We start from the raw sequence: 57671 nt of genomic DNA, 5'->3' as shown, positions 1-57671 counted from the left end.
CTTCCTAACCTTTATGCGCTATCGACGGTTTGGCAAAACGGAGTTGCACCTGTCGGTATTTTCCTTGGGAACCATGCGCTATTTGGCTTCTGAGGAAACTGCCTGTCAGACTGTACAACAGGCGGTGTCTCTGGGAATCAATCACCTGGAAACGGCTGCGGGTTACGGTTGCAGCGAGGAATATCTTGGCGCGGCCCTTTCGGCTGGTTTGTCTGTCGATCGATCGCGCCTCCACATCACTACAAAAATTTCCCCAACCGAGGATGCAGCAGCAATGGAACGCTGCATCGACGCATCCCTCAAACGCCTGAATTTAGACTATATCGATTGTCTGGCAATTCACGGTTTGAATACTTGGGAACATTTGGCGATGGTGCGATCGCCCACAGGCTGTATGCAAGCAGTACGCAAAGCCCTCGCCGATGGGATCATTCGGCACGTCGGCTTTTCGACTCACGGGCCTCTGGATCTGATTTTGGCTGCAATCAATACAGATTTGTTTGAATTTGTCAATCTGCATTACTACTATTTTTTTCAGCGCAACGCCCCGGCAATTGAACTCGCCAAAGACAAAGATATGGGCGTTTTCATCATTTCCCCAGCCGATAAAGGAGGGCAACTCTACACGCCCCCGGAAACTCTCGCACAATTGTGCTCGCCTTTCTCGCCCTTAGAGTTAAACTATCGGTTTTTACTTAGCGATACTAGGATTGGGACTTTGAGTGTGGGCCCTGCAAATCCGACAGAATTAGAGCAACCCCTGAAATATTGCGATCGCGACTTTCCCCTCACCAACGCCGAAATCGCTACGTTCGATCGGCTAGAATCGGTTATGGCAGCCACTTTGAAAACCGACAAATGTAGCCAGTGCTATGCCTGTTTGCCTTGCCCGGAAAACATCAATATTCCCGAAGTATTGCGACTCCGCAATCTCGCCGTCGGGTGTGACATGACTGACTTTGGCAAATACCGCTACGCCATGTTTGAAAATGCCGGACACTGGTTTCCTGGCAGCAAAGGCAACCGCTGCACCGATTGTGGCGAATGTTTGCCCCGGTGTCCCGAAGAGTTAGACATCCCAACTTTGCTCAAAGATACTCACCAGCGACTGGGCGGCAAAGCAGGCAGGCGGTTGTGGGATTGAAACAAAGGTGAAGCAGGGAAAAGGTCGATCGAGCGTATCTAAGTTTTGCAATAATTACGCTAAACTTTGGTTTAAGTAAATTTAGGATACAGTCGATCGAAAAATTACTTAGTCTGGCGACTGTCTGCGGGCCTTGGTGTCAACTTAACGTCTTATGTAGTAGCGGTCTACTGTTTGAGTTCATAGTCTTCCCGATCCCCCCTAACCCCCCTTAAGAAGGGGGGGACAAGAGCGTCAAAGTCAACCCCTACTCCCCTTCTTAAGGGGGATTTAGGGGATCGATACTCGCCTGTAAACGAGAGATACAAAAGGTTTTAGTCTTAAGTTGACACCAATGTCCCCTGTCTGCTCCCAACACAATTTAAATAGATCCGACAGTATATGTAAAAACAACTAAATAAAAAAATCTGATTTAACAGCGAGAAACCGATTTTTTTGAAAATACCTCTGTCATTTTCTTACTTTGTTGTACCTGACGAGAGCGAACAATTTTATGAAGATTGATTAATCGAACTCGATCTAAAATATCAACTCTAAAATTGATTGTTTTCCAGATTAATTGATCGCCTGTCATCTATAACCGATCCCGCATCTACTACTATGGCTCATACTCAGTTAAACGACAGCCAGCCAAATTGTCTGCAGCAAACTAAAGTTGCGACTTCCGAAAGAAGATTGAAAGCAGCTTTCAAGCCGTGTACCTACAACTTATCTGTTACCAGAAAACAGCTAATCGGACTGCTGACTTTACAAACAATCTTGCCCGTCGGACTAACGGCAGCAGCACTTTGGCTAACATCGGCAGTGGGAAGCAATCAACTGCAAAATCAAGCTAAATCTGAACTGAGCCTTAGTGAAATTAACTATAATCTCAAACTCGATCGCGCCGCCGACCGTTTGCAAAACTCCTCTGACAGCAAAACGATCGCCCAAACAGCTTTAGCTTACAACAGCGGCAAAAAATTATCATATTTGCAAAAATATGTCAAGCAAATTATAGAAAATCAAGTCAAAACAGGGGAAATAGACAGTGCGGCTTTAGTTGGAAAAAATCGGCAGATAGTTGTTAGCGTCAACCCCAGCCAAAAGGGAAAAAGTTTTAACCTGCAAAAAATAGTCGATCGAGTATTCGCTACAAAAGAGCCAATTACCGCCACCGAAATTATTGCTAAATCGGAATTTCAGGAACAATTGGGATCTTTGTCGGCCGGAAAGGGCGATCGACCTGTTCTCCTGCACTACGCAGCAATTCCCATAAAAGATTCCAAAAATCAGACAGTGATTGCGGCCTTAGTGTTAGGAAAAATTATCAGCCAAACGTCGGTAGTTGCTAGCACCGAAACACTCAATTTACAGGGCGGCGGATATCAGGCTATCTACGCACCGCTGGCTGACGGCAAATTTGTCTTGGCAAGTTCGCAAGCAGTTACAAAAAACCAACAGTTACCCGACTTGCTGGCAGAGAAATCGCTGCTGAAATCTGCACTCGCTGCCGGCGGCAAACCAGTCGCCGGAAACGTACAAACAGGCAGTCAAACTTATGCTGTAGCTGCCAAATCCCTTGGCAATTTAGCCGGAAAACCAGCCGCAATTTTAGTGCGATTCATCCCCAAAACCTCGATCGCAACTTGGTGGGCAAACAACTGGCTGCTGGCCCTGTCTGCTGCTGCCCTTGTTCCCTTCGCCTTGGGAGTTGCCATCACTCGCCGGATTGCCAAACCGGCTAACTCAGATTTATCAACAGCAGATGGGAATTGGGCATCAAACTCCAGCGCCGAACCGCCGCAGCGATCCCGGAATTTGGATCTAATTTATGATAATTTAAATTTCGGCGAATTTCCCGATTTATTTCCCAAAAAATCGAGTTTAGATGGTAAATTAGCCGTCGATTTTCGATATAAAAAATTGGCTGGCACTGGCCCGTTAGCGAAGCCCTCGCAGAGGATCGCAAATCTCCACATCCCGCTTGCTTTTCAACCCCTAGAATTGCCAGAAAACTCCGTCTCAAATCAGTCGCAGCAGGTAAATACAGAACTAGAAAAAAGCGCGATCGCCTTAAATCTAGTCCAGGAAGCTTGGCAAGACTTAAATCGCCTCAACTGGGAATTGCACCCAGAAATACTCGATCGCCAAAACACTCAAAAAGCCCTACGAAAGAGCGAAGCACTGCTGCAAGCGATTTTAGACAACTCAACAGCAGTAATTTACATCAAAGATGTTGACGGAAAATACCTGCTCACCAACCGCCATTTTGACAATTTGTTCGACATCGCAAAAGAGCAAATAACAGGGAAAACCGACGGCGATATTTTTCCCCAAGACAAAGCAGCAGCCTTGCGAGAAAATGACCTGAAAGTTCTCGAATCCTGCTCGCCCCTAACCCTCGAAGAAATCATCCCTCAAGATGACGGCCCGCACACTTATATTTCTCTGAAATTTCCCCTCTGCAACTCCGAAGGTAAAGTTTATGCAGTCGGTACAATTTCTACAGATGTGAGCGATCGCAAACTTGCCGAACTCACCCTAGAAAAAGCCAAAGCAGAACTAGAAATAGAAGTCGAACAGCGCACCCTATTCCTCAAACAAGCCAACGAACTCTTGCGGTTTGAACTCGCCGCCAGAGTCCGCGGCGCCATCACAGTCAGACAAATGACGGCTCAAGTAGCCCGACACGCCAGAACAGTTGACGGCATTCTCGGTGCTTCTCTTGACCTAATTTTTCTAGTAGATCGATCGGGAAAATACACCTATGTCAGCCGCACCGCGGCTCAAGCGGCCGGCATGAACCCCAGAGAAATGATTGGCAAAACCTGGCAGGAATTAGGCTGGTCGCCAACAATTATGCAGCGGGTTCACCAAGAATGCGACGGCATATTTGCCACAGCCGAGCCCGTGAAAGGCGAAGTAATTGTCCCCACCGCAAGCTGGGGAACCCGCGACTACGAGTACATTCTCAGCCCGGTTTGTGCGACAGACGGCAGCGTCGAAGCGGTGGTGGCGACACTGCGGGATATCACCGAACGCAAAGACGCGGAGGAAGCGTGGCAGTTGGCCAAAGAAGCAGCAGAACTCGCCAACCGCGCCAAGAGTGCTTTTCTGGCAAACATGAGCCACGAGTTACGCACTCCCCTCAACGCGATTATCGGCTACAGCGATATGCTAGCGGAAGATGCCGAAGAGTTAGGCAATTTAGAGGTAGTCTCGGATTTAGACAAAATTCGCACTGCTGGCAAACACTTGCTGCGCCTAATTGACGACATTCTCGACATTTCCAAAATTGAAGCTGACAAGATGGAGATTTACCTCGAAAGCTTCGATGTTGGAGGCTTAATCGAGGAGGTGGTAACAACTATCAAACCGCTAATGGATAAAAACGGCAATACTTTGCAAGTATTGAGTTCTGACAATATCGGCGCGATGCACGGCGATTTGATGAAAGTGCGGCAGGTAATGCTGAATTTGCTCAGCAATGCTGCTAAATTTTCTGCTAATGGGGCGATCGTGCTTACTGTCGAAAGAATTACCAGTGAAAAATTAAAAAATAAATATCAACCGAGAGTTGCTCAAATGTTAATTTTGGATGCAGATTTTTTAATTTTCCGAGTGACGGACACGGGTATCGGCATGACACAAGAACAACAAGAGCGACTGTTCCAGCCTTTTACTCAAGCTGACGATTCAACTACTCGCAAGTACGGCGGTACGGGTTTGGGACTGACTATCAGCCAGCGTTTTTGTCAGATGATGGGCGGCGATATTGAAGTTTCTAGCGAGTTAAATTGCGGTTCTACTTTTACTGCTTGTCTGCCTGCTTCATTGTTTAGGCGATCGGAATTTTAACATGACTGTAGGGGCGGGTTTTACCAATAATAAAAGCAAAAAAAAACAATCTAATAAACCCGCCCCCACACAACAAAAAATCGCAAGGTACATCTTTTGCATATAATAAAATGTAAGGTTGATGTAGGTTATCTGCTGTGCGGGGGCGGGTTTTATAGATGGCGAGTTGCTGACATAAATGGTTGGTAAAACCCGCCCCTACGGGAAATATATAAAAAAGAAAACAATAATTATGAAATACGATGTTGATACCCGCAGGCATGGCATTTTGACAAAAAGTTTATTTTTGTTCCCGATCGCCTGTTATGCGTGCCTCGGAGCCTTGCTCTGCGAGCAATCTGCGGCATTTTCCCAGCAGCCGGCTTGCCCGACTGGCAGCGCTGCTAATTTACCGTCGCCCCCGCTTTCGCAAACCGAAAAAAGCGTGCCGAGTCTGTGGTTAGCTCAAAAACAGTTTGGCGGAAAATTGCTCGATCGCTGGTTTGTCGATCCCGGCAATACTTGGGTCATTATCATAGTCAACCGCCAACTTTGGAGTTTGCTCGATTATATGGAACGCTATCAGTTTGTCAACCGCTTCGGCACTGTCGCCAGCGAATACGGTTACAATGTGCGATTTTGCAACCGTCAAGGGACAGCTTTGGCAGTTTATTCGTGTAAGGGCGATCGGCGCTTCTGTCGTATTGATTTAGAATCTCTCTCAAATCCACGTCTTCGAGGCAAACTCAAAGGCTTTTAGTAGGGTGCGTCAGAAGCGAGTAATTTTCTGGATAATCGATAAATCAAGAGCTGACTCACCGTGCATTTTAGCCGATCGAGGCGGTTTATAATTCGTAGAAAAAAATGAAAACAAACCTTGAGCTTCCTGTTGAATTAGAACCGTTTCGCCAAGAAATTGAAAGTTCAGAAAAGCCTGTTATCAAAATCACTTACGAACGAAAGGCGACTGATTTCTGGTCAAGCAAATTTGGCGGAGTGCCTTACTTACCGAAAGGTTACGATTTTCCCAAAGATAGTGATGGAAAATATATGCACCTTTTGGCACAACTCAATTTTGAGGAAATCTTTGCCCAAGTGCCATATTTAGCCCCTTTTCCCAAACAAGGAATTTTGCAATTTTATATTAGTAACAATCTAGGTTGGTATGGAATGGATCCAGAGAACTTGGACAATCAAAAAGATTTCAAAGTATTGTACTTTTTAGAAGTTGACAGAAATAATTGTCAAACAGATTTTGCTTTTTTGTTGGATATAAATGAGACATATTCAACTTTAAATAATCAAAAAATTAGTGGGTGGCAAGCTTTTGACGAAAATAATTGTCCGATTGATTATCCTCCTTCCGATTGTATTTATGAACATTATTATTCACCTTTACAGCACCAAGATGTGAATAATTCTCAAGAATGTTTGGCTTTACAGTTTAGTTTTGACAAGTCGTGGGTGAATCCAGCGGACTATCAATTTGATACTTTTTTGGGAGAACAAAAGCTTCAAAATTATTTGGATATAATTTGGGAAGATGATAACAGATTATTTGAGTGGTATTCTGGTAATATATACGAGAATCACCATAAAATAGGGGGATACGGCTACTTTACGCAAACTGATCCTCGTGAGGATAGTCCGCAATACAAAGACCATAAAGTTGTACTCTTACACATGATTAGTGATGATGAGATTTGTTGGGGTGATTGTGGAGTAGGTAACTTTTTGATTCGTGCTGATGACTTAGAAAATTTAGATTTTTCTCAGGTGATTTATAATTACGATTGTTCTTAAAATTAAAATACTAACACTTCAACCCGTGCTATTTTTTTATTTTTCTAAGGTACGTAGTTGCGGCGCTTCAGCGCTCTTTGGAAGCATCTCCTTTTTGTAAAAAGCATTTTTTCTTTGAATAATGTCCCGCTCGCCTATTGTACAATACGGGAGCGGGGACAGCACTATAAATGCAAAACTGCGATGATCCCTGCTCTTTCATAGATAAAAGAGCGCTGAAGCGCAACTACGTACCTCAAAACGTAGTGAAATTTTAGCCTTTCACTACTTGCCTAGTTTCTTGCCAGAGCGATCTATATTGGGCAATCCCCGCATCCCCAAACGGCAGCATAAAGTCGCTAGCAGCAAGAATCTTAGCATCCGGCAACAACACAGAATTAGTGCGAACAGCTTCCGGCAAATCCTCCGGTTTCATGCCGACAATTATCGGCGAACTAGCCTTAGCCAGCAAAGATAATTGAGGAGCAACCCGAGGCTGCAAGCAAAAATCAATCCATTTTTCCACTAACGAAACTGGATTCCCTGATGCTGGTTGTACCCACAAATCCGTCCAAAGTGCAGTTCCCGAAACTGGAATTACTAAAGCAATATCCTTTTGAGTTTGCAGCAGTGGGAGCAAGTCTCCAGATGAACCTACTGCCAACCAAGTATCGCCTAAAATTAATGGTTGCAGGTAAGCGTCAGAACTATAAAGTTTAACTTGTTGGTGCAGATTTGCGAGTTCTTTTTTGAGATTGGGGACTTTATCTAATTGCTGCGTATTGTAAGATTTCCCTAGTTTTTTTAATGTTAAACCGATAACTTCTCTGGCACTGTCCGGCAGAGAAATTAGATCGCGCAATTCGACTCGCCACAAGTCTTTCCAATCTGTCGGAGTCCACCCCAAAGCCTTAAATTTGTCGGTTCGATAGGCAATTACCGTACTTCCCCAGCGGTAAGGTGCAGCCCACACTTTACCTTGAGGATCTAATTTACCCTCATCGTTGCGCCGGACGAGTTTTTGCCATCTTTCGGGCAATTGTGGCCAATTAGCAAACTTAGCAGGATCGATCGGCTTAATCAATTTTTGCCTAATTGCCAAAGTCAGCCAGTAATCTCCCAACATCACCAAGTTAGCTTGATTTTTTGATTCGGGAACCCGTTTCCACTCCTGCAACAGGGCGAATAATTCTTTTAATTGTCCTTCTTGCGTTACCTGCAAAAGCGGAGACGGTTGTACATCGCGGCTAAATTTGCTTACCAGTTGGGCCGGAATACCGTTTTTGAGCGATCGAATTTTGAGAATCGGCTTCGAGTCGCACCCTGCCGCCAATTGACTTAAAGTTAGGGTGGCAGCCCCCAATAGCAAAGACCTTCGTTTCACCTGTCAATCCGCTTTTCTAAATATTGACCCATCGTTTTGTGTTCTACAGCCGGGGAAATAATTGTTTGTCGAGTCCGGTAGTTGGCGCCGATTTGTCTTATTTCTTTTTCAAACACAGAGCCATTGTACTCGGTTCTGCTGCGAAGAGAGTCTGTTTGACCGAAACCATCCAGGATACAATCCCCCGAATTTATCCGTGGGGTCAATGCTTCAATTCTAAAATCTAAAATCTAAAATCTAAAATCTAAAATCGCGCAATCGATTGGCTCTTGCCCTGATTTTACCTTCTACATTGTCGATCGAGCTTTCGGATGCCGAAAACTCCCTCAACTTAACGCCTAATTTCTGTGCTGCAAGTTCCTTTGAGCCAGTTGTGCTCGCCAGCCCGGTCGATCGGCTGCATCTGTGTTACATTTTTTAATATAACGAAACAACGAGATCGCTGCCATCTGCAGTTGGATGAGGCTTTTCACACAACCGAAGTAAAAAATTATTTTTAAATCGGCGACAGCTTAATAACTAAAAAAACTAAAAATTCATTCATCTGAATCCTGAAAGCACTGGCGAGAGCGCAGTCAATCTAATAGCACCCTGTGCGATCCGACTCTCAGACACCCGACGTTTTAACTCTGATTGAAGGTTTGAACGAAGTATGGGGGTTAACCCACCCGGTTCCTGTGTCCAAGACTATCTAAAACCTAAAATCTAAAATCTACAATCGACTCACCAATGGCGAGCGATTATCTTCAAGCTTGCTCCCTAAATCTACCGTCAGGATTGGGAACACAACAATTACGTCAAAAATTAAATAATTTAGTGATAAATCCAAGTTATGTAAAGATTTAACTAAAATGTAAAGATATTAAGTTACGAGCCAAAGGATGATTGTATGGAAGCGCTCCGCCAGCAAGTTACAGTATTGAGCCAACAAGTCGAGGCCCTCTACAAACTCATAGAAAACCTCAATGAAAAGCTCTTGGAGTCTGCCAAGGATACGAAGCTGACTCAGCAACAGAGAAACGATCGCTCTGGAACGCTAGGAAATGACCAAACCTCGCCCTATCAAAGCTACAGCAGTCTCGATGGCCTCCTCGAACACAAAGACATACTGTTAGATGACAGCTACTTCGACAAGAATTCTCAAAGCCTGGAAAAAGAGCTGAGCGCCGAGATTCAAATCCAGCGCTTAACAGCTCAGCTAACAGCAGCTTACAATCGAATTGCAGCCTTGGAAGAACAGTTGCTCTCCAAAAGAATGCACTCGCAACATCTAGGGGGGCCTAATTAAATATTGCTAGCGGGGAGCGGGTAGTAATAAAAAAAAATACAAGTTGCGTTGATTTATGCTCGTCTACTTATAGAGTTATTGCAAAGAGTTTTTTTGTCGGGGCATTAACAGGAAGAATACTGCATGAAAGCGAGATATTGTGTAGAAATAGGAAGGCTATTTCTTTGGTGAACAATATTTTTTTACAAACCGCAGAGGGCGCAGAGGACGCAGAGAGAGAAGAAAGAGAAGAAAGAGAGAAGTTCACAAATCTGGCATCGATTCTTATAACTATCTACTTAATGTTTAATCTCACAGCGCGAGGCTAAAGCTTCAACAGCGTGGAGGAGTTGAGTTGGAGTCCAATTTGCAGTCAAGCCACTGGCGATCGCACACGCTCCCGCACCGACACCTTCCTTAACATAGCCGCGATCGTAAGCTTGCAGTTGCCCGTAGCGAGATCCAGCAAAACTTAGCTGCGCCGCCAACAGAGGCACACCGCCGATCTCATTAGCGAGTCCTACAGTGTCTCCTGTAGGGTCTTCGGCCACCCAGCGCGTAGTCCCCACCGCAACTTGTTCGGGACGCCATAGCAGAGCATATTCACGGGCTAAGGCTTGCATCAAAGCGTACACTGCCAGCATTTGCGTACCCCCAGCCAGAAGCACCCCGCAAGTCCGACTCGCGGCGATCGCCATTGCCGCCACCGCTATTTGCATCGGATCGCCCACCGCCGCTACCAATTCCAGGGGAGTGCTGTTTTGTCCGCCAATTTCCCACTCAGCATTATTGAGTCCCGCTGTCACCGCAGCCAATTTTTGAGCGTGATTGCAGCGAGGATGAGAACTGTTAACTTTGCCCGCCGCTGCAATACCCAAACCCATTAACACGCCCAAAGCAGTAGTCGTTCCCCCAACTACGCACTCCCCTAAAATTAAATAGCTACCATTAGTTTGAGCAGCCAATTTAGCTCCCCAAATTAATCCTTGTTCGAGCAAATGTTTGACTGTTTCGAGTTCTAAAGCATTCCCAGAAATCAGACACTTTGCCGGAGTGCCGCCCAAGTCAATTGCAGGTACCGGAGGTGGGAGGGGCAAACCAGCATTAAATAGGTAAAGCGGAAGTTCCAAAGCTTCGACTACAGCGCGAGATATCAGTACCGGCGAGGCACCCGCTTCTAGGGGCGGCAAAGGATATTGGGGCGACGGTTGGGGGCCATTATACAAAAATTCTGCATCGGCTAAACAAGTAAATTGTCGATCGTGCGGGGTTGCTCCTGCTGCTGAAATCCCCGGAATTAAGCCAGTAGCGGTAAATCCTAACACGCAGGCAAATATCGGTTTTTGTCCCCGATAGCGATCGAGCCATCGCTGCCCCTGTTCTATTTCTGTATAAATACCAATCATAAATTAGTCATTAGTCATTAGTTATTAGTTATTAGTCAACAGTCAACAGTCAACAGTCAACAGTCAACAGTCAACAACTCCCAATAACTACTCTTCATAATCGATCAAAAGTTGCACCCAGCGCGGCGGCCGCGGAATTGAATTTCCCAAACGATCTAATAGCAGCAAAGCTACTAAATGCACTACAAATAAATAGACAATATTGTTAACTAAAATCATCCCGGCGGCGATCGCCCCAATTGTGTTCAAACTCGGTACATTAAGCCAGCCCAGCTTCACAAACACCCATTCCACCATCTCTGTTACCTGGGCCGTTACGTAAACCCATAGATCTTGACCCACCAACGCTGACAGCAGCCAAAACCGAAAAAAGAAGCCTACAGTACCAATGAGAGCGCCCACACTAATAGATAGTGACCAACTCGCTTTGCGCCTCCAAAGTCCTCCCAGCGCAACTCCCATAATTCCAAAAGGCATCACGTATAAAATGCTCCGCGTCGGGCCCATCAGTACCGACAGCAGCAAACCCGATACCAAAGCTGCCATCCAAGCTGCTCGGTTGCCCCAGCGCAAGTAAACCAGAGCGATGGGTATCGGGAAAAAAACCCGCAGCAAAGGCCCCAGTGGAAAGTAATAATTTACCAGCCAAATTAAGCTAGCGGTACTTGCCAAAAAAGCCGTTTCTACCAGCCTTAAAGGCGCTTCCCCAGAGGCGCGCTTCCCCGGATCTGGATTGGTGCGATCGCCAGCCCTTGCTGAAATATCGGCGGTTTGGGGTTCGTTATTTGTACTGGGTGAACTACCCGAATTAGACGCAGCATCTGCTGACAAAAAATCACTCATCCGATTTTAGATTTTAGATTTTAGATTTTAGATTTTACGGGACTTGCGCCCGATACGGCTGATTCCCGATTTTAGATTTTAGATTTTAGATTTTAGATTTTACGGGACTTGCGCCCGATACGGCTGATTCCCGGTTTCACTCTTTGGATGCTTCGCCACCAAATTTAATATTGCTCGCAGAAACCGGGTTTACGTAGGAACGCAAGTCTTATTTTAGATGGATGTTCTCAGCAAAAATTTTCAGCAGCATTATTTTTCGCTTTTGACTTCTTGGATTACCAAAACCGAACAAGATGCGTGGTGAACGACATAATTGCTGACGCTGCCGAGGAAAGCTTCTGCCAGCCCCGTGCGGCCACGCCTTCCCAAGACTATTAAATCTGCGCCCCAATTTTCGGCGGCTTCACAGATACAATGCCCCGGATCGCCGTCCTTTTTGCAGTCAAATTCTACCTGCAATCCTTTTTTTGCTGCAGCGTCGCAGTAATTTTTTAGCAAACCCGAAGCCTGTTTTACGTCGCTTTCCAGCCGCAAACGTTGAGCTTGATAAGCTTGATCCATTAACTCGACATTCATGCCCAAATCTACCGGAATTGGCACTGCTGTCTCCCCCAGCGTGCTGACAGTAACGCAGTTAAATAGCATCACCTGGGCGCGATCGCTCAGAGCTAATTCTAAAGCTTGAGTGAAGACGCGGTGGCCCAGTTCAGAATCATCTAAGGCGGCGAAAATTTTCTTAAAACTCACAGCTTTACCTCCTGCAGGAAATCATTAATATCAGTTAGTTAACAGAGAGTGCTTTTGAATCTAATTCAAATTAGCAATCTCTGATACTTCTAGACTAACAGACGCTCTAAGGCGTGCAGGTCGGGAATGCACAAAACGTCACGTTCGCGCTGAATAGTTCCTTTTTTTTCCAGCTTGCTCAGCACTCGCGTTACTGTTTCGCGAGCCAGCCCGCTGAGGCTGCTTAATTCTCTGTGTGGCAGGTTCGGTATTTCTGTACCTCCTGTTTCCATGATTTTTTTGCCTTGCCCCTCGGCCAAAAATAAGAGAATATCTGCTACTCGCGAGGTACTGTCGGACTCTCGCAAACGCAGGCGGCGGTTGACTTGTCGCAGGCGACGCGCCATCAGTTGAGCTAGGCGAATGCCTGCTAGCGGCTCAGTATGAATGAGCTGCACAAAATCCTGAGATGGCATATTGCCGATTAGTGTCGGGGCTAGGGTGATCACATCTGTAGATCGCGGTGCTTCTTCGATCGCGGCCATTTCCCCGAATAATTCTCCTTTGCCTAAAATATTCAGTGTTACTTCTTTTCCGTCTAGGTTGTAGGTGCGAATTTTCACCCAACCATCCAATATAAAATACACTGATGTTCCCCAGTCATTTTCGAGTAAAATCACTTGATTTGACGGATGACTGCGGGTAACGATGTGGACAGTTGCTCTCTCGATTACAGGATCGGGTAATCCTGCAAAAAAAGGAGTAGAAACTATCAATTGATTTATATTAGAATTCGGGTCTCGGGTGTTAAAGCGGTCTTCCATGAGGCCATCATTTTAATTTATGCGCTTGAGCTGCGCTGGGCAGTTACAAATAGCTTGCAGCCGAGTCATTCGATTTGAGATTCAAGATTTGAGAAACAAGGATCTAAATCGGCAATTTTACCTCTAAAGTTTTGCGGTCAAAGGCTCAATATGGTAATTAATAGCCTCAAGCTCTGATTTGGAGCCAGAAACTAAAGAATATACCATAATTTTTTAGATATATACCACTGAGCAAATTTTATTAACAAAATTTTAGCAATGTGGCAAACGACTGAGCCGATCGAATTACCTTTGAAAGCACTTCGCGAAGACAAGCTTAACACTGCTGAGAGATTTGTTGTCAGTCGGCCCTGCAGTCGAGAAGGCAGAATCCACGATCGCAAGGGGTGCAAGCACGGTAGACAGAGCCCAAATCCGAGCAACTGCCTAGAACCTGGCCAATGTCAGCACGATCAGCAAAATCCACAGCCATTGCAAGCCTAAATACTGGCGCTCTTGGGGAGCGAAACCCACCCACTTCCCAGCAAACTTTTCTGCTACCCCAAGATTATTGTACCATTAGTATCTAGCCATGAACACAGATAAAAGGCTATGATAAAAGGTTACTCAAATCCAGTATACGGGGACAATCCCGAATCTCGGTATCCCAAATCGCAAATTGTTTGAGGTTTTTTCCAAGTCGGTGAAAAATGAACAGACAGTGGCGCGCCACCATGCTAACGAAACTCGCGGTGACAGTGTGGGGCCCGCCGTTCAAGCAGGTGAAGGCAAAAGTTGGTCGGGACCACAGCTCTTACGAGCAGGAATCAGCCTCCGGGTCAGGAAACTCGCCCCTGAGTCGCAGAATTTGAAAGCACTTGCAATTGATAGAAGCGGGCATTTGGTGCGGAAGTACCGGTTAACCTATGATAGGCAATAGAAGCTATCCGAAGACAAAAGGTTAATTAACTGTTGTCAGAAAATATTAGTGAATTATTGACTGACTCGCATTCAGATTATTCTATCTATTGGCATCGCTGCCGCCTGACAATCAAGCATCCAGGATACAAGCCCCCGGATTCATTCCTTCGCACACTCAGGACCGGTGAAATAAAAAACCTGTATCCGATAAAGGAGCCCCCGAATTGATCTCGCGCAAGTCAATGCTTCAATCTAAAATCTAAAATCTAAAATCTAAAATCGATTGACTTCAGTCTTTTTTCGGTAAAGTTTCTCCCAAGCCGCATTCCCAGAGGTTCCGCCCTTGAATTCTCAGAAGTACAAAATTCAAGCACTGATTGCTGAGATAGACGAGGTACTCAGCAAGCCCGCACCCCGCTTGCCTTGGACGGGTTCTCTTGATACTGTCCACCAGCGCCAACTTTTAGAGCGAGTTCGCGCTTATCTGGTTTCCTCAGACTCAAAGCTAACGGCCCCAAAGGCCCCCGCCCGCCAAAATGTCCGCCCCGAACCAGTTCCAGTACCCAAAGTGCCTCTGCCCCCCCCTGGCCCCTCAGCAGCAGAGCAAATCATGCTGGCCGTAACCGGAGAAATCAGCCACCTGCGTTCCAGCCTGACAGGGCCGCTCCAAGAAGACATAGAAGCTCTGCGGCAAGAGCAGCAAGCTCTAATTCAAGAAATCAAACAGCTAGAAGCAAAACGGCAGCAGCAACAATCCCTAGCTCAGCAACAAGCCAACCAACAGCAAATCATTGCTGAATTTTTGCAGGTACTGAGTGCCCGCTTGGAAGAAACCTTGACTAGCGATTTCTCCCAAATTCTAAATTCCCTAGAAAATCAGTTATTACAAAGCATCTCAGCACCATACTCTTTGGGCAGTGCGCCTGATGAACAATCGGCTATTGACGTAACACTTAACCGACAAACCTCAGAAGAACACCCGCTGCTGACGCCAGCTCAGAGGTTCGAGCAAATGCAACTGTTCCAATCTCATGCTGACAGTCTGCTGATGAGTCTCGATTCGAGGATGGCTATCGTGTTCGAGGCTTTGCAAGCAAATCTGCAAAGCTATCAAGCTTCCTTGAGACAAGAACTTGAAAATATGTACGGTTTGAGCCAGCAGAGCGAGGCGATGTTCGCGGCTTTGGTCAACCACTTGGCCTCACAGTTGGGGCGAGAAGCGTCTTCCTACGTTCAACAGCCGATCGATTTAGCAAATAATCTCGAAACCGTTACCCCAACCGCCGCCGATCGATCTTCTGTCGCTCCCGCCCTTTCAAATACTCCGATCGAGCACTCAGCCCCAGAGACTCAGACGGGAGACTCGGTGCAGGAAATTCGCACCGGCGAATTCGGAGAACAAGACAGATTTCCCTACGCCGGTACAGAAATTTCTCCGCAATACGGACTGTTGAGGCGCGAACGCGACCGGATTCAAGCCCCAATTTTGCTCCCGGAGTTGGAAGATAATTTGTTCGGTTCTGCACCCGAAATATCTCAAAATGCAACTCGGTTTCCTGGCGGTGAATTGGAGAATAGCTTAACAGAAAAAAGCGAAGATATTGAGGATTTATATGCAAGTTTGTTCGCGGGAGAAGCGGTTCCTGAAGTAGAATTACAAAGCGAAATTTTTCCGGTAGAAAATCCTGTAAAGGAGACCCAAAGTGAAGGTGTACAATATCAAGAAGCGGCGACGGATAGGGAAACTGCCGCAGCGCTAAAAATGACCGAAGATTTGTTTGTAAATCTGCTGGATGAAGGGGAAACTCTGGAAGAGATTTTAGTAGATGAAGATTCAGACTTTGTAATGGGTAATTCTGTAGAGTCTCTAACTTTAGATACGGCAGATTTATTTGAACCGCAAGTGGCAACAGTACCTCAAGTTTCAGCAGCACCACCCTCAACTGCTGAGGTGCAAATTGACGGGGACGATCGAGAAAATCTAGAAACGGGTCAAAACCAAGGCGAGCAGTTCGACGCTGCGATGCCTGAATCGCCACCTTTGCCGTTGAGAACGCCTGCCGAAATTAGCCCAAACCTCCCCAGTGCCGAGTCTCATGTGCCAAGTATCGGTGAGGTTCAAACTGGCGAGTCCGGCACTTCGTCGCAGCGACTCGATGAGGAGTACATCCAAGCTTCGCCGGACGAGGATTTGCTGCCGGTCGAGGCATTAGAAGATGACCTCGATCGAGCTCTAAATTTGGACAACAATACTCTGGAACTTTTGGAGGCAGACCTCTACAATCTGGAGGGATTGGAAAATACTAGCTCCAGGCGATCGAATTTCTCAGCCGCTAACAGCTTGGATTTAGCCGCGAGTTCCCCCGAAGGCATTGCAAAAAATCCCTTTGCGGAGGTGGCAGAGGAAGAACTCGGCACGCTGGAGGATTTGTTCTCCGATGTTTTGGAACTCTCCTCGGATGATGAACCCTTTGTTTTGGAAGACGAACTTGAGGATGATTTGTTGGCTGAGGAAGACGACTCGAATTTGACGCTAGACGAGATTTTGGCTAGTTTGACCGAGACCGATCGACCTTTGACTGATTCTCCCCCTCCAGAAACTGCCGAAACTAACGAACTGCGATCGAGTCCTCCAGAAAGTCAAAAAAAAAACCTAAATTCGACAGAGAGTAAAGCAGGAGTTGTTGAGGGGAAAACCGATTTTAGCGAGTTTGCCGAAACACAGCAGCAAGACTCGGCTGGGCATTCTGCCGCAGGTGCGATCGCCCCATCCCCAGAACGCCGGAATTCTAGCTGGTATTTGGGCATTGATTTCGGTTCCAGCGGCCTGTCTGCGGCTTTGCTCGATCGCACCAGCGGCCAGTTGCACCCGATTTACTGGGAAGCATCGCAGGCTGAGGCTTGGGCAGCAGACGCCAGTTGTCGGATTCCCTCGGCTGCGGTGCTTGCCCAAACAGCCCCAGGAAGCCCAGGGTCAGAGGTGACAGTCAAGTCGGTGGGATTCCGACCCCTGGCTTTGCCTGCTGGAGAATTTTTACTGGAAAATTTTAAATTGCCTTTAAAGGTGGGCATTCCTTATCAGCGGGAGGCTGCTGGGATCTACGAACCGCTGTTGCAGTGGTCGCCCTTGCAGGCTTTTTCGATCGCCTTGCCGCTGCAATGTTTGCGGGCACTGCTGGCTACTTTGAACCCGAGTTTGCGGGGACAAAAATTTGACGGATCGGGGGAAGTTTTGGATTCTGCAATGTCGAGGGCGAATTTTACAGGATTGCCAGTTTCTAATTTAATCTGTAGGGCTTCGGGACTGACGCGAGAAACTCTCGATGCGGCGCTTTTAGACTTGCAGGGTGTAATTTTGGGGACTCCGGCAGACTGGTCGGATGTTTATATGTTTAATCTGCGGGAGGCGGTTTTGGGCGCGTCTCTGGTGGCTTCTGGTTCGCAAATTTTTGTGGTGGAAGATGCGATCGCCACTTTGCTTGCTGCTGTAACTCCTGTGAAAAATGACATGGAAGTCGAGTCGTCAGCCGTGGATTCTGCTAAGGACGGTGAAGAAGCTGCACCGCTGAGTGTGAATGCTTCGTCTTTTAGCGGGGGAACTTTGATTTTGAATGCGGGGGCGGCGACGGTGGAATTAGCTTTAGTTGAGTTGCCGTCCAATCTTCAAGATTTAACTCGTGCAGATTTTACTTGCCACAGTTTTGCTTTTGCTGGCGATGCTTTCGATCAGGATATTATCTGTCAGTTGTTGGCTAAAAATGAAACTTGGGGAATGTCGATCGATTTGCCACGTCCTGGCCATCCAGATTTGCCGAGCCGCTATCAATTGCAGCAGCGGTTACAAGGTTCTGCTTTTGGCCTGCAATTGTTAGAGGCGGCAAGGCAAATAAAAGTTATTTTGCAACATCAAAAAAGTTTTGCTTTGGATATTGGTCAGCAGCATTGGGATGTGAGGCGCAAAGATTTGGAAAGTCTGGTTTTAGTGCCTTTTGTGCAGCAGTTGAACCGTGAATTGAATGCTTTGCTCAGCCGCGCGGGGATGTCGCCGGCGGGGATTAATCAGGCGATTTGTGCGGGGGGTATGGGTGCTTGGCCTGCGATTGCCCGCTGGTTGCGGCAGAAGCTGCCGAATGCGATCGTGGTTCAAGACCAGGAATTGCAGGGCGATCGAGATATTTTTGAGATTGACAATTCTGCATTTTCTGTATCTCAAAGTACAAATTTTCCCCAAAAAATTGGTCGAGTTGCCTGCGGGTTAGCGAGTTTGGCTCTCTATCCTCAAATTTTGGATGTGTCGCAGCAGCAGTACAGCGACTTTTTTCTGCTGTGGGAATTAATGCAGGTTTTGGGCGGGGAAACTTTGAGCTTTCAGGAAATTTTGCAGTTGTTGGAACGCCAAGGCGTAAATACCCGCACCTGCGAACCCCGGATTTTGCGGATTTTGGAAGGAAATTTGCCGGCGGGACTTGTGCCTGCGGAGGAAGATTTCATGCTGCTGGCCGAGGAGTCGAGGCAAAATCCTGATTGGGAAGCAATTTGGGCTGAGCCGCTTTTCTTTGAAGATGTCTCACGGGGTTATCGTTTGAATCTCGAACACGCCTCTGTTGTTCGCGAATATTTAGGCAAACTCGCCTCTAGCAGCCAGCAAAAATTGTTAGAGCCCCTAACACTTGCTTGGGGTGTTCGCACCGATATTTATCGCTAAACGGCAAAAAACCCGGTTTCTCAGTAGAATCCTCCCTGTCTTCCGGGAAGAGTCCTAGTCGAAACCAGGTTTTTTTGCGTCCAGCACTAACTTTTTTCTGTAAATTTACGTAAGTTTACATAAACTTTATACGTTTTTATAGAAAACACATAGAAACTTTATAAAAGTGTGAGTGCTTTTTAAAGATTGTGCAAAGCTGAGCATTTCAGGTTCTGCAGATTTGGGATGGCTAATAAGATGGACGTAAGAGATCGTTAAAGTTGAGACAAATCATATGAAATTTCCGATGGGTGCCTCGTCGAAATCATCATTATCAGAAATGCTGTCCTTATTTTTTCAAGAATTTACTTACAGAGTCTGTGTATCAAAACAACAGCATCACAGATCCGTAACGAGCAAGGTAAAACGGTCGATCGATATTTTGGGTGCGCTGCTGGGACTGGCAATTGCTGCTGTGGTGGCGGTGCCGGTGGCAGTGGCGATGCTATTGGACGATCGGGGCCCGCTGCTGTACAGTCAAGTCCGCTGCAGCTTCCAAGGGCGACATTTCAGAATGTGGAAATTTCGATCGATGGTTGTCGATGCAGAAAAGCTCAAACATTTAGTTAGCAACCAAGCCAACGGTCACATTTTTAAGAATGAAAATGACCCGCGAATTACCCGCGTCGGCCGCTTCTTGCGGTGTACGAGTTTGGACGAGTTGCCTCAATTCTGGAACGTGTTAGTCGGCGACATGAGTTTGGTGGGAACTCGACCGCCCACTCCTGATGAAGTTGCTGCCTATGACGATTTTCACTGGCAGCGTTTAAATGTCAAACCCGGGCTGACTGGGGAGTGGCAAGTCAACGGACGGTCTGGAGTTAAAGACTTTAACGATATTGTGCAGATGGATCTCGACTATCAGGGCAAGTGGTCTGTTGTCTACGACATCACTCTGATTTGCAAAACAATTGGGGTGGTCTTGAGTAAAAACGGTGCGTGTTAGATAGGTAAGTTGTTTTGGGTTGTTTTTTTATTATTTTAGGAAAAAACTGGGGATGAAATAGTTGGGAACTGATTAAATATATGTTAATAGAATTAGCGATTGGTGACGCTTACGGTGCGGGTTTTGAGTTTGTTGACCAGCAGACGATCGAATTGTACAACAATCTCAACGGTTACATCAAGCATCCCCGTCACGATATCCCGCCTGGATGTTACACAGACGATACGCAGATGAGTTTAGCCGTTGCAGAAGCTATCGTCAGCCGAGAACCTTGGACACCGGAACTTTTAGCGAGCAAATTTGTTGCAGCTTTTCACCGCGATCGGCGATTTGGTTATGCTGGCAAAATGTACAATTTTTTGCTACAAGTTCAAGACGGAAAAGAATTCTTAGAAAAAATTTACTCTGCTAGCGATAAAAGCGGCTCTGCGATGCGAGCAGGCCCCATTGGCATTTTTCCTACTATTGAAAAAGTCATTGAAAATGCTACCGTTCAAGCTGCAATTACTCACAACACTCCCGATGGCATTAAAGCAGCTATAGCGGCCGCTTTGATGTCCCATTACTTTATTTATCAGCTAGGTTTAAAGAAGAATTTGGGAAATTTTCTAGAAAAGCACGTAGCTGGTGAGTGGTCGATACCTTGGCAAGGACAAGTCAGCGTTAAAGGTTTGGTCTGTGTTAGAGCAGCTATTACTGCGATCATGCGAAATGATAGTATGAGCAAACTGCTCCAAGATTGCATTGCCTTTTCTGGAGATGTGGATACAGTAGCCACTATTGCTTTAGCGGCTGGTTCCTGTAGCAGTGAAATTGCCCAAGACCTGCCAGAAAATCTGGTACAAGGATTAGAAAATCTATCTTACGGCAGAGATTATATCATAGAACTGGATCGACAGTTAATGAATTGCACGATCGACTTGTGACCGAAAGCATCCAGGATACCCGCCACGTGATTCATCCGTCCAGAAATAAAAAACCTGTATCCGATGAAACTTGCCGAACGTATTTATTCGTGGGGTCAATGCTTCAATTCTAAAATCTAAAATCTAAAATCTAAAATCTAAAATCGATTGACTTCTTCCTGATATCTGTTACATCCGTTAAATCCGCATTCACTGCGCGTTGCCGAACTTCTTTCTATTAGGATTAAGGCCCTGTCACAAATAGGGTGAATTTTTATGTATGTAGTTGCGTTTGGGCGCTCTTTCCTAAGCTAAGAGCGCTAAAGCGCAACTACATACTTTTGTTTAATTGTCCAGTTGGTCTGAGTCCTATCTATTATGAATTTGCCTAATTTGATTACTTTTCCTCGCTGCTGGGAGTGCCTTTTGTGCAGTAGTTTAACCGCGAATTGAATACTGTGGTCAGCCGTGCGGGAATGTCGCCGATGGGGATTAATCAGGCGATTTGTGCGGGGGTTATGGGTGCTTGGTCTGTGCCGCTGGTTGCTGCCGAAGCTGCCGAATGCGATCGTGGTTTAAGACCAGGAATTGCAGGTCGATCGAGATATTTTTTAAATCCACAATTCTCTATTAAATTCTGTATCTCAAATTACAAATTTATCACAAAAAAAAATAGTCTAGTTGCCTGCGGGTTGGGGAGTTTGGCTCTCTATCCTCTAGCAGCAGCAATGCCAAAAATTGTTAGAGCCACTCACACTTCTTGGGATGTTCGCACCGATAGTTATCGGTAAGTATATAAACTTATCGAGCGCCCTTAGATAAAGCTCATAGGACTTACGCAACTGTCACACTTAAGTCAATTTGTAGGGTGCGTCAGACCTCGTTGTTATTGGTCGATTATTAAGGGTTTCAGGTTTCTGGCAACCCCTATCAATTGTGCCAGTTGCGTAAGTTTTGAATAAAAAAAAACATACCCAGAACTCGGAGCACTTACAGCAGAATTCAGGAGTCAAGAGCGTTGCCCTGACGAAGGCCATAACAGCGAATAGCCAGAATTAGTTTGTGTTTTTTACGTAACAATACTTAAATTTCTTCTAAAAATTATGCTTTTTTAGAATGAATTTACAAAAAATTTATAAAAGTGTGCTTTTTTTTAAAGATTGTGTAAAGAAGAGCCTTTGCCGCTTGTGGGAAATTTGGGGCTCTCATAGGATGTAGCCAGATTCAGCCATTAAAAATATTTGAGTCTAAAGTCTAAAGTCAAGACCAATTTTTTCATGCTCTTCAAAACCTAAATTTTCACTTTTGGGTAACTACAAATGGTAGCGCAAAACTTTAGTAATCAAAGTTTGGTCGGCAATAACTTTAGTGGGCAAAACCTGAATGGTTCCACATTCTTCAAAGCCCGACTAGAAAACGTCTTGTTCAGGCGCAACGCTCAAGGTACCCGCACTCAACTCAGAGGTACTAACTTTGAAGAAGCCTTTCTACTGAATGTAGATGCAACGGATGCAATTTTTGCTGCCAATACCAGTTTTGAACCGGCGACTTTTTATAAAGCGACCTTAGAAAACGTCAATTTCAGTCGCGCAAACCTAACTGGAGTAAATCTGTCGCTGATCAGCACAAAATTCATCAACCTGTCCAACGCCAACCTGACCAATGCCATTCTCCATGAGGCCAATCTCAGCGGCGAACAGTCGGAGCGACCGAACCTAAGGGGAGCAAACTTTACGGGTGCTGATTTCTATCAGGCGAATCTGAAAGCGGCTGACTTTACGGGTGCCAATTTGACGAATGCCAAATTCCAGGCTGCTGGTCTGGAAGGCACCTTGTTGATCAATGCGAACTTTACTGGCGCTCAATTCGACGCATCGACTAATTTCACAGACATTATCCTCAGCAACGCCATCTTTGACCTTGCCAACCTGAGTGGGGTTAATCTGACCGATACCAACCCACCCGATGGATTGACACTGACAACTTCTCGCTTTCGCGGAGCCGATTTGACTGACTTTAGTGCCGAAGATGTCAATCTGGCTGGTGCTGACTTCAGCGCCCATGCAAATGGTACGCGCACTCAAATGGGTGGTGCTAGTTTCGCAGATTCTGAGTTGAACAACGCGAACCTGACTCAGGTGGTTGCAGAAGGCATATTCCTGGACGGTGCTGATTTGAGCAATGCAATCATGGTTGGTGCTGATCTCAGTAATGCCAACCTGGCTGCCGCAATTCTCGTTGGCGCTAACCTGACGGGTGGAGTCGAGTTAGACAACGCTTTTATTGAGAAGAGTAATGTGGCTGGAGCCAACTTTACAGGGGCAAACCTGGCAGGCGCAAACCTCAAGGAAGCGGTTGGGGATGACCTGACCAACTTTAGCAACACCGATCTGTCAGGTGCCAACCTAGAGGTGGGTAGCTTCATCGGTACCAACTTCACCAATGCCAACTTCACCAATGCCAACCTGGGCAAAGCCAATTTCACGGGTGCCGTTATGGTCGGGGCGAACATGACTGGGGTCAATGCAGTCGATGTTGTGGGTCTGACGATGGGGACTGGCGGCAGCGATACCGTGACTGGAACCGGAGGCGACGATAATGTCTTCGGGCTCGACGGCAATGACTCCATCCAGGGCGGTGATGGGGATGATTACCTGGATGGCGGTAGCGGTGCTGATATCCTGACCGGTGGTCCTGGCCATGATGCGTTGTTTGGTGCTGCGGGAAATGACACCCTGACGGGTGGGGGTGGCAGAGATACCATTCACTACCGCAGTGGTCATGGTTCCGATCGCGTGAATGGTTTCACCCTCGGCTCCAGCGGAGACATCCTATCCTTCAGTGGCATTGCAGCGATCGATGTGGTGCCATCGGGCGCGAACACTCAATTGCGATTGGGCAATGGCATTGCTGGCGATGCCGGTTTTGGTACAGGCGCGCTGTTGATCACCCTAGCTAACACTTCATTTACGGCAGCTCATATCAGCACCAATACCAACTCTGCCAACAGGCCAATCTTCCAGTTCTCGTAACCTCAATTCGGAGTCTGTGTAATGGGTGCTCAGGGTTTATTTTTTCTATCGAGGCCTCGCTCCCCCCCCTTTTTCAAGGTTGGAAGGGGGAGTTGTGAGGATTGCCAGCGGTAACGAGGCACCGACTTCTAGGGTGCATTAATAACTTTGGGGCTATGTGCCAAGTTCACTTGATATACCTCACCGTCTCTTCATGAGCAGTGATTCTTTGACGCGACCTTGAGATGTGGTACCGAGGTAGTCTTACCTTTTATCCACGTTTGTTTAGAGTCTCTCAATGCCCTGCCTGTGGCGACTTGTCTACATTATAGCATCAAGCCGTCAAGCGAAGGATGGGGTTTAAGACCCAAATTTTCGATAACCACGAGAAATTTACATAACACTAGGAGAAAATTATGGCTATCAGAAATGGAACTCCAGAATCCGATACCCTGACCGGAACCAATAACGCCGATGTGATTCGCGGCTTTGGCAAGGAAGATCTGCTGTATGGCTTAGGCGCTAACGACAGCATCTACGGTGGAGACGACAAAGACACTATGTATGGTGGTGCTGGAGCCGATCGCATCTACGGAGAAAACGGCGAAGACGATCTATATGGTGAGGATGGTAACGACTTCCTCTACGGTGGGCTGGAGAAGGACAACCTGTATGGTGGAATCGGAGCCGATCAACTTTTTGGAGATTCAGGCGAAGACTCCTTGTATGGCGAGGATGGCAATGACATCCTGTACGGAGGATCAAATGCCAACGATGGCAACGATGGCAAAGATTACCTCGATGGTGGGGCTGGAAAAGACCGAATCTATGTGGGTTTCGAGGACACAGGATTGGGCGGTGTTGGCGATGACACCGTGATTGGCGGCTTTACCGATGACGTGATCTACGGCGATGACTCAGAAGGTTTAGTGTTTGGGGGAGCGGATTCCCTGGTTGGCGGCGACGGTAACGACACTCTCTACGGAGAAGGGGACAGCTTAGCGGGCGGCGGCAACGATATCCTCGATGGCGGCAACGGTAACGACACCCTCTACGGCTATGCCGGAGATGACCTCCTCAATGGTGGCGATGGCATTGACTTCCTCGATGGTGGCGATGGCAATGACATCCTTGATGGTGGCGCTGGCTCTAGCACCCTGTTAGGTGGCACTGGCTTAGAAACCATCAGGGGTGGCGCTGAAGGCGACTTCATTGATGGCGGAGAGGGCAATGACAACCTCAATGGTCTGGGTGGCAATGACACTATCTATGGCGACTACGGAGTTGCTGAAACACTGGCTGGCAATGATGTCCTCAATGGTGGCGCAGGCGATGACTTCCTGGATGCTGGTGCAGGTGTCGATCGCATCATCGGTGGTGCTGGCATTGACCTGCTTTTTGGCGGCGAAGATGCGGAAACTCAAACCGCCCGCGACACGCTAACCGGCGGGGCTGACACCGACTACTTCCAGTTGCTGTTCACCGATTTTGTGCCCGAACCAATCGATCCCGGTGAGCCAGTTGTTACTCCTCCTGCTGGTGACTACATCGTTGACTTTGTGAAGGGGACTGACTACTTCTTACTGGAGGGGATTACCTTTGAGCAGCTATCGTTCCAGAATATCTCGCTGACAGTTAACGGGGTTGCTACTCCAAGTACCCGGATCTACGTCACGCCTGAAGCCGGAATTCCGATTTCTCAAGCGGAAACGCTAGCTGTGGTTCAAGGAGTGCGTCAATTTAACGCCTCGCATTTCGTTGAGGAACCACTCATTTAATTAAGCTGAGATGTTGCACCATTCTCAATAAGCTTTTTAGGAACAGGCTTTTTGGCCTGTTCTTGAGAATGGTGCAAGATTTAACTACCAGCCGGGAAGTCCCGGGCGTATATTTAGAGGGGATTAATCAGAGCGCTCGGCCCCGTACCCCGTTGGGAATTACTCCTTGGGATGAAAGGCTCGTCGGGTTTCGGTACGGAAACCGACAATTATTCTTTTATACCCCAAGATGCTCGGGAAATACTCTGATACTATATTAGCAAGTGGGGGTGGAACTACCTCACTATAAAAAGCATGAGAAAAAAAAGGAAAAAGAAGCCTGCGGTCTAACTGTACTCAGTTGACCGTCAGGTTTGTTCACGTAAATCCACCTGATTATCAGTCGTCTAAATGTTAAATTAAGGAAAGCCTTCGTAGAGTAGCCCTTAATTTTTGATTTATGAATTTGCCTAATTTGATTACTTTTTCTCGCTTACTGGGAGTGCCTTTTCTGCTCTACGGTTTGTACGACCCAAGCGCTCAAAGCCGCTGGATTTGCACCGCGATTTTTGTGGTAGCTGCGGCTACTGATTGGCTGGACGGCTATTTGGCTAGGAAGCTGAATCAAATTACCGATTTGGGCAAGTTTCTCGATCCTTTGGTGGATAAATTGTTGGTGCTCGCGCCGCTTTTAGTGTTGATTGAGTTGGGGAAAATCCCGGCTTGGGGAGTGTTTTTGATTTTTGGTCGGGAGTTGACAATTGCGGGGTGGCGTGTTAATAAAACTACGATTTCGGGAGCTAATATTTGGGGGAAGTTGAAGACGGTGAGTCAGATTGTGGCGATCGCACTTTTAATTGCTCCTTTGTCTGAAGCGTGGAATTTTCCCGCATTAATTGCTTTTTGGGTTTCTGTGGCTTTAACTTTGATTTCTGGCGCTATTTATCTGTGGCCGGAAAAGACTGGTGAGGAAAAGTAAGCTACCTTCTTGATTACTTGTTCCCAAGCTATTCCTGGTAACGAGTTTAATTCCTATTAAACTAAGCCGAAATCAAGCGACCTTTCGGTTGAGGAATAGAACGCCCCAATTCCTGAGCCGTCTCAATCCACTCCTGCATAACAATCTCTATATTTTGTAGTGCTTCTTGATAAGTTTCGCCATCCGCAGCGCATCCTGGTAATTCCGGCACTTCGGCAATAAATGCTTGGTCTTCTTGACTCCAGTAGAGGATAATTTCATAGCGAAGCATCGTTTTCACCTCCTAGTTGGTGTTTGAGAATTACCTCACGAATTTGCCTGACTTGATAGGCTTTGGCTTGCGAGCCTTTGGGTTGAAGATTTAGGATTTCTTCCACACCATCTTTAGCAAATACAGCATATTCCATGTATATGTAGTACACACAATCTTGCGATCGCCCGTGTAAGGTGCGTCGCCACCCGTCAATCTTCAAGTTTTATCCAATATCTCGGAGCGACGCACCCTACCGATTAACTGATGATTTTAACAGTCCTCTTTAGAGGACTTTTGCTATTAGCCGGGGGTTTAAACCCCCGGCGGACTGGGGGAAAAGCGAGGATTTATCAAGATTACTTCCCCTTAATAATGACTCCCAGATTTCCGGTAGTGCACCGCTGTCACCCCGTCATTTTTCAGCAAATGACCGTTTTCAATCGCCGCATAAACTACCCAGTGATCGCCACATTCCATCCGACTTATCACTTGGCATTCCAGATAAGCTAGAGCATCAGTCAAAACCGGACAGCCGTTGCTAGCTTCCATTGTTTCGACTCCCGCAAATCTGTCTTCTCCCGGAGCAAAGTTTTTCATGAAATACTTCCGTAACTGTCGCCCTTCGGCTAAGATATTCAGCACAAACTTATCTCCGGCGTACATCAAAGCTTCGATCGATCGATCTTTCGCCACCGCAATCGTCACACCGGGCGGATTAAAAGTTGCTTGCGACACCCAGGAAGCCAGCATCGCACTGCTGACATCCCCCCGCTTCGCCGAGAGTACGCACAGCGAACCAACGAGTCTCCCTACTGCTTGTTCAGTACGATCGCTCCCCGCTGCTAACTGCGGTTTCGGTGCCCGCAATTTTTGCGATCGAATCAAAGCTTGAGCAAAATCCGTTCCCGCTTCTTTGCACTCGTGAATCGTCGCAGCAGTAGGCTTAAATTTGGCTCGAATCGGCTCAAATCCAATTCGATAGCCAGCATCTTTCAGCTTATTTTCCACTAAGTCGATCGCCTCTCCACTCCAGCCAAAAGAACCGAAAACCCCCGCTAATTTGCTCTTAGTTGCGGTAGATAAAACAATTCCCAAAGCAGTTTGAATTTGCGTCGGAGCGTGTCCTGCTAGCGTGGGAGTTCCGATGATAAATCCCGCGCATTTTTCGATCGCCTCTTTAATTTCTCCAGGTTCCGCAAATTCGCAGTTGATACTTTCCACCCCAACGCCGGCTTTAGTAATTCCTTTGGCGATCGCCTGCGCTAAAGTAGCGGTATTTCCGTAAGCCGAAGCATAAATCAAAGCAACTGTCAAGTCTTTTGAATTTTGTTGCTGGCTCCATTCCCGATACAAATTGCTCAGTTCATTAAGGCCGTAACGGACGATCGGGCCGTGACCGGGAGCATAAAATGCTGCTGGTAAATCGGCGAATTTATCCATTGCTGCCAGCACTTGTTTTGCCTGAGATGCGTGCAGGGAATCGTAATAATAGCGCCGATCTTCGCTGTAAACGCTCCACCCTTCATCGAATACTTGGTCGCCGCAAACGTGAGCTCCAAATAGTTTGTCAGTGAACACGATTCGAGTGTGCGGATCGTAGGTGCAAAGTTGGTCAGGCCAACGGGGAGTTGGAGTCGCGATGAATTTTAAGGCGTGACCTTTTCCTAAGTTGAGAGTTTCTTCTCCCCGAACGACCATAATGTTTAATTCTTGGTCTGGAAAAGCGGCGCGCAAACTAATTGCCGCAGGATTCGTGCAAACCAAAGCTACTTCAGGAGCTAATTCCAACAGAGCTTTAATTGTTACTGACCTGTTAGCATTGAAATGCCCCAAAATTATGTAATCCAGCTTGGTCAAGTCCACCCGTTGCTGTAAAAAATCGATGTAATTTTGAGTAAAAGATTCCCCCGGCGGATCGAACAAAGCAGTTTTGTCAGCTTGAATAATATAGCTATTGGCTGTCGTACCCTTTTGCAGCGAATACTCGACTTCAAATTTGAGTCTGTCCCAAGTGCGCGATCGCAGAATAAATGTATCAAGTGCGATCGGGATAAACTGCACATCGCGGGGTTTGGCATCCGATGCGAGTCTAGGAGTCAAAGTGTTAGTCATTAATTGCACCTATGAGAAACTGAACTACAGAACTTCTTTTGATTTCGTGCCAAAACTTGGTATCTACAATGTCAAACTTTGCACCTCTACCCTGTAAATTGGTATCCATGTCAGTCAGAAATTCCCTGGTTTTCAAATCATCCCCAATTTGGATAAAGCTCACTCCAATTTCTTCATCTTTATCTATTTTATTGGCCGCACTTACAAGAATTTCGGCAACAGCAGCGGTATTTTCGGGTCTTTGATCTAAAACTGCAACAATTATTGCTCCGTTTTTCCCTTTGGGATTTGGTTTGCTTGCGAAATAATCGCTAAAAGTTGCTTTCAGAGCTTCTTCCAAATTAATTTCAGTGGGTTTTGCTGAAGCCGGTTCCGTATTTTGTCGTTGCAAAATTTCAGCTAACCGGGCAACATTTGAATTTTTATACTCCCACATCGGAGTAGAAGCTTCATAAAGGGTGATGCCGTCGCTGTCAAATTCCTGACATTTTTTTGCTAAGTCAATCAGAGATGCCTGTGCTTCTACCCATTCCTCGTACCAAGGATGGTGAGGGTCTCTGCTGGCATCGCTTCTGGCAATAATAATTGTGTAATCTCGGTCTTCTAAAAGATTGGCAGGCATTGGCAATTCCCCTATTAAAATGAAGTCTAAATGACAACGGTTTGCCCTGTTTGCTGCTTGGGGCGCACCCAACACCCAGAAACCCCGTAAGGTGCACCACAAGCACCCAAAGTTGAGAGTTTTTGGCTAGCCAGTTGTGTCCTGGACTGTAATTGTAGGGTGCGTCAGTAGATAGTCGTTGACATCCACCCCGACCGTCGCGGACGGGGATTCCCAAACCTCACGATTTGAATTTCTGCTTCTTCGCAACTGCCTCTACCCTAAAAGAGATTTGGTCTTATGTTCGCTCCACAGACTAACCCCGCAAGAGAAAGCGGTTTTTACGTATCGAATACCAAACGGAATTCTTCTTCGTTTTGATTCTAGGGATGTTTACCATTGCCCCGTCCTCTTTTCCCGGTCTACCGATTTTGCTTCGCCGCCAGCACAAGGCTGAACTTCGCTCGTATAGGCTGTTTGATCCATCGTCTCGGGTGGGTCGTTGACCAATTATATTGTAATATAAAGCCGTCCTAAAAGGACGGGGTTTCTACCCAATTTTCTGATGATGAAGTCGAATAAAACATCGGCTGACGCACCTTACTAATAGCTTTGGGGTGTGTTGATTCAGACAGTCAATCAATATATCGTTGAATTTCCCTATTGGTTCTGACAACAGTCAACCGTCAACCGTCAACCGTCAACCGTCAACTGTCAACAGTCAACAGTCAACTGACAACAGTCAACTGTCAACCGTCAACTGACTTCCTAATAGTGATTTCCAACTTTTCGGTGGTGAACTGCAGGCAGTGCATCGGGATTGGAGACGCGGCCGTTATCGACGATCGCATATACGATATGATGATCCGAAAGTTCCATCCGGCTCACTACTTCGCATTCCATGTAAGCCAAGGAATCTGTCAAAATCGGAGAACCGTTGGTTGCGGGTTGAGTTTTAACTCCGGCAAATCGATCGGCACCAGGAGCAAAACGCTTTAAAAAGTGCCTCATCAAAGTTTGATAATTGCCTTCTTCGAGCACGTTGAGAACAAATTTATCTCCCGCGTGCATCATCGATTCAATCGCCCGATCCTTCGCAACTGCTATTGTTAAACCCAGCGGTTTAAAGCTAGCTTGCGTTACCCAAGAAGCTAGCATCGCACCGCTAACCTCGCCTTTTTGAGCGGTAATGATGTACAGTCCGCCGCTGATTCTTCCCAAAGCTTTATCGAGGTCGCTGTCGAGGGATTTCATCTGTTTTACAGCTTTGTCCCGCGTCAGCCACTGTCCCAAGTCAGTGCCGGCTTCGTCGCAAAGTTGATAACTCGCTTCTGTCGGTGATTCTTTAATTAAAATGTTGGGAAATGCTTCTTTTAAACCCAACTCTTTGAACTTGTTTCGCAGCGGGTAAACTGATACGTCATCGCCGCCACCGGATTCACACAAACCGAAAGATTGTTTGTTATTAGCCGCAACTAAAATTGTGTTGATAGCAGCTTCGGCATTGACAGCAGCAGTACCGCCACTCGGCGGCGAACAAATTACGATGCCGGCAGCATTAGCGACAAGTTCAGCAACTTCTTGCAAGTCGGCGATTCTCAAATCCATCATTTCCACAGCGACACCGGTTTTGGTGATACCGTGGGCGATCGCTTGGCTGAGTCGATCGCTAAATCCGTAGTCGGAGGTGTAAAATACCGCTACAGTGGTTTCTGCCTTAGCTTGCGCTTGGCTCCACTTTTTGTAGCGTCCGGTAAGTTCAACTACGTTGTGTCGCAGCAGCGGCCCGTGACCGGTCGCAACTAAACCGATTTCTCCCAACTCTGCCATCCGCTTCATCGCAGCGAGTACCGATCGAGCATTGGGAGCCATCAAACACTCATAATAAAAGTGGTAATCTTCCTCAACTGCTGCTAAATCGTCATCAAAGGTGCTGTCGGAACAGTAGTGCATCCCGAAAGCGTCGCAGGTAAACAGCACTTGAGTTTTGCTGTCGTAGCTAAAAATAGTATCGGGCCAGTGCAAGTTCGGCGCCGATACGAATTCGATAATGTGGCCGTTTCCTAAATCTAGTTTGTCCCCGTTTTTGACTACCAATCGCTCAAATGGTTGGTGTACAAGGTTTTCTAAAAATTGAATTGCTACTTTTGCCCCCACGACAATTGCTTGGGGTGCCAGCGCCAGCACGTCTTTGACTAAACCGCTGTGGTCTGGTTCGGTGTGGCTGATAATTAAATAGTCAATCTCTTTCGGGTCAATTTCGCCCGTCAGAGTTTCCATGTATTGCTGGCGAAACTTCTCGTGCGAGGTATCGACGAGGGCGGTTTTTTCACCGCGAATGATGAATGAGTTGTAAGTTGTACCGTTTTTGAGCCCGAATTCGATGTCAAAGCGGTCTCTATCCCAGTCCAGGCATCGAATTGCCGTTGTATCAGGGGCAATTTCGACTTTTTCCACCGTCAATCTGCGTTGGACTCGTTCAGTCAGCGCTACCATCAGTGCCTCCTTGTCTGTTACCCATTACCTTATTGTCTTCATTCTGACACGTTTCTTTTGTAAATCTTTATCAAATTTCCTATCACTCAGTTAAGCATCCCAAAAGTGTTCTCTATCTCTTGACAAAAAGCAAATATGTGTGGTATGGAAAGCAAGTTTGATCGATTGGGCGATCGAGGTACTGAGTTTTGCATGGAAATTGCGATCGAGCAGTCAATTAGTTAGTAGCCACTTAACTTGTACAAAATGTGCAGTAAGACGATCGCATAAAAAAAGCCCAAATCCACAGGGCAAAATCGATTCAGTGAAGTAAAGCTATGTCCGAAAGTTCCTTTGATAAAACTAATTTGGGGTGACAATTAGGACAGTCGCAACAGCCATTGCAGGAGTGGTGGGAACTAAAAACTGCCCAAAATATACCGAATGTCAAAGTGCCATCTTGGTTTGATTCTCCCATCTTGTGGGCGATCGCTAAAGCCACCTTTTGGTTAATCTTAGCATTGCTCGCAGTCGGGGCGAGTTGGCAGATTTGGCAACTGTTACGTTTTTATATTCATAATTTCAAAAAGAGGAATCAAACAACAGATGGCAGTGCGAAACAAACAATTAAAGATTTGTCCGTAGCAGAGTGGTTGTTGCGATCGCAAAAGTTGCAGCAGCAAGGCAAATACCGCCAAGCTTGCCGCTGTCTTTACATGGCGGTGTTGCAGCGGTTAAATGATGCGGGAACCGTGGTTGACCAACCCAGCCGCACTGATGGCGAATATTTGCAATTAATCCAGCAATTACCCCAGCCAGTGCCTTACGAAACTTTGATAAGAATACATGAGCAACTATATTTTGGGAATACGGAAGCTGACGCCTCAACCTTTGAACAGTGTCAGCAAGCTTATCAACAAATTAATGATTAACTAGGTAAACGCCAAAAAACAATAATATCCAATCGATAATTTTAGGGTCTGGTTTTACAAACAATAATTACCACAAACCAACAATCTCAAAAACCCCCACCCAATAGCCAATTGCAATCTACTTTTTTCAATATACAAGAGTTCAAGGTCGTACTCGAATAATGCACGTAGCATCTAAGAGTACGACCTTGAAAGGGTGCTATCAGACCGGACTAGCAAATGGGTTGAATGTGACGAAACTAGCACCAGCAATGGGATTCGGGTCGAGGTCGCCCACAATCAGCCCTGTAGGTGAATCCCATTAGTTGTCGGTGCCAGCGACTGTCACACAGCGAAGATTTTACCTGCCTACCTCACTTTCTTGAAAAAAGCTGTAGTGAGGAATCAGACTGATAAAAAGCATTTAACTACTTGCGGGACATATTAGTAGAGCAAGGATTCCTCGCCCTACTAACAGTCTTAAAGCAGAGTAATTGTAGTGTTTGTCGGAGTGCCCAGACTCGTATTTGGGCCAAAGCTTAAATTCACCGGCCCACCAGTCAAACCAGGACGATTGTAAATTGCCAGACTAACGCTAGTTTCACCCGGATTAAAGTTAACCGTGCCTCCCGAAGAAGTCACAGGAAATGAACTTAAAAGGTTGTAGTCTTGGCCCAACACAGGTGGAGCACCACCAGCAGGAGCAATCAAATAGTCCACCGAAGCCACAACCGAAGTATTGCCAGTCCGATTAATCGTAACACCTCCAAAACCACCATCAAGAATAGAATCAGGAGACGAACCGTAAAAGAAGAAAGTCGGAGCCACAAAATCAGGATCAATAATGCTCAAAACTGCCTGTGACGGACTAGCCAAACTGCCACCAGTCAAGAACAAATTCACCGTTTCAGGAGGCTCCCCGATAGGGCCACCAAAAAAATTGTCAGGAAAAGTTGGAACCCCAACTTGTACGCTAGTTTGTCCGGCTGCAAAAATGATCCCTTGAGTCACACTGAAGTAATCCGGAAAACCAGTAGAGCCAGTAGAGTCAGCAGTACTGTCACTCGTGCTGAAGATAATCACACTCTGTTGCGAAAGGTCGCCACTGCGATTGATGGTAATCAGCGCATTTTCGCCCTCCGTGGCGCTGTAAGTATCCGCACTGAAGAAATAGCTGGTTGGCGGCACCACATCATTAATCGTCAAAAGTGACGTATTACTGCCGACATTGCCACCCAAGAGCACCAAATTCACCGTTTCCGGCGATGATTCCAAACTCAAATCACTCAAAGCCGTCACAGTGAAACTAGCGGTAGTTTGCCCCGCAGCAAAATCCAACACCCCCGTCGCCGTCCCAGTGTAATCCGCTGGTGAACTTGCCGAACCGTCAAGAGTAGCGTAGTTAATCGATGCCGCCGCCGTGCCACCGGTGCGAGTAACGTTAATCGTAGCCGCGCCGCCTTCAGCCACCGTGTAATTTGGTTGGGCGAACTCGAAGAGACTTGGAGACGTAGGCGCCGGAGGTGGGGGCACATCATTAATCGTCAAAATTGACGTATTACTGACATTGCCACCGAAGAGCACCAAATTCACCGTTTCCGGCGATTCCAAACTCAAATCACTCAAAGCCGTCACAGTGAAACTAGCGGTAGTTTGCCCCGCAGCAAAATCCAACACCCCCGTCGCCGTCCCAGTGTAATCCGCTGGTGAACTTGCCGAACCGTCAAGAGTAGCGTAGTTAATCGATGCCGCCGCCGTGCCACCGGTGCGAGTAACGTTAATCGTAGCCACGCCGCCTTCAGCCACAGTGTAATTTGGTTGGGCGAACTCGAAGAGACTTGGAGAGGTAGGCGCCGGAGGTGGGGGCACATCATTAATCGTCAAAATTGAGGGATTACTGACATTGCCACCGAAGAGCACCAAATTCACCGTTTCTGGCGATGATTCCAAACTCAAATCACTCAAAGCCGTCACGGTGAAACTAGCGGTTGTTTGCCCCGCAGCAAAATCCAACACCCCCGCCGACGTTCCAGTGTAATCCGGTGCACTGCCTGCTGAACTTGCCGAACCGTCAAGAGTAGCGTAGTTAATCGATGTCGCCGCCGTGCCACCGGTGCGAGTAACGTTAATCGTCGCCACGCCACCTTCAGCCACCGTGTAATTTGGTTGGGCGAACTCGAAGAGACTTGGAGATGTCGGCGTCGGCGCCGGAGTTGTCCCCGGCGTCGGCGGCACATCATTAATCGTCAAAATTGAGGGATTACTGACATTGCCACCGAAGAGCACCAAATTCACCGTTTCCGGCGATGATTCCAAACTCAAATCACTCAAAGCCGTCACGGTGAAACTAGCGGTAGTTTGCCCCGCAGCAAAATCCAACACCCCCGCCGTCGTCCCAGTGTAATCCGGTGCACTGCCTGCTGAACTTGCCGAACCGTCAACTGTAGCGTAGTTAATCGATGTCGCCGCCGTGCCACCGGTGCGAGTAACGTTAATCGTAGCCACCCCGCCTTCAGCCACCGTGTAATTTGGTTGGGCGAACTGGAAGATACTTGGAGATGTCGGCGTCGGCGTTGGCGTCGGAGTTGGCGGCACATCATTAATCGTCAAAATAGACGTATTACTGCCGACATTGCCACCGAAGAGCACCAAATTCACCGTTTCCGGCGATGATTCCAATGTCAAATCACTCAAAGCCGTCACGGTGAAACTAGCTGTTGTTTGCCCCGCAGCAAAATTCAACGCCCCCGCCGCCCGAGTGTAATCCGCTGCAGTGCCTGCTGAACTTGCCGAACCGTCAACTGTAGCGTAGTTAATCGATGCAGCCGCCGTGCCACCGGTGCGAGTAACGTTAATCGTCGCCACGTTGCCTTCAGCCACCGTGTAATTTGGTTGGGCGAACTGGAAGATACTTGGAGATGTCGGCGTCGGCGTCGGCGTCGGCGTCGGCGTCACATCAAGGCCTTGATATTGAATACTCCGCACTAGGTAGTCGGAACTATCGCTTTTGACGGAGGTGGTAGTGGCGTAGGCAGCGGTGGGGCTATCGTAGTCTTTGGCGGAGAACCGTAATTCGTCAAAAGCAACGCTAGTGGAATTTGCTTGTATCTGGAATGTGAAATTGCCATCGGTACGATCGCCAATGAAAGTCACTCCATCTGAAGACACAGAGAGAGGTTTTGGAGTGGCAGGAGCGTTGACGCGAGTGATCGTAAAATTGCTGGCCGATACCGGCGCCCCATTATTAAAGAGTTGCAGCAAACCAACTTCATTACCTTGATCGTCCACTGTAGTAGAACTTGATTTGGGAAGTAATCCACTCAGGCCGATCGTGGCGCTAGTAATGTCTTTGTTATCTGCCCATTTCACCTTCAGCACCTGAGATTTATTGGTGTTGGGGTCATAGTTGATTTCCGCCCGAAGTTTATTGACATCGGTGAACCAACCAGGATAATCAGATGCGACACCAATACCACCGGGACCGCCGTAGCTCAACCAGCTTTTAGGGTTTTCGTTCGTTGCTAAGGTGAGGTTGCTGATGACAGTAGGGTTAGTGTAGTTCGTTTCCACGCCATCAAAAGCTATCCCAGACAGTTGGATGCCTTGATTCTGGGCGGCAGTAGGCCATTGTGTAATTAGGTCACTGATGCTGCTGTAATTAGTGTTTTGACCCAAAGAACCATTGAATGAAGTAGCCATAGCTTCTCCTTTGATGATGAGTAATTAATGATTAGAAGTGACTGAAAACCAGAGGTTGGGCTTTCTTTATCGTTATCGGTCACTGCAAGAAAAATTTCGTCATAAGTAGGTGCAGGTAAATCCAATAAAAATGCTTACCCTGCCCAAATGCTTGCCCAATAAGCAGTTCAAGGCTTGATTGCCCCTGATTAAATGTTAAGTGTAATTACTTCCCTACTTAATATAGATGCTTATTCTGGCGCTGCTGAATCAAAGCTTGTAGGGGTAATTCTAAGTGCTTAGCCCGTCAGCGGTGTGGCAACCACGGGGGGATTTGCCCTACAAATTGCATACCCTATTCAGCAACGCCGGTTCACAATATCTTTACAATCTAGATATCGTGGGTTGACTTTCCCCTCTCTCTATCATGGCTTAGAACCCCTGTCTCTGTAAGTCGGAAAAGTCGGATCCTAAAGTCGGAAAAGTCGGATCTTTGCCATGAGTACATAATTTAGGATGTTGCTGAATACAGGTATGAATTCAAGATTGCCAAATGACTATAAGCCCGCTTGAGGGTGAGTTGTGTAACATCAAGCGAAAAGTTGATTTATACCTGTATTCAGGAACGCGATTATTCCTTACTTTCATCATCAATAAGTTTTATCCGGAAAAATTGCGATCTTTTTTTCTGCCCCATAAAAAGCGGGTTTTCCATATCTGTAGAGGAGAGCTTAAATCCCACATTCGCCGCCCCCCAAGAGGCAGCTTTCACTGCTTCAGCGGACAAAAGTGAATCAGCAGAGACAATTATTAGTAAAAATACTTAGAATTTTATATGCCTAAGCATAACTCAGTTGGGAATTTCTGAAAATTGGGGTTCGGGCGTAAGTTAAATCTGATTCCATTAAACGGAACTTACCCCGTGTGCGGGGTTAAGTTCCCTCTGAAACCATTGCCAGGTGAGACTTGCCCGGAGCGTCCAAGTCTTTTATATGACTACAATCTCTTACAACCCTTATGTGGCGGGGTTTTTGCTTAAATTCATCAGAGAACAATACTCTCGCCCTAAATATTAAGAAAATCTTAAATACATGACTGCGGTTTGTCGGCAGTCAAGTCGCTAAAACCGAGACGGGACAAAGAATACAGCCCCCAGAACTACCCCCGCAGGGGGTAAGTTCCGATTAAAAATGCGATCGTAAAAAACCAAGTTTATTGGTGATCCGTAATGTGATTGACGATCGCTAAAAGATGTCGGCGTTGCTGATTTACGGTACGAAACGCTAAATATGCCCGTCGTCAGAGAAACCAGTATCCACAAAGCTTTTGGATTTTAAAATTATTTTTTTCATACCCTGATTAAGCAACGCCAAGAAGTCAAATGGGTTCTATACTACTGCCAGAGTGACCAAACAGGGTGAATCTGACTAAAGCAGGAATTATACACTTACCCTCCTCTGATTTGTCAGCGGCAGCTCTACAATAAACTCACTTCCTTCGCCAACCTGACTGACGCAACGGATCTTGCCACCGTGAGCTTGGACAATTACCTGATAGCACACTGAAAGTCCCAAACCAGTGCCTTTACCCACAGGTTTAGTAGTAAAAAATGGGTCAAAAATCTTGTCTTGAATTTCTGCAGGAATGCCACTTCCCGTGTCGCGGACAGAGATTGTTACCCAGTCCGGCTCGCTTTGCCAACTGCGGATGGTTAATTCCCCCGGTTTGCTCGTTAACTGAAGGGCATCTAAAGCATTGTCAATCAAATTATAAAATACTTGGTTAATTTGACTGGCATGACATTGGACGGGCGGCAAACTGCCGTATTGCTTGTCTATTTTGATATGGGTTTTTAGCTTATTTTGCAGCATCAAGAAACTGCTTTCTAAACCTTCATTTAAATCTACGGGTTTTAATTCAGCGTGGTCTAAACGAGAAAAATTTCGCAGCGTCATCACGATCGAGCGAATCCTCCCGCTTCCTTCCCGCATAGAATTGAGCAGTTTACCAAAGTCTTCTCGAATGTAATCGAGTTCTAGTTCTTCATTGATTCTGACAATTGCTGCCGCTGCTTCCGGGCAGGCATTTCCGGCCTGTTCTAGAGCTTCGTTCAACGCTTTAAAATATTCTTGAGCGTGAAACAAGTTAGCGTGGATGAAATTGTTGGCGTTGTTAATTTCATGAGCAATTCCCGCTACCATTTGCCCCAAACCTGACATTTTTTCGCTTTGAATCAATTGCTGCTGTGTCGATCGCAATTCTTCTAACGCAGCCTGCAACTGCTGGGTTTGAGCTTGAGATTTTACCGCAGCATCTTGGACTTGGCTGTAAAGTTCTGCTTGCTGAATGGCGATCGCCATTTGGTTGGCTATTTGGGATAGCAACTCCATCTCTTGCCGCTGCCAATTGCGGGTATCCCCGCACTCGTGAGCAATCAGCAAACCCCACAGCCTACCGGGAAATTTAGGATTATAGCTTCCGGCTGTGTCGGAGGTATTTTCTTCAGTTCTGGATGTAACAATTGGCACAATCAGATTAGCTTTTACCTGCAAACTATCTAAGAAATCGACATGACAAGGCTCTAAACCAGCATTAAAAATATCATTAATTGCTTTGACTCGCCCTTGCTGGTAAAGATCGGCGTAATCTCCCCGGAAACACTTATCAGCCCCCATATCTCCTAAAATTGAAGGCCAAGGAACAGTCATGTTTTCAACAACAACTTTTCCTTGCCAGTTGTCTTGAAACTGATAGATAATTACTCGATCGCACTGCAACAGTTGGCGGACTTCCCTCACCGCTGTTTCCAGGATAGTTCCCAGATCCAGGGTACTGCGAATTTGGTTGCCAATCAGCCGTAGCAGCGATTCTCGTTCGGCTTGGCGCCTGGTTTTGCTATAGAGTTTGGCTTGATTGATCGCGATCGCCAATTGCGATCCTACCCCTTCTAAAAGCTGCCTTTCCCAATCAGTCCATTCCCGTTCGCGATCGCACTGATGCAAGCCAATTATGCCATTCACTTCACCTTGATAGCGAGTAGCTACTGCCAGCATTGACTTAATCTCCAAAGCTTCGGCAATGTTTCGGGTTTGTGGGTTCAATCCCGGAAAATCGAGAAACTTCGTCAATGCTAGGGACTCTTGCTGAGACACGACGGCAGCCAAATGCGGGTTGTCACTCATCGGTACTTTCATTCCCAGTTGAATCGGATAGTCCCCCGCGTTGTACTCTCCGCGCGTAACTAAAGTTTTTTCTGTATTTGATTCTTTGACTAAAATGCTCACGCGGCTGCACTGTAATGCTTGCCCGAGCAATCTGCAGGCCGATGTCAAAATTTCTTCTATGTCAAGTGTACTGCGAATTTCGTTATTAATTTGGTTCAGCAAGTTTGATAACTGAACTTGCTGCTGCATCTGCACAATTATGGCTTTTTGTTGGTCTACTTCCGGCAGCGAAAGACTTTCTTGCTGCATCCAGTTTTCAGATTCAGGCAACCGCGAAGTTACTCTGTGCCAGGGGTTTTCGTGTTCTTGTATTTGTAAAGACATATTTACTCAGCAGTTGTACAGTATTTTGATTGAGTCTGGTTTTATAAACCTGTGCTTACCCCGCCAACAGCCCCATCGCAGCTACCAGGACTTTTGGAATATCTTAAGACATTATAAAGGATGCTGCCTGAGCAAAGCAATTATTTGCTTTACAAATATTTATATTTAGCAACTCTGCCCTCTGCAGCCGACAATACTATTTGGCGCGTGGCATGGAACTTGGTCAATCGATGTTAGATTTGAGATTTTAGATTAAAGAATTGAAGCATTGACCCCACGGATAAATTCGGGACCGCCTTTATCGGATGCAGGTTTTTTATTTCACCGGTCCTGAGTCTGCTTTCGGAATGAATCACGTGGCGGGTATCCTGGATGCTTTAGCTCAGATGTCAAATAGAGTTAACCGCCCGTTTAAGCGAATAAAATTCATCTAAAATCTATCTTTAGTTCAATGTTTGCGCCGGCTAGCTCAACATGGAAAATTCAATTCCCGACAATTTTCGTTCGCCAGCAAGCACCGACAACATTACTTCTGGATGGATAGGTAAAGCCCAGATTAAAATAGCTTTGGCGATCGGCAACTCCCGACTGCACTGGGGATTATTTGCGGGCAAAACTCTGAAGAAAACATGGGATACAGAGCATCTCAATGCTGATACTGTTTCCTCGCTCTCGGAGCAGGAAAAGGCAGAATATTTGGTGCAAACAGTAAGGAGGTCTATCGAGGAAATATCTGCTCAAAATCTCCTTTGTCTTCCTGCTACTCCCGCTTTTTCTAATCCTCACACACTTTCTTTCGTGCAACTGCCTCTAATTTTGGCTTCAGTAGTTACCCAGCAAACAGCAATTTGGCAGAGTTATCCTGATATCCGAATTATTACTTTAGACCAGTTGCCGATCGGGGGACTCTATCCTACCCTGGGAATTGACAGAGCTTTGGCTTTACTGGGCGCTGGCAACCAATTTGGTTGGCCAGTTTTACTTATAGATGCTGGTACAGCTTTAACATTTACTGGGGCTGATGTCAATAGGTATTTAGTTGGGGGCGCAATTTTACCAGGTTTGGGTTTGCAGTTATCGTCGTTAGGTAAAAAAACTGCTGCATTACCTTTAATTAGCCTACCACAAAATCTGCCGCACCGCTGGGCGACAGACACTGCTGGAGCAATTCAAAGCGGAGTTGTGTATGCGACGGTGGCAGGAGTTAGGGATTTTATTGAAGATTGGCGATGTTTGTTTCCTGATAGCAAAATTGCGGTCACGGGGGGCGATCGCACTATGCTTTTAAAATACCTCACCGCAGCCTTTCCTGATACAGCCTCCGGCTTAATTGACGCACCAGAGGCTATTTTTTGGGGAATTAGCCTGTTAACTGTTGACTGTTGACTGTTGACTGTTGTCATTTGATCAATGACCAATGACCAATGACCAATGACCAATGACCAATGACCAATGACCAATTCACCTAGCAAACTCGCGAATATACTTAGCGACAACATCCGGGGCTTCCTGCGGCAAATTGCTTTCCCCCGGACTGACCAATTGCAGTTCGGCATTAGGAGCCAGAGCAGCATAGGATTGACACAGAGACGAAGCTGCAGGAGTATCTTCAGAACCGTGCAACAGCAAAACAGGCGCTTTCAGCAAAGGCAAATTCTCCTCGACTAATTCCGCTGTAATTTCCGCCCGCCGCCGCCCGAACAGCAACTGCACGGCAACAGGGGACTGCATCAACTGCTGTCTGAACTTTAGCAATCCGTCAATCTTTTTTTGGCTACCCAGCAACTTAGCAATTGGATAGATCGATCGCAGCAACCACAAAGCCAGCGGAGGTTTGCCCATTAGCCAGCTAGCCGTCTGCCACCGCCCCCGCCGGTTGCCAACCTTGACACCTTCTGGGGCCAACAACACCAAACCCTGAACTCGATCGGGATATTTGATAGCGTAGCTGGTGGCCACCCAGCCGCCCAGAGAGTGAGCGATTAAATAAACCTGTCGCAACTTCAAAGTATCGATGTATTGGGCGAGACATTCTACTTCCAAGTCGATCGAATAATGCAGATTCCGGCGTTCCGAGTCGCCAAACCCCAGCAAATCCGGTGCGAAGCAGTGGTAGAAGGGGCTCAAATGTTCGATCGTCCTCAGCCACTGACTGCTGTCGTGCCAAGAACCGTGCAAAAATACTAAATTCGGGCCTTGACCGACTTCGTGCCAAAAGATTTGCCCTACAGAGAGTTTGACCCGAGAATTTCGTAGCGGTGAGTACATCCGGTTAAATATTTAGTAATAAAAAGATGATTAATTTAATGTTCAGAGTTTGTGAATAAAAGTAGGAAAACAGTGAAAATTAATTCCACATTCATAACAGACAATTTTTGAGGGCGAGGTAATTTCCGACTTTTCTCAAATTTGGATACCCCGCCGATTTACGCCAAAGTTGTCAGGCCTTGAAAATAGTCCTGTAAGTGTTGGTCGTTATCGTGGCTGAGTGCGCCCTCCGGCAGCGATGCGGGCAAAAAAGCCTCAACCTCGCTGACTTCAAGCGTATCCTGAACTTGCATCTTTCCCTCGACCTCTGCTGCCACCACGATACAAATCGAGTGCAGGCGAGGGTCTCGATCTGCAGCGGAATAAACACCCACCAAGCGACGGATTTTGACTAAATCGAGTCCTGTTTCCTCCGCTAATTCCCGCCGCACAGTTGTGGGAATATCCTCTCCCCAATCCACCATACCTCCCGGCAGTGCCCAGCGACCGTTGTCGCGGCGGCGAATTAACACAATTCGCCCGTCAGGCAATACGGGAATCACCGCAGTACCAGTGACGGGATGTCGAAAAATCAGTCCCAGCACAGTTTGTACAATTTGCCACAATCGACGCATAAACTCAAAAGCTTGTTTAGGAGAAAGTAAATTCAGACCTCCTAGCTCGCAGCTCCGGGGTCTTAATTTTTAATTTTTCATTCAGGCCAGAGGTCTGGCAAGTCTGCTAATATCTCCGCTGCGTGAGATTCTGGTTTGACTTTGCGGTAAACCTTTTCAATCCTACCATCAGGGTCGATCGCGAAGGTTGATCGAGTAATTCCCATAAACTCTTTTCCCATAAACTTTTTGAGTCCGTAACAGCCGTAGGCGGTAGCGACTTCGGCGTTTAAGTCGCAAAGCAAGGGAAAAGGCAGTTGATATTTAGCTGCAAACTTGGCGTGGGCCGCGGCCCCGTCTGTACTGACGCCGAGGACTGCTATATTGCGCGACTGGTAATTTAAGTAAATGTCGCGAAAGCCGCAAGCTTCTTTAGTACAGCCTGGGGTATTGTCCCTAGGGTAAAAATAAACTACAACTCGCCGCCCTCGAAAATCTGCAAGATTGAAAACATTGCCTTGCGCGTCGGGCAGGCTGAAGACAGGAGCTACGTCACCGGGATTGATAGTCATTTGTCGTATTTTGTCAAGAGTTTATACAAATCTTCTGCAAGATTGACAACATTGCGTCCCGATCGCACCCAGATTCCCAGTGACTTGAATCCCGGTGTTCTTTTTTCTGGGTCTTGTACCGGGTGTGCTATGATCGTCATCGGTCTAAAATTGAGTATAACTAGCCCACGTAAAAACTTAACTGGATTAGTTGAGTGCGTAGTCACACCTAACGGTGTTGCGGTTTAGCTAGGCAGACAGGAATCCCCACACTATACCGATCAAAGGTTAGTGTGGGATAAAAGGCGCGTCAAACTCCTGATTCCACCCGTTCATAATCTCAAAAGCATAGCTTTGAGCCGTGGAGAGGTGGACAACGAGACGAACCAATTCCTTTTTATAATATCAGTGGGGCTGGACGTGTTCCTCACTTTAAAACGCCGTAGAGGGAAACGATGGGAGTACCTTGAAGGAAGTTCTCGATCTCCTTAACAGGACTCAGAAGCCTAAACCATATCGCTTGCGATTGTTGTGGCAGCGTCACGAAAGCTAAATTTGAAGAAAACCTAGCTACAGAAAGAGAACCGATCGAGTACGGTAGGACATACCGGAATTTACGCTTGGGGAGAAGACACCTATATTTTGGCTGGAGAAATCCTGTTACAAGCAAGTGACTTCGCTGAACCAAGAATCTCAGTCACCAAGAGTGCACAGAGTGTCAAACTTAAGAATCCCTGGGCGTGAAAGCCCGGGGACTGTCAATGTTTATTAGTGAGGTCAGAATGGCTAAGCGCCGCAATCTCAAGAAAGAGAAGGCACAACGAAATCAAGCATACGCTCGCAAGTTTCGTAAGCGGAGAAATCAAGATATGTTCTCCAACAAGAGAAGACGATTTGACGGCGGTAACGGCGGTGGCATGGGCGCCATGAGCGGTGGCGGCAGAGACAAAGACATGGCTGCTGCTGAAGATTAATTGAGTCAGGCTATCTGCCGAACTTAGAACCAGAGTGGAAAACACGCTCGTTCTAAGGAGAGATAGCCAGCCGGAATTTGTCCAATAATTCAACGATGTTTAGGCGAGATGTTTAGGCGATTCGATCGCGCGCAGCGATAAGTGATTTTCTCACTTGTTCAAACCCGGTACCCCCGTAACTATTGCGAGCTGCCACCACTTGCTGAGGTGCGATCGCGCTGTAAATGTCTGTCTCAAAGGCTGGGTGCAAGTCTTTCCACTCCTCAAGTGTCAAATCTTTGAGGAGTTTGCCCCCCGAAAGGCAAGTTTTGACGACTTTGCCAACAAGGTTGTAAGCTTCCCGGAAGGGAACGCCTTTGGCGGCCAAGTAGTCGGCTACGTCTGTAGCGTTAGAAAAGTCTTCCGTAACTGCTGCGGCGAGGCGATCGCCATTAAACTCGATGCCTTCGCGCAACAAAATGGTCATTGCTTCCAAGCAACCCTTTACCGTTCTTACGGTATCAAACAAAGCCTCTTTATCTTCTTGCAAATCTTTGTTGTAGGCCAAAGGAAGTCCCTTCACTACTACCAACAAAGCTTGTAAGTTACCGAACACCCGCCCCGCTTTGCCCCGCACCAACTCCGGCACGTCGGGATTTTTTTTCTGGGGCATGATGCTAGAACCAGTAGCGCAGCTATCTTTGAGCGTAATAAATCCAAATTCGTGAGAAGACCACAAAATCATTTCTTCTGACAAGCGGCTCAGGTGTACCAGAATCAAGCTGGCGGCAGCGAGAAATTCGATCGCAAAATCTCGATCGCTCACTCCATCTAAGCTATTAGCATAAACCTTGTCAAAATGCAAGAGTTCGGCAGTATAATGTCGGTCGATCGGGAAAGTCGTCCCCGCCAGCGCGCCACAACCCAAAGGCGAAATATTCACCCGCTTGCAGATATCGCCGAGACGTTCCCAATCGCGATCGGTCATTTCAAAATAAGCTAACAGGTAATGAGCCAAACTGATCGGCTGAGCGCGCTGCAAATGAGTGTAACCGGGAATTAAAGTTTCCACGTTACGATCGGCAAGATCGAGCAAAACCCCTTGAAATTCCCGCAATTGCTCCCGAATTTCGGCGATGCGATCGCGCAAATACAAGCGAGTATCAGTGCCGGCTTGATCGTTGCGCGATCGGGCAGTGTGCAACTTTTTCCCAGCATCCCCCACGATATCCGTCAGCCGCTTCTCTACAGCGAAGTGAACGTCTTCTGCATCAACTCCCGGAACAAAAAGTCCTTGGCGGTATTCGCGGCGAATCTGTTCCAAACCATTGACTAACTGTTCGCCTTCTGCTGCGGAAATAATCCCCGTTTTGGCCAGCATTTTAGCGTGAGCGACAGAACCAGTCAAGTCATACTCAATCAATTCAATATCGAAGCCAATACTAGCATTGAATCGGGCGATCGCCGGGTGCAGCGCCGATTCAAATCTTTGACTCCAAGTTTTTTGTTGTGTTGTCATTGCTCAAGCTAAAACTAGATTATATCTCTCTTGCAGAAGTCTATAAAAACCGATTTGTAGCAAAGACTTTAGTCCTTCCTCCGGTTTTTATTCTGGACTTTAGTCCTCCATTCCCAATTCGGCAATAAAAAACTTAACTCCTGACTACAAACTTTTTATACATCTTTTGACCCGAAAAAACTGAAGTCTGGACTACAAAATTGTGAAACTTTTGCTGCATCAGAAAGAAGTGAACTTTGGGCTACAAACCTTTTAAATCCGTTCCAGATACCTTCGGCGACAATAACTCTAACGAAAAATCCCTTTAAAGAACCAGCCAACAAAAATACCTATAATAAAAGCTCCTATTTGACCAGTCGAAACAAAATTGTTCCAAGCTTTCTGGACATTGGTAAAAATTTCGTAACTTTGAGCCAAAACCACCGTCGAACTCAAATGAGATTTCAAAACTAACACGTGAGCGACATCGTTCCAAGTAATCGAACTGGTTAATCCAGCAGTAATTTCCGGCATTAAATTAACTATCATGGTGATTTTCTCCTGCTAAAGGTGTTACCCTCAGTACAACCAGTGTCATGTCATCTTCGTTACGATTGCCGATGCCGATAAACTGGTGTACGCGATCGAACAAATAATCCAAAATTTCTTCAGACTGCTGATAATTTTGACAGGCCCACTGAAAAGCCGAGGTCAAGTTATCCTCATCAAAGCGATCGCCCCTTTGATTAGAAGCATCGGTAAATCCGTCTGTGTAATAAATAATAGTATCTCCTGGCTGCAATTGCACTTGAGCTTCTTGGTAATGCGAATCAGCATCCAGGCCAATTAACATTCCCTCCAAAGTATCAAGCTGAAGAATCGAATTAGTAGCAGCTTGCCACAGCAAAGGCGGGTGGTGAGCAGCATTGCTGTAAGACAAAACGCGAGTTTTCGGATCATACTCCGAATAAAACAGAGTCACAAAACGGTGGGAATTTTCCAAATCCGCGTGCATAACCCGGTTTAAATGTTGCAAAATTCTCGACGGCGAGTGGCGGTTCAAAACCTCCGCCCGCAGCATACCCCGTGTCATCGTCATCAACAGGCCCGCCGGTACTCCTTTGCCCATCACATCGCCGATCACAATGCTCCAGCGGCCCTTGTCGATTTTGGACTTGAGATTTTTAATTAGGGATGGGGGGTGTTCCCCCTCATTCTCCTTGCCGATCGGGTCATAGTCAGCGGGAATAAAATCATAATAATCTCCGCCGACTCTGCTAGCAGTTTGGCAGCGGGCGGCCACGTCAACACCGGGAATTTTGGGACAACTGCGGGGTTGCAGCCGCAATTGAATTTCCGCCCCGATTTCTAACTCTCTGTCTAAGCGGTCTTTTTCCGCCAACTTAACAGTAAGTTCGTCTTTGCAAATAGCCACTGCGGTTTGATCCGCCACCAACCGAACTAATTTCTGTCTGCTGGGAGTCCAGAGATATTGCGGATCACTGCTAAAAACATAAAGCCGTCCGCGTTCCAAATTGTTGACTAAAATTGGCGCCCCAAACAAATGAACATCCGGGCCCAAATAACGACCGACTTGCAGGTCTAGACTAGAAGTTTGCCCAGAGGTTTCCGAAAACGTTCCAGCAGTAGCGCCCGCACCTGCTGTAGCTTGCCTGGTGGCTATTTCCAGGGCTTTTCGCATATCTTGGCACTGCCGTCCTTCCTGACAATGCAACTGCTGGAACCTGACTTGACCGTTGGGTTTGAACAGCACTAGAGCTCCCCCGTCGGCGTCCGTAACGCGAGTCGCCACCAAAGGAACCAACTCCAAAAATTGGTTGAGATTGTTAAAACTTCGCAGGGCAAATCCCAGCGAACCCAACATATCTTGAACGTTGTGCTGATATCGGTGCAAACGCGCCACCAGTTCTTTGAGGGCAAATACTGGCGTCGCGTCGGTGGAATTGCGACCCGAAGGGCGGTCAGCAGGTTGAGGTGAGGGGCGATGCAAAGGCACAGCAGTCATTTTAAATTTGTGATTTTCGATCTTAGACGGAGGAGGAATGATTGAGGACTTAGGGGCCACTTCAACAGAAACCCCTTTTTTTTAGAACAAGTAGTTTGGTTTGAGCCAGTAGGTTCGGTACTCGGAGATTGGTATCAACTTAAGTCTGAAATTCTTCAGCAATCTCGTTTATCGCTGAGTCTAGATACCCCTAAATCCACGCCCCTTGCTTTATTTGGGGTGCCCCAAGACCGCAGCGGCTTCCCTTAAGAAGGGGGACTTTAACCATTTGCTGTCGCCCTTCTTAAGGGGAGGGTCAATCGATTTTCGATTTTCGATTTTCGATTTTAGAGGCGACCCCACGGATAAATGCGGGGGCTTGAGGATTTTCGATTTGAGATTTGGGATTGATTCCACGGATAAATCACGTGCCGGGTACCACCTTTGAAATTCCTGGTCAGGGGTATCGGGAAGACTGTGCAATCAGACAGCAGACTGATACTAAATTTGAGCTTAATTTGACACACTACTGGCGCTTTGAACCCAACCCAGCAAGAACAGGGGGAAGGTATTGTTTCTAGGTATTTAGTTTTCACTCGCCGTCCGTGGTGGCGCAAGTCCTGCGATGGTAGTTTGAGGTTAACGATTGGAGATTTTGAAACTCTGTATCCGCCTCCAAAAATCGGGGCGGCTGGCAGATACCTCATCAATCTAAAATCTAAAATCTAAAATCTAAAATCGAGTAGGGCTTCCACAAATTCGTAACTAGAAAACGGGCGCAAGTCTTCGATGCTTTCCCCGACTCCAATAAACCGGATGGGCAGACCAAGCTGCTGCACTACTGCTAGGGCAACACCACCTTTAGCAGAACCGTCGAGTTTTGTCAATACTACTCCGCTTAATTTTGCCGATTCTGCGAATACTTCTGCCTGTCGCAAACCATTTTGACCCAGTGTGGCATCCAAAACCAGTAGAGATTCTACGGTAGCGCCTGGGGCTTTCTTATCTACAATGCGACGGATTTTACTTAATTCGTCCATCAGATTTTTTTTGTTTTGCAGGCGGCCTGCGGTGTCTACGATCAACAGTTCTGTGCCGCGGGCGCTGGCGGCGGCGATCGCATCAAACACGACAGCAGCCGGATCGGTATTTTTCCCTGGGTTGGCAATTATTTCGACTCCACTGCGGGAACCCCAAACTTTCACCTGTTCGACGGCGGCGGCGCGGAAAGTGTCGGCGGCAGCAATCAGGGTTTTGTAGCCGGATTTTTGGGCAATATGGGCCAGTTTGCCGATCGTCGTAGTTTTGCCCGCACCGTTGACTCCTACGATTAACCAGATGTTAAAAGTGTCTTTTTCCGGGGCAAATGTCAGGCTGTAGGCGGGATTACCGGCTGCGGTTTCGGCACAGGGAGCGTCCAGAATGTCGCGCAGGATGGTTTTCAGGTAGGCTAGAGCCTGTTCTGGCGGCAGCACTTCTTGTTTGAGTCTTTCTTGGAGGCGACTGATAATGATGTCGGTGGCTGCGACTCCGACATCGGCTTGCAGGAGCAAAGTCTCAATTTCGGCTACTGCGTCTTGATTGAGTGGCCCTTGACCAACGATCGCCTTTAGTCGATTAATTAAGCTGCGACGAGTTCTTTCTAAGCCTTTCCGCAGTTTTTGCAGCCAAGTGATTTCTTCAACTGATACTTGGTCTGGGCGGCGGCCTTGACTGGCTAAGATTTCTGAGGACCACAGGAAGCCTTCGTCAAAGGCGAAACCGGGAATTTCTTCGATAATTGCGGCTCTCTCGGCGGCGGCTGCAATTACGTCTGGTTCTTCAATGGCGGTTTCTTTGAGGCGTTCGATGCGCTCCATGCGATCGGCCTGAGCTCTGGCCCAAAACGGCAGGGCTTCCCCTGCTTGGCCGTCGGATGCGAGTGATTCGGTTTCTACAACCTCAGTTGCAGGTTCGGCAATTTCTATATTTTCTGCTGTAACTTCTAATTGTTGAGCAACAGGTGCAATGTCTATCGCCCCGGCTGTGGGTTGCAGAGTTTCGGGAATTTCTGCTGGGTTGGCTGCATCGAGTTCGCTTGCCTCGGTTGCTTCCACTGTTGCTGGTGCTGCAACTTCTGGAACTTCTGCAACAGTTGGTGCTGTGGGTGCTGGTTCAAGTTCGATCGGCTCGGTTGCTTCAATAGTCGCCGGTTCTGCAACTTCTGCAACTGTCGCGATTTCTGCTTCGGCTACTGGAACATCGGGCGCGGCTGTCTCAGAAACTTCTGTTTCTGGTTTTTGCTGTTTTTGAATATTTTTGTAAGCAGCTTTTGCCCAATTGAGATAATCTTCCGCTACAGCAGGAGAACCTGGCTCTGCTGCATCTGTTTGAGGCTCAACCGGTGCGGATTTTGCCGACTCATCTGGCGGCTGTTCGGGGGTTGCCTCTGTTTCAGAAGATTTATTTTCGCTGTACTGGCGACGAAACCAATTAAATACCATAGTTGATGGGGAATAGAGAATAGTTATTAGTCATTAGTCCTCAGTCCCTAGTGTAGAGCCGATTGCGGATTGCCAATCACTAATGACCAATGACTGCTGACTAAGGACTACTGACTAAGAACTAGGGACTAACAACTTCTGCATTGATTTTATCGACTACTCGGCGGAGGACTCCGTTGATGAAGCGATGTCCATCGTCACCGCTGTAGCGTTTTGCCAGTTGGACGGCTTCGTTGACGCTGACTTGTTCGGGTAAGCCTAGATATAGCATTTCGGCGATCGCGATTCTCATGATATCTCGATCGATCCGGGGCAACCGTTCTATTTGCCAGTCTACAAGAGCTTCCGAGAGCAATTCATCAATTTGAACACGGTTGGCGCTGACTTTGGTCAGGATTTGCAAAGCGTAGGTGCGGACATCTTGCTGGTTGGCTAGCTGGATCAGTTCTGGAAACTCCATTGCTGAACCGAGACGGTTGATTGCGGTTTGGGTTAGTTCGACTGCTTCCCGCACCATTGCTCTAGCACTTTGTATATCGGCGGCACGGATTTCGCTGGCAAGCAGTTTGTCGCTACTCCGCTGCACTTCGGATGCTGCTGCTTCTAAGGATTCTTGAACTTCTGTTGTCAGGGTGCGGATGGCGGCGAGGAGAACATCTTGCAGTTTCTTGGCTTCTAAGAGTTCTGGATTCGTCGGCAGTTGGCTGATGCCGAGGAGTGCGAGTTCGCGTGCTGTTTCGCGGGCTTTTTTCATAATTTTTAGATAGGAATTGAGAATTTAGGAAGTTTTTCGATCGCGCGCGGACTTGAACTTTAGCAGAAAACTCGACTAAAAGCGGTACAAGACCAGCCATCTGACTCGCCAGCGGCGGGTGGTTTACAGATACTTCGCTGTCAAACCCAAGATTTATGCTCGAAACCGGGTTTCTGAGTTTAGGCTTTCTCGGTTTGGGCTGGTTTTGTCGAAATATTATCTGCTATGGGGAAAGTTTACACGGCCTTACGGGCGACTAAAGATGTCTTGGTTCAATCTTCTTCGACTGGGACAGCCTGGTATCTTGATTCGGATACCAAGGGTTCGAGTGTTTTGCCTTTGATGTTTTCGGGGGTTACTGCAATTGAGTTGCTGGGGTTGACGATGCCGCCGGAGATGATGACTTTAAAGGCATCTTCGATCGACATTGACAAATTGACTAAATCTGCTTCCGGGACTATAGCGTACCATCCGGTAGTGGGGTTCGGAGTGGTGGGGATGAAAATGCCGATCGGGGTTTCACCGGAAAGGTGAGGTGGGATGTCGTTACTCTCGATCGTACCGGTCACAAATGCTAAAGTCCAGATTCCCCGCCGGGGATATTCCACTAACACCACGCGGCGAAATTTGTCGTTTGATTTGAGGAGGGTTCCCAGCAGTTGTTTGAGGGTTTTGTAAACCGAACCGGCTAGGGGAATTGCCTGCAACACCCGTTCGCCAAAGTCTAGCAGCCACTTACCGAAAATGTTGCGGGCCATTAAGCCGATGACTAAAATGCTCAGCAGGGGTACAGCCAGCCCTACTAAAAGATTTAGCAGATTCACCAAAATCGGGTGGAGTCCGTCAAAAGGGTTGATCTGCTTGGGAATTTTGGTGAGAAAATTGATCACCCAACTGGCGACGGTAATTGTCAGCCAGATGGTGGTAGCTAAGGGTATCACTACCAATAGTCCTGCGATCAGGTCGTTTTTTAAGTCTTGTTTGATGCGTTGGAGCACGGCGGGTCAAATCTCCTCGTAACTGGTTCCCAATAACCTGAATAAAGCTGAGACTAAAGCAACTGCACGGGCTTTACTGGATGTCACCATAGACGATCGTCTTCAATTCTGCTAAACCCTACCCTTTCTGAGGGGGAAGAGTTAGGGATCGCCGGTGCTGTACCTTTATTTTAAAGAATTATTGCAAGTTGGCGCTTGATTTTAATATATGCGGGCTGTGCAGCAGCTCACCGTATTGTATATTTTAAGACATTTTGGGTCGGTTCAATCAATAAGCCGATCGGTCAATCGATTTTAGATTTTAGATTTTAGATTTTAGATTTTAGAGGCGACCCCACGGATAAATGCTCTTTCTTGAGGATTTTAGATTTTCGATTTGGGATTGATTCCACGGATAAATCACGTGGCGGGTACCACCTTTGAAATTCGTGGTCAGAGACAGCCTGGGAGTCGAAGTGTAGCGAGTCCCGATCGAATTTTCTGTGATTTGTATCGGAAATTAATTGGTCGATCGAGCTTTCTCAGATTTTCGGCGGGGTGGCACTTTGTTTTACTTATATCTTGCACCCTTTTCCATAAGCTTTTTATGGACGGGATCTCCTGCTCATCCCACAATCAAATTCACTCTTTGTGGAATAGGCCGGAAAGCCTGTTCTTGAAAATAGTGCAACATATGAGTTTTACCGACTTCAGGGGAATCTCTGCAGGTTGAGTGCAGTGTGTTTGCAAAAATCTATCTTTAGATAGATGAAGTGTAACCAGTTCCTACTAAAATAACATTGCTTTTTGTGGGGCGACTGTGATAAACAAGCCAACAGTTGCCTACCATGCAACACTTGCATGGTAGGCAAACCCGGCAAAAAATAAAGCAGACATACCAGCAACTTTGACTTTTTTTGACACAATTGCTCGAACTTCAGGAAATAAGGGTAAAATTCAAGCGAATTCGAGCTGGAGAGGAGCGACAAAGCAATATAGAATTAACTCGGACATCACTACAAAAAAAATAATCTGCCAAACGAGGTAGCAGTAGTTAGTAGCAAGCGAGATAAATTACTACATATAGCAATCCTAAATCATTTGCATAATTATTGTAGGGGCAATCCCCCCGTGGTTGCCCGATAGATAGGGGGTAGGCACGGGGGCACTACCCCTACTGAATCATTTAGGATTGCTATAGCTAGTTGTTTCTAGCCAGAAGCGCGAAACTATTTGTTCAACAGGGTATAGCTAAACGGTTGCAGAGAAGCAAGACTCCAGCGGTGCCCATTCCTTGGAAACCGACGAAAGTTAAGGAAAAACAAGCGTACTAGCCAATCAAGTCAGAGCGGGGATTCACCCCGCAGCAAGAAGCAAGAGATTTGATTAGAAGTTAGGATTGAGATATGAATGCTCAACTCATGAAACCAATTAAATTTTACATTTTTTATGCCATTCAAAACCCCAGACTTTTTTTGGCTTCACTTAAAGCCGCAGCCCGATCAAATTTTGTATAAACCGGTAATTAATATTTAAGTAAAAGGAATTTTTGTGAAAACGCTCAATATCCTCTTAGTAGAAGACAGTCCCCTAGATGCCGAACTGATTGAGGCATATCTAATGGATGGCGGGCTCCAATTTTCTCTGGTGTGTGTGGAAACTAGAGAAGACTTTGCCACGGCGCTGGAAAAAAAATGTTTTGACATTATTTTGGCAGATTATATGCTGCCTTGTTTTAACGGGATAGCTGCATTGGAAATCGCCCACACTATTTGTCCGGGAGTGCCGTTTATTTTTGTTTCGGCTACTTTGGGCGAGGAAGTGGCGATCGAAACTTTGAAAAGTGGCGCTACTGATTATGTTCTCAAACGCCGTTTGATACGCTTGGTGCCGTCGATTCAGCGGGCCCTGCGGGAAGTTCAAGAACGGAACGATCGCAAGCAAGCCGAAGCACAGCAGCAGGAGAGCGAAGCTCGATTTCGGATCATGGCCGATACCGCGCCAGTGATGATTTGGATGTCGGACACTGACCAACTTGGCGATTACTTTAACAAAGTTTGGCTGGAGTTTACCGGTAGAACTTTGGCGCAAGAAATGGGTACGGGTTGGATGGAAAACTTGCACCCAGATGACTGGCCAGAATGTCTAGATATTTACCAAAAAGCCTTCGACGCGGGCAGTGAGTATCGGCTCGAATGCCGCCTGAGACGCTATGACGGGGAATACCGCTGGGTTTTGGGTACAGGCGTACCCCGGTACAGACCCGATCGCACTTTTGCAGGTTACATCGGTTCTTACATCGATATTAGCGATCGAAAACAGGCAGAACAAGAACGCGCTGCCGCTTTGTCCCGCGAACAAGCAGCCCGCAAGCAAGCAGAAGAAACAGCTAAAGCGCTGCAATTGGCAAACTATCGAATTACTAACATTCTCGAAAGCATTACCGATGCTTTTATCGCAGTAGATTTAAATTGGAACTATACCTATGTCAACCTAAAAGCTCAAGAGCTTTTAGGCAAGTCACAAGCTGAACTGATCGGTAAAAAGGTTTGGGAGATATTTCCCTGGGCGGTCGATTTACAGTGTTACAAAATGGCTACCCAAGCATTAGCAGAAAAGGTAACAATCGAGTATGAAGAATTTGTGCCGTTATGGAATAAGTGGTTGAAGGTGCGTTTTTATCCTTCCGATTCTGGTTTGTCGGCTTACATCCAAGACGTTACCGCTCGCAAGCAAGCAGAAGCTGCACTCCAAGCTAGCGAAGAAAAGCTGAGAATGTTAGCCGAAGCTAACTTGATAGGAATTATCTTTGGGGATGTGAACGGCGGTATCGTTGAGGCAAACGATGAATTTTTGCGGATAGTTGGCTACACGCGGGAACAGTTGCAGCGCGGGGAATTAAACTGGATTGAGATCACGCCGCCGGAGTACCAGTCTCTCGACAAGAAGGGGATGGCAGAGGCACAAGCAACGGGGGCTTGCACTCCCTACGAAAAGGAATTCTGGAGGAGAGACGGCAGCCGGATTCCGGTGTTGATTGGATATGTTTTGCTGGCCAAAAAGCGGCAAGAATCTGTGGCTTTTATTCTCGATTTGACGGTTGGGAAGCAGTTGGAAAGAGAACTGCACGATCGAGCCCAGGAATTGGCGCGGGCGAACCGGATTAAAGACGAGTTTCTAGGAACTTTGTCCCACGAATTGCGGACGCCGCTGAATGCGATGCTGGGATGGGCACAACTGCTGCGAAACCGCAAGTTTGACGAAAAAACGACTGTTCGGGCTCTGGAAACGATCGACCGCAATACACGTTCGCTGGCAACTCTGATCGAGGATTTGCTGGACGTGTCGCAGATTATTACGGGGAAACTGTCGCTGAATTTGCGGTGGGTGGATGTGATTTCGACTGTTGAGGCTGCGATCGATACTCTCGCGCCCGCGATTGCCGCCAAAAATATTGAAATTGTGACGGATTTCGACCCAACCGCAGGGCGGATTTTTGCCGATTCCGGTCGCTTGCAGCAGGTAGCGTGGAATTTGCTGTCGAATGCGATTAAGTTTACTCCCGATGGCGGACAGGTGAGGGTGGCGGTGCATAAGTTGCAGGGGACGATGGGCTCAGAGCAATCGGCTTGCTGTAAAAATTTGTCGCCCGCTAGTGTGGAAATTGAGGTCAGCGACACGGGACAAGGTATTACGGAAGAGTTTTTGCCCCATGTTTTCGAGCGGTTCAGCCAAGCTGACAGCTCTACAAGGCGATCGTACAACGGATTGGGTTTGGGTTTGGCCCTAGTGCGGCATTTTGTGGAAATGCACGGGGGGACGGTGCAAGCCGAATCTGCCGGGAAGGGAAAAGGATCGAGGTTTTTAGTGAAATTGCCAATTCAACAGCTTCATTGCGACGGCGGATTGTCTGTTGCTGGACTCGGTGAGTGGGCGATTCCTCAAAGCAAGGAGCGAGCCCCTGTAAAGGAGTCTTTTGTCAGCAGCAATCTTTCTGGAGTACGGGTGTTGGTGATCGATCTCGACGCGGATTCCCTGGATTTTGCCTGTACAGTGCTCGAAGATTGCGGAGCTCAGGTGGAGACTGCTAGCTCTGGAATGGCTGCCCTGGAGGCGATAGAAAGGCTGAATCCGGATGTGTTGGCGATCGATATCGAGATGCAGGCCCCTGATGGAGAGGCTTTGCTGCGGCAAGTGCGATCGCGGATGGTGGACAGGGAAATTCCGGCGTTGGCGTTCACGGCGGTTGGTAGGGTAGAGGAACGGATACGGGCACTGCAGCAAGGTTTTCAAATTTACGTGCCCAAGCCGATCAAGCCTGCTGAGTTGGTGGCGGTGGTGGCAAGTTTGGCGGCGCGATCGAACGATTTTAGATTTTAGATTTTAGATTTTAGATTGACTCCGCGATGACGGATGTCGTAACTACAGCAATCCTTGCAGGGGTCGTAAATTTTTTACCCCACCCCAACCCTCCCCTTATCAAGGGGAGGGAGTAAGAAATTCACAAATGATGCGAGGATGGCTATACACATCAATTTTCTTGCATTCGAGCGCTCGGATAATAATTCTTAGGACTAAGGCCAACTGGCACTACATACTTAAAATTTAAGCTTTATTTGTGAGAGTTGCCCTTAGTCCTAATCCTGGCGAAAAACTTTTTTTAGTATTAACTCGACTTAGAGCTAATTTGTCAAGCCCCAAAAGTTATAAATTTAATTTATATCGCAGTGTGTAGTTTTTGATACTGATAGCAGTTTCTCAAAGGAATGCAACTGTAGACAAGTTCCAAACCCGGATCGTCATCAGTATTACGATTTCTAAAACCTCAAATCTAAAACCTAAAATCTAAAATTGTATGAGGTTCCTGGACGATCGCCCTTAACAGTATCTCCTCAAACATCAAGTTCACAACTAGGTGCTTCATTAAGCCCGATATTGAACCACAATTAACCTAATTTGTCATACCCCAAAAGTTATAGATTTAATTTAAGTCAAAGTTTTTAGCTTTTGATCACAGGTGCAGGGACGATCGCCCCTAACACTATCTCCTCCAATATCAAGTTCAGCAACGAGATGCTTCATTATAAAAATATTGGGCCGGCGTAAATGCTTATAACACTCCTCTATTGCCCGCCGTGCAAGGATTTTTTGATTCTTGGATGTGGACTCGCCGCCCGATTCCCACTATCGACGACTAGATACCAATTGCACCCGACCGGCATCCATTTCATCCATTAATAACTCTAAAGCCTCATAATCAATATCCGAGATGTACCCCAAACGGGTGAGCTCGTAGTTGATTTCGTTTTCAATGTCAGGCGTCAACTGCTTAATGTAGAGGGCTTTTTCTACAAGTTGACGAATAGCATGAGTTGCTTGCATAGTAAGTCGGAGAACTCCGTACAGTTTTATTCTCCTCTGAATTGTCGAGCAAACAGGTGATCTAGATCAGAACTAACAAGTGATTTAAATTACATTGTTCAGTTTTATCTAACAGCTACGGCAAAGTCAATCGCAATTTTTATAGTTACCAAGACTAAACCTGCAGGTCTAAATAAAAAATAGTATAGTAGC

At 46.9% G+C, this 57671-nt stretch carries 43 protein-coding genes (1 of these 43 running past the window's edge); 18 read left to right on the top strand and 25 right to left on the bottom strand.

Going from position 1 to position 57671, the window contains the following annotated elements:
• The 5 genes from QUB24_RS04175 to QUB24_RS04155 all read left to right on the top strand — a co-directional run.
• On the top strand, positions 1-8 hold the end of the coding sequence (locus QUB24_RS04175) for a bifunctional nuclease family protein (protein WP_015176672.1). 499 nt of this gene lie to the left of the window's left edge; 8 of the gene's 507 nt are visible here — the last part of the coding sequence; its start codon lies beyond the left edge, outside the window; the stop codon is at positions 6-8.
• Positions 9-13: 5 nt separating this feature from the next.
• Complete coding sequence (locus QUB24_RS04170) at positions 14-1144, top strand: aldo/keto reductase (RefSeq protein ID WP_333150931.1); 1131 nt, start codon at positions 14-16, stop codon at positions 1142-1144.
• A gap of 600 nt (positions 1145-1744) precedes the next feature.
• Positions 1745-4984 (top strand): PAS domain-containing protein, encoded by a 3240-nt coding sequence (locus tag QUB24_RS04165; RefSeq protein WP_333150929.1) that lies wholly within the window; start codon positions 1745-1747, stop codon positions 4982-4984.
• A 232-nt stretch (positions 4985-5216) separates the two neighbouring features.
• Entirely contained in the window at positions 5217-5723 is a 507-nt protein-coding gene (locus QUB24_RS04160; RefSeq protein WP_333150927.1) for a hypothetical protein, read from the top strand.
• A gap of 104 nt (positions 5724-5827) precedes the next feature.
• Positions 5828-6766 (top strand): DUF1963 domain-containing protein, encoded by a 939-nt coding sequence (locus tag QUB24_RS04155; RefSeq protein WP_333150924.1) that lies wholly within the window; start codon positions 5828-5830, stop codon positions 6764-6766.
• Positions 6767-7019: 253 nt separating this feature from the next.
• Here the strand turns inward: QUB24_RS04155 and QUB24_RS04150 are convergent, their stop codons facing one another.
• Together QUB24_RS04150 and QUB24_RS33535 are read right to left on the bottom strand one after the other, a co-directional pair.
• Positions 7020-8129 carry an extracellular solute-binding protein gene (locus QUB24_RS04150; protein ID WP_333150922.1) on the bottom strand — a complete coding sequence of 370 codons (1110 nt, stop codon included), beginning with the start codon at positions 8127-8129 and terminating at the stop codon, positions 7020-7022.
• Positions 8126-8335 carry a phycobiliprotein lyase gene (locus QUB24_RS33535; RefSeq protein WP_445300382.1) on the bottom strand — a complete coding sequence of 70 codons (210 nt, stop codon included), beginning with the start codon at positions 8333-8335 and terminating at the stop codon, positions 8126-8128. The genes QUB24_RS04150 and QUB24_RS33535 overlap by 4 nt, the downstream gene beginning before the upstream one ends.
• Positions 8336-8391: 56 nt before the next feature.
• Between QUB24_RS33535 and QUB24_RS04140 the strand changes: the two genes are divergently transcribed.
• Entirely contained in the window at positions 8392-8550 is a 159-nt protein-coding gene (locus tag QUB24_RS04140) for a hypothetical protein (protein WP_333150920.1), read from the top strand.
• 468 nt (positions 8551-9018) lie between these two features.
• Positions 9019-9417 carry a hypothetical protein gene (locus QUB24_RS04135; protein ID WP_333150918.1) on the top strand — a complete coding sequence of 133 codons (399 nt, stop codon included), beginning with the start codon at positions 9019-9021 and terminating at the stop codon, positions 9415-9417.
• A 278-nt stretch (positions 9418-9695) separates the two neighbouring features.
• Here the strand turns inward: QUB24_RS04135 and cobT are convergent, their stop codons facing one another.
• From cobT to QUB24_RS04115, 4 genes are all read right to left on the bottom strand, one after another.
• Complete coding sequence (cobT, locus tag QUB24_RS04130) at positions 9696-10802, bottom strand: nicotinate mononucleotide-dependent phosphoribosyltransferase CobT (RefSeq protein ID WP_333150916.1); 1107 nt, start codon at positions 10800-10802, stop codon at positions 9696-9698.
• A gap of 87 nt (positions 10803-10889) precedes the next feature.
• Entirely contained in the window at positions 10890-11645 is a 756-nt protein-coding gene (locus QUB24_RS04125; protein ID WP_333150914.1) for a DUF2232 domain-containing protein, read from the bottom strand.
• 249 nt (positions 11646-11894) lie between these two features.
• Positions 11895-12392 carry a universal stress protein gene (locus QUB24_RS04120; protein WP_333150912.1) on the bottom strand — a complete coding sequence of 166 codons (498 nt, stop codon included), beginning with the start codon at positions 12390-12392 and terminating at the stop codon, positions 11895-11897.
• A gap of 89 nt (positions 12393-12481) precedes the next feature.
• The gene (locus QUB24_RS04115; protein ID WP_015176662.1) at positions 12482-13195 is read right to left on the bottom strand and encodes a Crp/Fnr family transcriptional regulator; all 714 of its coding nucleotides are present in this window, start codon (positions 13193-13195) and stop codon (positions 12482-12484) included.
• 1243 nt (positions 13196-14438) lie between these two features.
• On the opposite strand from QUB24_RS04115, the gene QUB24_RS04110 reads away from it, so the two are divergent.
• The 7 genes from QUB24_RS04110 (at position 14439) to pgsA (ending at position 26437) form a co-directional block, all read left to right on the top strand.
• Complete coding sequence (locus QUB24_RS04110) at positions 14439-18800, top strand: hypothetical protein (protein ID WP_333150908.1); 4362 nt, start codon at positions 14439-14441, stop codon at positions 18798-18800.
• 274 nt (positions 18801-19074) lie between these two features.
• Positions 19075-19785, top strand: a complete 711-nt coding sequence (locus tag QUB24_RS04105) for a sugar transferase (RefSeq protein WP_333150906.1) — start codon at positions 19075-19077, stop codon at positions 19783-19785.
• Positions 19786-19865: 80 nt separating this feature from the next.
• Complete coding sequence (locus tag QUB24_RS04100; RefSeq protein WP_333150904.1) at positions 19866-20711, top strand: ADP-ribosylglycohydrolase family protein; 846 nt, start codon at positions 19866-19868, stop codon at positions 20709-20711.
• 437 nt (positions 20712-21148) lie between these two features.
• Positions 21149-21481, top strand: coding sequence for a hypothetical protein (locus QUB24_RS04095; protein ID WP_333150902.1), 333 nt, complete (start codon positions 21149-21151; stop codon positions 21479-21481).
• A 528-nt stretch (positions 21482-22009) separates the two neighbouring features.
• The gene (locus QUB24_RS04090) at positions 22010-23722 is read left to right on the top strand and encodes a pentapeptide repeat-containing protein (protein ID WP_333150900.1); all 1713 of its coding nucleotides are present in this window, start codon (positions 22010-22012) and stop codon (positions 23720-23722) included.
• Positions 23723-24117: 395 nt separating this feature from the next.
• Entirely contained in the window at positions 24118-25479 is a 1362-nt protein-coding gene (locus tag QUB24_RS04085) for a calcium-binding protein (RefSeq protein WP_333150898.1), read from the top strand.
• A 439-nt stretch (positions 25480-25918) separates the two neighbouring features.
• Positions 25919-26437, top strand: a complete 519-nt coding sequence (gene pgsA / locus QUB24_RS04080; protein ID WP_333150896.1) for a CDP-diacylglycerol--glycerol-3-phosphate 3-phosphatidyltransferase — start codon at positions 25919-25921, stop codon at positions 26435-26437.
• 61 nt (positions 26438-26498) lie between these two features.
• On the opposite strand, the gene QUB24_RS04075 is transcribed toward pgsA, so the two are convergent.
• The 5 genes from QUB24_RS04075 to QUB24_RS04055 all read right to left on the bottom strand — a co-directional run bounded on the left by QUB24_RS04075 (position 26499) and on the right by QUB24_RS04055 (position 31899).
• Positions 26499-26708, bottom strand: coding sequence for a type II toxin-antitoxin system HicB family antitoxin (locus QUB24_RS04075; protein ID WP_333150893.1), 210 nt, complete (start codon positions 26706-26708; stop codon positions 26499-26501).
• The gene (locus QUB24_RS04070; RefSeq protein ID WP_333150892.1) at positions 26695-26910 is read right to left on the bottom strand and encodes a hypothetical protein; all 216 of its coding nucleotides are present in this window, start codon (positions 26908-26910) and stop codon (positions 26695-26697) included. Before QUB24_RS04070 ends, QUB24_RS04075 begins: the two co-directional genes overlap by 14 nt.
• Positions 26911-27056: 146 nt before the next feature.
• Positions 27057-28802: a diflavin flavoprotein gene (locus QUB24_RS04065; protein ID WP_333150890.1), complete on the bottom strand. Its 1746-nt coding sequence runs from the start codon at positions 28800-28802 to the stop codon at positions 27057-27059.
• Positions 28795-29424, bottom strand: a complete 630-nt coding sequence (locus tag QUB24_RS04060; RefSeq protein WP_333150888.1) for a hypothetical protein — start codon at positions 29422-29424, stop codon at positions 28795-28797. Before QUB24_RS04060 ends, QUB24_RS04065 begins: the two co-directional genes overlap by 8 nt.
• 747 nt (positions 29425-30171) lie before the next feature.
• Complete coding sequence (locus tag QUB24_RS04055; RefSeq protein WP_333150886.1) at positions 30172-31899, bottom strand: diflavin flavoprotein; 1728 nt, start codon at positions 31897-31899, stop codon at positions 30172-30174.
• Between the two features lie 380 nt (positions 31900-32279).
• Here QUB24_RS04055 and QUB24_RS04050 point away from each other — a divergent pair, with 380 nt between their 5' ends.
• Positions 32280-32810 (top strand): DUF4129 domain-containing protein, encoded by a 531-nt coding sequence (locus tag QUB24_RS04050; protein ID WP_333150884.1) that lies wholly within the window; start codon positions 32280-32282, stop codon positions 32808-32810.
• A gap of 459 nt (positions 32811-33269) precedes the next feature.
• On the opposite strand, the gene QUB24_RS04045 is transcribed toward QUB24_RS04050, so the two are convergent.
• The 3 genes from QUB24_RS04045 to QUB24_RS04035 form a co-directional block, all read right to left on the bottom strand.
• A complete protein-coding gene (locus QUB24_RS04045; RefSeq protein ID WP_333150882.1) occupies positions 33270-36488 on the bottom strand; it encodes a Calx-beta domain-containing protein in 3219 nt (1072 codons plus the stop codon).
• 610 nt (positions 36489-37098) lie between these two features.
• Positions 37099-37239 carry a hypothetical protein gene (locus QUB24_RS04040; protein ID WP_333150880.1) on the bottom strand — a complete coding sequence of 47 codons (141 nt, stop codon included), beginning with the start codon at positions 37237-37239 and terminating at the stop codon, positions 37099-37101.
• A gap of 667 nt (positions 37240-37906) precedes the next feature.
• A complete protein-coding gene (locus QUB24_RS04035) occupies positions 37907-40015 on the bottom strand; it encodes a GAF domain-containing protein (protein WP_333150878.1) in 2109 nt (702 codons plus the stop codon).
• A gap of 474 nt (positions 40016-40489) precedes the next feature.
• Here QUB24_RS04035 and QUB24_RS04030 point away from each other — a divergent pair, with 474 nt between their 5' ends.
• Positions 40490-41401, top strand: a complete 912-nt coding sequence (locus QUB24_RS04030) for a pantothenate kinase (protein ID WP_333150876.1) — start codon at positions 40490-40492, stop codon at positions 41399-41401.
• Between the two features lie 75 nt (positions 41402-41476).
• On the opposite strand, the gene QUB24_RS04025 is transcribed toward QUB24_RS04030, so the two are convergent.
• The 4 genes from QUB24_RS04025 to QUB24_RS04010 form a co-directional block, all read right to left on the bottom strand.
• On the bottom strand, positions 41477-42283 hold the full coding sequence (locus QUB24_RS04025; protein ID WP_333150874.1) for an alpha/beta hydrolase: 807 nt from the start codon (positions 42281-42283) through the stop codon (positions 41477-41479).
• Positions 42284-42441: 158 nt separating this feature from the next.
• A complete protein-coding gene (locus QUB24_RS04020) occupies positions 42442-42897 on the bottom strand; it encodes an NUDIX hydrolase (protein WP_333082715.1) in 456 nt (151 codons plus the stop codon).
• A 77-nt stretch (positions 42898-42974) separates the two neighbouring features.
• Positions 42975-43448, bottom strand: coding sequence for a thioredoxin-dependent thiol peroxidase (gene bcp, locus QUB24_RS04015; RefSeq protein ID WP_333150871.1), 474 nt, complete (start codon positions 43446-43448; stop codon positions 42975-42977).
• Complete coding sequence (locus QUB24_RS04010) at positions 43445-43588, bottom strand: hypothetical protein (protein ID WP_333150870.1); 144 nt, start codon at positions 43586-43588, stop codon at positions 43445-43447. Before QUB24_RS04010 ends, bcp begins: the two co-directional genes overlap by 4 nt.
• A 621-nt stretch (positions 43589-44209) precedes the next feature.
• On the opposite strand from QUB24_RS04010, the gene QUB24_RS04005 reads away from it, so the two are divergent.
• A complete protein-coding gene (locus tag QUB24_RS04005; RefSeq protein WP_190738786.1) occupies positions 44210-44401 on the top strand; it encodes a hypothetical protein in 192 nt (63 codons plus the stop codon).
• Positions 44402-44513: 112 nt separating this feature from the next.
• On the opposite strand, the gene argH is transcribed toward QUB24_RS04005, so the two are convergent.
• The 6 genes from argH to QUB24_RS03975 form a co-directional block, all read right to left on the bottom strand.
• Positions 44514-45899, bottom strand: coding sequence for an argininosuccinate lyase (gene argH / locus QUB24_RS04000; RefSeq protein ID WP_333150868.1), 1386 nt, complete (start codon positions 45897-45899; stop codon positions 44514-44516).
• Between the two features lie 288 nt (positions 45900-46187).
• Entirely contained in the window at positions 46188-46427 is a 240-nt protein-coding gene (locus tag QUB24_RS03995; protein ID WP_333150866.1) for a hypothetical protein, read from the bottom strand.
• Positions 46417-47904 (bottom strand): PP2C family protein-serine/threonine phosphatase, encoded by a 1488-nt coding sequence (locus QUB24_RS03990; protein WP_333150863.1) that lies wholly within the window; start codon positions 47902-47904, stop codon positions 46417-46419. Before QUB24_RS03990 ends, QUB24_RS03995 begins: the two co-directional genes overlap by 11 nt.
• A 704-nt stretch (positions 47905-48608) precedes the next feature.
• Positions 48609-50366 carry a signal recognition particle-docking protein FtsY gene (ftsY, locus tag QUB24_RS03985; protein ID WP_333150861.1) on the bottom strand — a complete coding sequence of 586 codons (1758 nt, stop codon included), beginning with the start codon at positions 50364-50366 and terminating at the stop codon, positions 48609-48611.
• Positions 50367-50487: 121 nt separating this feature from the next.
• The gene (gene nusB, locus QUB24_RS03980) at positions 50488-51120 is read right to left on the bottom strand and encodes a transcription antitermination factor NusB (RefSeq protein ID WP_333150859.1); all 633 of its coding nucleotides are present in this window, start codon (positions 51118-51120) and stop codon (positions 50488-50490) included.
• Positions 51121-51392: 272 nt separating this feature from the next.
• Positions 51393-52118, bottom strand: coding sequence for a DUF502 domain-containing protein (locus QUB24_RS03975; RefSeq protein ID WP_333150857.1), 726 nt, complete (start codon positions 52116-52118; stop codon positions 51393-51395).
• A 1530-nt stretch (positions 52119-53648) separates the two neighbouring features.
• Between QUB24_RS03975 and QUB24_RS03970 the strand changes: the two genes are divergently transcribed.
• Positions 53649-56477, top strand: coding sequence for a PAS domain S-box protein (locus QUB24_RS03970; RefSeq protein ID WP_333150855.1), 2829 nt, complete (start codon positions 53649-53651; stop codon positions 56475-56477).
• An 804-nt stretch (positions 56478-57281) separates the two neighbouring features.
• Here the strand turns inward: QUB24_RS03970 and QUB24_RS03965 are convergent.
• Entirely contained in the window at positions 57282-57479 is a 198-nt protein-coding gene (locus QUB24_RS03965; RefSeq protein WP_015176637.1) for a hypothetical protein, read from the bottom strand.
• Positions 57480-57671: the final 192 nt, after the last annotated feature.

Source organism: Microcoleus sp. B9-D4, assembly GCF_036705105.1.
Taxonomy (GTDB): domain Bacteria; phylum Cyanobacteriota; class Cyanobacteriia; order Cyanobacteriales; family Microcoleaceae; genus Microcoleus.
Note: the sequence above shows the minus strand (reverse complement) of the source record. Positions and strands in the feature narration are given on the sequence as shown.

What these genes read in the sequence shown, in the direction of transcription:
- QUB24_RS04170 (WP_333150931.1), top strand. Translation starts at nt 14, where the DNA reads ATGCGCTATCGACGGTTTGGCAAAACGGAGTTGCACCTGTCGGTATTT.
- QUB24_RS04165 (WP_333150929.1), top strand. Translation starts at nt 1,745, where the DNA reads ATGGCTCATACTCAGTTAAACGACAGCCAGCCAAATTGTCTGCAGCAA.
- QUB24_RS04160 (WP_333150927.1), top strand. Translation starts at nt 5,217, where the DNA reads ATGAAATACGATGTTGATACCCGCAGGCATGGCATTTTGACAAAAAGT.
- QUB24_RS04155 (WP_333150924.1), top strand. Translation starts at nt 5,828, where the DNA reads ATGAAAACAAACCTTGAGCTTCCTGTTGAATTAGAACCGTTTCGCCAA.
- QUB24_RS04135 (WP_333150918.1), top strand. Translation starts at nt 9,019, where the DNA reads ATGGAAGCGCTCCGCCAGCAAGTTACAGTATTGAGCCAACAAGTCGAG.
- cobT (WP_333150916.1), bottom strand. Translation starts at nt 10,802, where the DNA reads ATGATTGGTATTTATACAGAAATAGAACAGGGGCAGCGATGGCTCGAT.
- QUB24_RS04125 (WP_333150914.1), bottom strand. Translation starts at nt 11,645, where the DNA reads ATGAGTGATTTTTTGTCAGCAGATGCTGCGTCTAATTCGGGTAGTTCA.
- QUB24_RS04115 (WP_015176662.1), bottom strand. Translation starts at nt 13,195, where the DNA reads ATGGAAGACCGCTTTAACACCCGAGACCCGAATTCTAATATAAATCAA.
- QUB24_RS04105 (WP_333150906.1), top strand. Translation starts at nt 19,075, where the DNA reads ATGAAATTTCCGATGGGTGCCTCGTCGAAATCATCATTATCAGAAATG.
- QUB24_RS04100 (WP_333150904.1), top strand. Translation starts at nt 19,866, where the DNA reads ATGTTAATAGAATTAGCGATTGGTGACGCTTACGGTGCGGGTTTTGAG.
- QUB24_RS04090 (WP_333150900.1), top strand. Translation starts at nt 22,010, where the DNA reads ATGGTAGCGCAAAACTTTAGTAATCAAAGTTTGGTCGGCAATAACTTT.
- QUB24_RS04085 (WP_333150898.1), top strand. Translation starts at nt 24,118, where the DNA reads ATGGCTATCAGAAATGGAACTCCAGAATCCGATACCCTGACCGGAACC.
- pgsA (WP_333150896.1), top strand. Translation starts at nt 25,919, where the DNA reads ATGAATTTGCCTAATTTGATTACTTTTTCTCGCTTACTGGGAGTGCCT.
- QUB24_RS04075 (WP_333150893.1), bottom strand. Translation starts at nt 26,708, where the DNA reads ATGCTTCGCTATGAAATTATCCTCTACTGGAGTCAAGAAGACCAAGCA.
- QUB24_RS04065 (WP_333150890.1), bottom strand. Translation starts at nt 28,802, where the DNA reads ATGACTAACACTTTGACTCCTAGACTCGCATCGGATGCCAAACCCCGC.
- QUB24_RS04060 (WP_333150888.1), bottom strand. Translation starts at nt 29,424, where the DNA reads ATGCCTGCCAATCTTTTAGAAGACCGAGATTACACAATTATTATTGCC.
- QUB24_RS04055 (WP_333150886.1), bottom strand. Translation starts at nt 31,899, where the DNA reads ATGGTAGCGCTGACTGAACGAGTCCAACGCAGATTGACGGTGGAAAAA.
- QUB24_RS04045 (WP_333150882.1), bottom strand. Translation starts at nt 36,488, where the DNA reads ATGGCTACTTCATTCAATGGTTCTTTGGGTCAAAACACTAATTACAGC.
- QUB24_RS04035 (WP_333150878.1), bottom strand. Translation starts at nt 40,015, where the DNA reads ATGTCTTTACAAATACAAGAACACGAAAACCCCTGGCACAGAGTAACT.
- QUB24_RS04030 (WP_333150876.1), top strand. Translation starts at nt 40,490, where the DNA reads ATGGAAAATTCAATTCCCGACAATTTTCGTTCGCCAGCAAGCACCGAC.
- QUB24_RS04025 (WP_333150874.1), bottom strand. Translation starts at nt 42,283, where the DNA reads ATGTACTCACCGCTACGAAATTCTCGGGTCAAACTCTCTGTAGGGCAA.
- QUB24_RS04020 (WP_333082715.1), bottom strand. Translation starts at nt 42,897, where the DNA reads ATGCGTCGATTGTGGCAAATTGTACAAACTGTGCTGGGACTGATTTTT.
- bcp (WP_333150871.1), bottom strand. Translation starts at nt 43,448, where the DNA reads ATGACTATCAATCCCGGTGACGTAGCTCCTGTCTTCAGCCTGCCCGAC.
- QUB24_RS04010 (WP_333150870.1), bottom strand. Translation starts at nt 43,588, where the DNA reads ATGACGATCATAGCACACCCGGTACAAGACCCAGAAAAAAGAACACCG.
- QUB24_RS04005 (WP_190738786.1), top strand. Translation starts at nt 44,210, where the DNA reads ATGGCTAAGCGCCGCAATCTCAAGAAAGAGAAGGCACAACGAAATCAA.
- argH (WP_333150868.1), bottom strand. Translation starts at nt 45,899, where the DNA reads ATGACAACACAACAAAAAACTTGGAGTCAAAGATTTGAATCGGCGCTG.
- QUB24_RS03995 (WP_333150866.1), bottom strand. Translation starts at nt 46,427, where the DNA reads ATGATAGTTAATTTAATGCCGGAAATTACTGCTGGATTAACCAGTTCG.
- QUB24_RS03990 (WP_333150863.1), bottom strand. Translation starts at nt 47,904, where the DNA reads ATGACTGCTGTGCCTTTGCATCGCCCCTCACCTCAACCTGCTGACCGC.
- ftsY (WP_333150861.1), bottom strand. Translation starts at nt 50,366, where the DNA reads ATGGTATTTAATTGGTTTCGTCGCCAGTACAGCGAAAATAAATCTTCT.
- nusB (WP_333150859.1), bottom strand. Translation starts at nt 51,120, where the DNA reads ATGAAAAAAGCCCGCGAAACAGCACGCGAACTCGCACTCCTCGGCATC.
- QUB24_RS03965 (WP_015176637.1), bottom strand. Translation starts at nt 57,479, where the DNA reads ATGCAAGCAACTCATGCTATTCGTCAACTTGTAGAAAAAGCCCTCTAC.